This is a genomic window from Vannielia litorea (genome assembly GCF_018424695.1).
In the GTDB taxonomy this organism is placed as follows: Bacteria; Pseudomonadota; Alphaproteobacteria; order Rhodobacterales; family Rhodobacteraceae; genus Vannielia; species Vannielia litorea_A.
Map to the genome: position 1 here is coordinate 113,726 of NZ_QTNQ01000001.1, position 55,707 is coordinate 169,432.

A 55,707-nucleotide genomic window follows, 5' to 3' on the forward strand; every position below is an offset into this window, starting at 1 on the left:
TCCGCCCGCGACGCGGTCGATTCCCATCATGTTTGGGAACTGGACCCGGCGAGCATCGAAGACGGGCGTATGGCGGACCGGCTTGACCCGGCCGATGTAATGGATTTGCGCGATGCGATTGAGGCGAACGGTCAGACTGTTCCGATCCTCGTGCGACGTGCGCCGGGTGAAGATGATCGCTACCTTTTGGTCTATGGGCGACGCAGGCTGGAGGCGATCCGTCAGTCCGATAAGGTTACCAAGGTTCGCGCGTTAGTCACCAACCTGGATGACGACAGCGCTCTGCGTGCTCAGATTTCGGAGAACATGGGTCGGCGCGATTTGTCTTTTATTGAAAAGGCCCTGTTCGCAAAGGACCTTGTGTCGTCCGGCTTCGGAAATCAATCTCAGGTTGCAGAAATTCTTACCGTCACGAAGTCGTCCATATCTATGGCGATCGCGATCGCGGACATGGTCGGGCCGGATCTGGTACGCGCCATTGGCGCCGCCCATGGCATTGGCCGACCCCGATGGGAATCCCTTGGTCGGGCCATCGACGAGAATGGTCTGGACCGCGAGGACCTTATCGGGATCGCGAAAGAGGCACGTGAAAATGCCGAGACCTCCATGGTGGTGGATGACATTGCCTCTACCAATGACCCGTCCATCCAAACGTTCCTGGCCGTAGAAAAGGCTGTGACCAAGGCGATTAAACCGGCCAAGTCGCCCTCCCCTGCCCCACCTTCCAGCGTCCCGCTGAAGATCGGCGGCAAACGCGGCGGCACGGTCAAACGCACTGCCAAGGGCCTATCGATCGAGTTGGCGGATGGAGACTTCGCCGATTGGGTCGAGACGCAAGTGCATGACATGATTGAAGACCTTCACGAACGCTGGAAGCAGCGGTCGGAAGACTGAGGAAGAGCAGAAATCAAAGAAGGAGGCACGAAAAGGCAAAAGAAAAGGTCCCGCAAAGCGACCACTCCACGAGACCCTAACTTGTTTCTAGCACCTTCAAGGTAGTGTCCGGAGCTATTTTCCGCAAGTCCAAAGTGATTCGCGGACCGGGATATTTTTGTCTTCGTGAATGACAAAATGGACTACACGCCCGTAACGCCGTTCCGGCGAACGATAGATGCTGCCATCCTGAAACATCAGGCAGCGACCCAGGAAGACCTGCCCCCAGTCGGCGCCAACAAGTGGGAGGTCCTGAGGGAGCTCGCTGCCGCTCGAGTCGCGTTCGGCTTGTCCGATCGGGATTTGACGGTGCTTCAGGCGCTGGTCAGCTTTCACCAAGCGACAATTCTCGGAGGCAATGACAGCGAATTGATTGTACATCCGTCCAACAAGGCGATTTGCGAGCGCCTGAACGGCATGCCCTGCTCGACGATGCGGCGCCACCTCTCCAACCTTGTGCAGACTGGCTTTGTTGTCCGGCGCGATAGCCCCAATGGGAAGCGCTATGCCCGCCGCTACGGCGACGAAAAGGTTGCGTTTGGGTTCGACCTCTCTCCGCTCGTTCGACGCTTCCAGGAGGTTTGTGAGGCCGCTGAGACCGTCCGGGCCGCAGAAGAGCGGTACAAGCGCCTACGTGCCACTGTGAGCCTCATGCGGCGTGACCTCGCAGGGCTGGCCGAGTACGGGCGCTCACTTCGTCCGGATCAGGGCGTCTGGGACCAATTCTCTGATCTTGCGGCCCTAATGGCCCGAGATCTTCGCAGAAAACTCGAAATGGAAGACCTTAGGCGCATCGAAGACTCTTTGGGGTCAGCCTTAGATCACGCCAGAAACCTTCTGGATGGCTGTGAAACAGAAAATATGAGCACCAATGATGCTGTTTCTGAGCAGCACTATCAGAATTCAAATAAAGACTCTTATGATCTTGAACCTCGCTTAGAAAAAGCGCGGGGCGGAGGCGTTGCGCGCGATATTCCAGAAGTTGCCGATAGCCCTCTGTGTTCTGAAGATGAGGCGAACCCAACGGCAATTACTGACGATCAACTGATGCCGAATATACCGCTTGGTCTCGTCCTCGCCTCCTGTCAGGAATTCAAAGCTTATTCCGAGCAGCCTGTTCGCCACTGGCACGATCTGGTCCGTGTAGCTGATGTGGTCAGGCCCATGATGGGTATTTCCCCGTCCGCGTGGGACGAGGCGAAACGCTATATGGGTCCCGAAGAAGCGTCTGTTGTGATCGTTGCAATGCTTGAACGGTTTGCGGATATCCGATCACCTGGAGGCTACTTGAGAACCCTATCTTCAAAGGCAGCAATTGGGGAGTTCTCCTGCGGTCCGATGATCATGGCCTTGATGCGGCGGGATGCTGCATGATGAGTTCACAGCTGTGAACTCGGCTGACAAGTAGGATAGCTCGGGATAGTTCACAGCTGTGAACTTCTTTCCAACACGGTCAGAGGCAGCGCTCGCGGACTTGGCCAGAAACAGGGTGCTTCGGTTGCCAGTCACACGGGCATGTCACCGTCTCCAAAGAGGTTTGGAAAGAGCCGCTCTCGATAATCCAACGGAAACGCCAACCGAACCGGCGTCTTCGGCGAGACGGACGTCATGTATCCGGCGGCGGTCAGTTTACTCAGCGTGTTGCGAGCAGTACGCTCGGACGTCTTGAGCACAATCTGCGCATCGCCTCGTTCCAGTGCCCCATGACGAAGAACCGCCGAGATTAGTTCCGGCGCTCGCTTGTCATCGATGGTATCTGCAACAAGACGACGATACCGTTGGTCCAATCCGCCGAGATCGAACAATCTTGCTGAGAAGCTGATCTGGTCGAGCGTCACCTTTAGGAACCATTCACTAAACGTCTTCAGTGCCGCTTCTGACAGGTTCCCCCGTCCGTCGCGGTCTCCGCGGCGTGGACTGTCGGCCAGATCCATCATCCGTTTGTACTCGCCCCGATCGGTTAGCCCGCGGGCCAGCCCACGTGATACGGACCAGAGCCCTTGGCCACCAATCCCCGCTGTGAGGGCCATGGCATGAGACATCAGTCTGCTGACACGGCCGTTACCATCCGGGAAAGGGTGGATGTAGTTGAGCCGGTGATGCGCAGAGGCGATCGCAATGATCCGTCCGCTCGAAGACCGCGCCGCAATCTGAAATCGTTTGTCGAAGTGGTCCATGAATGCCGCGACGCGCGACGATGAAGGAGGTAGGTGGCGCCCGACCGCAACTTCCCGATCATCATCCTGGCGCATGCGTCCCGGAACGATGGGCTCTTGTGTGCCGTCGGGATGTTCGATGACCCGAAACTCATTCGGCATCTCGTCGTAGAAGCTCTTATGGACCCAAGTCAGGAATTCGACGGATGTGGGGCGGGGCAGGGTGCCCTTGCGATGCATCTCGTCGATGGCCCGTTGAACGATGACGTGCGCCCGGGCCTCAAGGGCGAGGGGACGGGTTTCTTCCTCAAGCTCGGCACCAGCCAGCGCCCTTTCGATATCGCGGGGGCGCGTGTTGTGTCCTTCGATCAGGTTGGAGTAATAGCAGTTCATCACACGGACGAGATCGGCAAGCTCAGCTGCGCTGTCAGGATGCAACCCTTGTCCCAGCCCGGTGGCTTCCCTCTGGATGTCGACCGAAAGGTCTGCCAGTTCTGTAGGAATATGCTCCTCGAAGAAGCAGGGTTCGATCCTGGCGGGTGTTTCCAGCATTTTGCCGATCTTCCATGTTTGCAAAGTATTTGACAAATAAACACATTTCGTACTTTCAAGCAAGGTTTTGCCGATATGCGTTGCCGATCTTGCCTGCCGATCTGGAATTGCTGCATGAAATCAATGGCTTCGGCAGATGTGCCGGGCTTTTCGGTTTTGTTGTGTGCCCAAAGGGGCCGGAAAAAGAGAAAGTGTTCTTCGGGTTTTGTGACTGACGGATGAGGGCCTTTGGGGTCCCTCAGATGGGTCCGGGCCGGGTTCCGGTCTGCCGTTCCGGATGAAGGGCATTCCTATGCAATCAGGTGTCTTGCGCGTGCTCCGCGCAACCGCCGCCTCCTGGTGGCGGCATAGAGAGCTGCGCCGAACTGGCCAGAGGGCGCTGGCACAGCGGCTCGAACGCCAGACCGTCCTGCGTGATCTCGGCTATCTGAAGCAGGCGGCGTCATTGCCAAACGCGCATGTGATCTGCGGGGAGGGTGGGACATTCCTCCATCTCGGTTGGACCACCGTGTCGACCTTCGCGCCGATCGAGCGCTTTCCCTTGGCCACTCTTGCGGTCGCACGTGGCACGCCGTTCATCGATATCCGACTCGTCACCGATGTCATCGCCTTCGCGAACCTGCCGCGGGTGACGCGGGACGGATCGGTCGACCCTGACTCTTCGGGTCCCGGCAAGTCCGTGTCGCTGACCACCTACATCGACATGGTCGAAGCCCTCGGTGGCAGGATCGCCAACGATCCGCGCCCCTGTCGGTCAACCTAGTCACCACTCCCTCTCACCAAAACTCGAAAAGGAGGCCAGCCATGGCCCGATCCCGTACGCCCAAATTCGATGCCTCCGAGGTCATCACAAACGAAATCATCCGTATCATTGAGCGCGGCGTCCTGCCCTGGCGAAAGCCCTGGACCGCAGGCGGCAGCTCTCGCCCCCTGCGCGTGGGGGGTGAGCCCTACCAGGGGGTCAACAACTTCCTGCTGACGATGCGCACCGTGATGGCGGGCCACAGCTCGCCCTTCTGGATGACGCTGCCTCAGGCCAATGCCTTGGACGCGAAGGTGCGCAAAGGCGAGAAGTCCTCTGTCGTTGTCTACTACGGCCAAAGCCGGAAAGACGCCGATGGCGAGGACGACCGTAGCAGCGGGGATGATCACTCCGAGGAAGCCCGCATCTTCCGCTTCCAGAAATCCTACCGCGTGTTCAATGCCTGCCAGATCGAGGGCTTGCCCGACAGTTTCTACCCTGACCCGGAGCCCGTGCCCGAGCATCCGCCGTCCGAGCCCATCCCGCACATGCAAGCGTTTTTCGATGCCATCGACATCACAACCGTCTTCACGGGCACGGAGGCGTACTATTTGCCCCCCGTGGACAAGGTCTACATGCCGTCCATCACGCGGTTTCAGGACCCGCGCAATTTCTACGGGGTCTGGGCCCATGAGCTGGCCCATGCCACAAAAGCCCCCCATCGGCTGAACCGCGATTTCGGGTTCTCGAAGTTTGGCAACACGTCCTATGCTCGCGAGGAGATCGTCGCGGAATTGACCTCGGTGTTCCTGGGTCAGACGCTGGGCTTTACCGCGCATACGCTCGAGATGAATGCCGCCTACCTCCACAACTGGTTGCGCGTTCTTCGGTCGGACAAGGGCGCAATCTTCCGGCACGCCGCGGACGCGCAGCGGGCCTGCGACTATCTGATCGCCAGATCGGAGGCGTGCAGGGCAGGGGAGGGCGCTGAGGCAGCATGACCTATGCTCTTCCGCAACGCAGAAAATGGCAGCTTCGAGCCCACTTTGACCGATGCTGCGTAAAGGATGTATCGCTGCTTTCGAGGGCGGTAGAAAACCTGCTTGATCGCAGCCGCGATGCGGAGGGAAAGCAGCGCCGAGTTGTCGGAACGCGTGAACCAAAAGGCGATCTAATCGAACGATTCAGCGCTTCACCCCGTCTGCGGCTGCCTCTCAAATACTGCGCGGTGCCCAGAGAATAATACCCGCACCGACAAGGCAAATGACCGCTCCAACTACATCCCATTGATCCGGGCGATGCCCTTCTACGCCCCATAGCCACAGCAGGGACGATACGATGTAAACGCCACCGTAGACTGCATAGGCGCGGCCCGCCTGATCGGCGGGGCTGAGCGCCAGTAGCCAGGCGAAAGCGGCAAGGGACAGCATGCCCGGTGCCAACCAAAACACGCTCTTGTCCAGCCGGAACCAGGCCCAGAAAGCAAAGCATCCGGCAATTTCGGCCAGCGCAGCGGCGAAGTAGATAAGAACCGTCTTCATCGGGCCAGACATACGTTCCGAGGAGGATCGGGTCTATTGCGAAAAATCTTTCAAATTCAGAGAAGCGAGCCCAAATCCGATCCAACACTTGGATAGGCCGCCGTCATCGACTTAAGTTGCTTGGCCGCCAGGCCCAGCTTGATTGCCAGCCCGAAGAAATTGATCAGTTCGCCGTATTCCGGGCCGAACAGGTGCGCGCCGAGGATCTTGCCGTTCGACTTGTCCACGAGGACCTTCGCGGCAGCAGAGGTCTCGCCGATCCGGTAGTTCGAATACCAATCGCCAGTGTCGGTGAACCGAACATCGACATCATACCCGGCGTCCCTTGCCTCACTTTCCAACATGCCGACACGCGCCACTTCCGGGACTGTGAAGACGGCTGTAGGAATACCGGCATAATCCGGTGCGGTCTGAGTGTCTTTGAGCATGTTGGAGGCCGCGACCTTCCCTTCGATCACTGCGACTGGCGTCAGCGGCATGCCATCGGTGTCGGCGGAATCTCCGGCGGCAAAGACCGCGCTGTTTGTCGTGCTTTGCAGATGCGGGGCTACAACGATGCCCTTGTCGCTGTAATCAACACCAGCCGCCTCAAGATTCAGATCGGCCAGGGCTGCCACACGGCCCGCGCCATGCACGACCAGATCGGTTTCGATTGTTCGGGTTTCATCGCCCGACTTCACCTCGACAGTGAATGCTCTACTGGCTTCCGAGACCGATACGATTTCGGTTTCGCGCATCAGGTCCACGCCGATACCGCCGCTGCGGTCGATCAGCATTTCGACCAGATCGGGATCGAAGCCGCGTAAGGGCCGGGCGCCACGATCCACGATGATCGGGTTGGCTCCGGCCCGTGCGGCGATATGCGCAAACTCGAAGGACACGAAGCCGCCACCGATAAAAAGAACCCGATTGGGAAGGGCCTCCAGGTTGAGGAAATCCGTGCTGTCGATCACGAGATCGGCCCCTGTGAAGCTCAGCGGCCTGGGCATGGCACCGGCGGCCACGAGGAACCGTTCCGACTGATATGCCGTTCCATCGACCTCCAGCGTGTTGCTTCCCGTGAACCGCGCGGCTCCATGCAGGGTTTCGACGCCGTTGCCCGACAGGCCCTTTTCCATCTTGTCCGGCACGGGATCGGTGAAGCCACGCTTGTGTGCCATCAGATCGGCCCAGTTGATCGACAGATCACCGGGATCGATCCCCTTGCCCTGCATGAGCCGTGCCGCGTCCATGATTTCCGCACCGCGCCGCAGGATTTTCTTTGGATCGCAGCCGCGCAATGCGCAGGTGCCGCCGTAGGGCAGCGCATCGACAATGGCGACACGCCATCCTGCCGCGCCACATTTGTTGGCCGCGGCCACGCCCGCCATGCCCGCCCCGATGACGATCAGGTCGTAGTCTTCATTCATTCTCCGGTCCTTGTCCTGATCTTCATCCGGCGCAGCAGCTCAACTTTGCCACGTCCATATCGAAGGTTTGCGCCGCCAGCTTCAGCCCTTCCACGGTCGTCAGATAGGGGAAGATCGTCTCCCCGAGCGCCTTTGTGGTCATGCCAAACTTCAGCGCCATAACGAGGGTCTGGATCGTATCGGACCCCTCGGGCGCGATGATCTGGCCGCCAAGCAGCCGGTCGGACTTTCTGTCCGCCACCAGCTTGATCAATCCGCGCGTGTCGCGTGCGGCCAGTGCGCGCGGCACCTGATCGAGCGGTACGATGGACGTCTTGACGTCGAGGCCCGCGTCCCGCGCCTGGGCTTCACCGAGACCGACGCCCGCGACCTGCGGGTCGGAAAATACCACCCAGGGCATCGCGGCGTTGTCGTAGCGATGGTCTTCGCCGAGAACCGCATTTTTGGCCGCGAGCTTTGCACCATAGGCCGCCATATAGACGAACTGGTCGCGGTCGGTCACATCGCCTGCGGCATAGATGCCGCGCACCGATGTCTGCATGTCCTCGCCGACGACGATGGACCCACGCGCGTCGGTTTCCACGCCGATTGCGTCCAGGCCCATATCTTTGGTATTGGCCCGCCTGCCAGCGGTCGAAACGAGGTGATCCGCCGTCACTTCGACAGGCTTTCCGTTCTGGATCACGCGCAGTGTCACGCCCGCGTCGTCGCGGCGCACAGTGTCGTAGCTTAACCCGGTCAGAAGGGTGATGCCTTCGGCCTCGAACGCCGCCGCCAATGCCTCCGAGACCTCTGGTTCCGCGCCGGGCAACAGATGCGAACGGGCGACAAGCGTGACCTTCACGCCCATGCGGCTCATCATCTGGGCCAGCTCCGCGCCGATGTAGCCCGCGCCGATGAAGATCAGGCTTTTCGGCAGTACTTCGAGTTCCAGAAGACTGGTGCTGTTGAGCGCGCCGATTTCCTCGATGCCGTCGATGGTCGGCAGAACGGGACGCCCGCCCGTGGCGATGATGGTCCTCGGTGCTTTCAGGGTTCGCTCACCGACTGTCACGCCACCTTCGATCAGCCGCGCGGGACCGGCGTCGATGTAATCGACATCCTCATATTCCGGCAGAAGGTCCGCGTATTTCTTCTGGCGCAGGGTCGTGACCAGATCGTCCTTGGACTGAACGAGCGTCTGCCAATCATCCACTTGTGCCCGTCCCGACAGGCCGGGGAACCGCTTGGCAGCCCCCGCACAGTGCACGGCCTCTGCCGCACGGATCATCGCCTTGGAGGGCACGCATCCCACGTTGACGCAAGTTCCGCCGATGGTGCCATGTCCTACGAGGGCGACACGCTTTCCGGCATCCGCGCCGGTAATTGCGGCGGAGAACCCCGCCGATCCGGCCCCAAGAACGATCAGGTCATAGCCGCCCTGTTCATCGTCGTTTTTGTTCAGGTCTTTCATCTCAGCGCGCCTCGCCATGTTCGGGGTCTTTTGGTCTGGCGGCGAGCAGATATATGACCGCGCCGATGGCGATCAGCGGTGTCAACATGCCGAGGAGGCCGAAGACCATGCCGGTGGCGGTGCAACATCCCATCATCATAAGAGCGATCCTTTCTTTTGCGCACGGTTCAGGAGAACCGCGTAGAGTGCTGTGGCGGCGAAAACGCCGATTGTGATCCGTATTGCGAACCTGAATTCGAGAAGAATGATCAGGATCGACAGGGCCACCGCGAGGCCGGTGGCCCAAAGTTTCGGGGCCGGTCCCGGTTTGCCAGCGCGCAGCCAAAGGGCCTGTGCCACCACGGCGAGGCTGAAAAACAGCAGCGGGAACAGGGCGTAATCGAGCCAGCCCGTGAGGGCCGACAATCCGACGCCAGCGACGATGACGACCAGAAGCGGTGTAAAGCAGCAGAGCGCGGCGAAGAGCGCACCGCCAAGCCCCCATTTCAGCAGACGGTCGGAATTTTCAGGTGTGTCAGTCAAGGAGCCGTCTTTCTTTGTGATGGGTCGGGGCCGGAGGCGCGTTTCATTTGCGAACGACGCAGTGCGCGGACGATCAGGTAGGTCAGACCCGCCAAAACCAGCACGGCAATGCCACTCATTCCAGAGAGCCAAGCCCCAACGCCGCCGAACAACGCTGCAAGCACGGCAGTTCCGCCGCCGCAGCAGACGACCACGACCGGAGCTGCTATTCCGAAGGCCAGCAGGCCACCCATCAGATTGTCACGCATTGCAGGAGATTGTCACGCATTGCAGGCGGCTCAGGAGGCTGTGTCGGGCAGCACCTGCGCCGGATAGCCATTGGCCGTCACCGCGCCGATGATGCTTTCGATGGAAGTTTCGGCGTCATCGTAGGTCACGCTGTAAACACCCTGCCCGTATTCGGGGCCGTCCTCGAATGCGGCGATCTCGACCGACGGAACACCGCGCATCGAGCTGGCAACAATGAACGAACAGGACGGGCATGTCAGTTCGCTGACGGCGATCTCGACCTGGCGCTCTTCAGCGAGGGCCGGGGTCGAGAGTGCGACGATGGCCAGGGCGGATAACAGGAGATGCTTCATGGTCATGGTCCTCGTTCAGAATTTCAGGATGAAGGGGGTGATGTAGGGAAAGATCATGGCGACAGCGACAATCGCGGAAGCGGCCCAGAGGGTTGCGCGCATGATGCGGCGGTCGATGGGGCGGGCGCAGGTGCCATCGGCACAGGCCTCGGCATCTACAGGCTTGTAAGCCTTGTAGAAGCCGTATCCCAAAAACGCGGCGCTCAGCGCGAAGGTGTACCATTTGTAGGCATAGAGCGCCCCGAGCTGCGCGATGAACACGCCTGTCACGCCAAAGCTGACCAGCACCAATGGAAGGATGCAGCAAGAAGTCATCGCCAGCGCACCGAGGACGCCGAGGCCGGTCACGCCCCATCCCTTGGTGGTTTCGTCGCCAATTTTCTGCGACTGAGATTGCGGAAGTTCCGCCAAATGTTGTTCCATCGAATCTTCCTTGAACAGATGTTTCCACCGTTCTAGGGTCTGTAGTTGATACAGGCTCAAGGGATTTTTCGGCACAATGAGTAACACAAGCGTGAGATCAATTCGGCGGGGCGATTTGGCCCGCGCAACGGGCTGCAACCTGGAAACCATTCGCTATTACGAGAAAATCGGGATCATGCCGGACCCGCCGCGCAGTACGAAGGGCTACCGAAGCTACGACGATGCCCACGTCAAGCGGCTGAAATTCGTCATGCGGTCCCGCGATCTAGGCTTTTCTCTCGAAGAGGTTCGCGGGCTGCTTGGGCTGGTCGATGACCGATCCCGGACATGCGCCGAGGTGCAGATCATCGCCGAAGATCATCTGACTGACGTTCAGGCCAAGATTGCCGATCTGCAGCGCATCGAGCGCGTCCTGTCGGACACTGTTGCGCGATGCACCGGCGATGCTGCCCCAGAATGCGCGGTGATCGATGCGTTACTCGATGCTTAGTCCACCCTAAAGAAGAGGGGGCAACGGACCTTCGTGAACGGCGCAGCGAAAGCCCGAAAAGTCCCGCAGAGCGGACTATTGGAACTGTTTGGTTCGGGCAGGTTTGGACCGGGTTCCTCCGCCAAGCGGAAAAGGAAAAGTGGGCTTTGAGAAGGGTGTTTCAAACCTCTCAAAGGAGATCCCCATGTCCATGAATGTTCAACCCCAGCCAGACCTTCCGGATCCGACCGTGATCGCGGCGCAAAACGACGCGTTTCGCAAGCTCGCGTGCCTTGGGGTGCCGCCCGCGCAGCCCATCCAGGGCCGCATGCATGTCACCCGCGCGCTTATGGAGGCCGGTGACGGCTTCATGGCCGAGGCGGTGAAGGCGACCGGTGCGTTTGATACATTCGAGCCTGAGAATGATCCCGAGGGATGGCACGATTTCGGGGCGGTCGAGATCCGGGGCGAGACCGTGTTCTGGAAGATCGATCTCTACGAAGCAGACTCGGACTTCCGCTACGGGGCTGAGACCCCGGACAATCCTGCCACCACCATGCGCGTGCTGACCATCATGCTGGCGCGCGACTGGTAGGGCAGGGGACTCCTCCCCCTGACATCTGAGACGATGAAGGCCCGCTGAACCCTCAAAGGGAAAGTGGGCCTTTTGTCGTGGTGATCCCTGAAGCCGGGGATTGGTCACGCGCGTGAGCGCGCGGGCCGCGCGAGGCATTCCCCGCGCGGGTCGAAGTCCGGCGCGCGGTCGTAGTGAACGCTCTGCAACCCCACGCCGCAATTCGCAGCGCCACAGTGCAGGAAGTCAGTAAACAGTGAACGATGATAGGGGTGAGGGCGTCGCGATCGCCAATCTGATCGGGACCGATGGGTGCAGTGTTGTTGGTTGGGTTTATCGTTGGAGTACAGGCTCACATGCGGTGATGTGGGACGTCCAAGGGCCCCAGCCGGTATCGGAAACCCGGCCGGATATAAGTGACGAACAGAAGCAAGAAATCGACTTCGATGCGCTCACGCGGATTCGAAAAAGTGACAGTGGATAGGATTCTCACGCAGCCGCCAGTTCATATTGATGGAAAGGGTCTGCGAGCGTACCGGTCATTTGAGCTGATGGCAGCGAAGGTCTCGAAGGAGCCCAGAGTGAGCGATGCTGCGCGCTCCACCAATGTCAGTTTTGGTGGTGATCGGCGAAATTGTGTATTTTTGGAAGCACCGCCAAAAGCTCTACAAAGTGTTCGCGGTGCGCGGTATCACGGGAACCCCGCACGCATGTATGCGATGATTTTCCAGATTTCTTCTTCAGTCAGCGCTTCCCTGAAGGCTGGCATTTCTGTTCCGAAGCGCTGACCGCCCTCAGAAATTGCCCAGAGCAGATACTCGTCTCCCGACATCGGCATCTGAACAAACCATCTAAGGAGAGCCGGAGAAGGCACGAGAGACCGACCGGCCTCACCATCCCCGAGACCCTCGGCTCCATGACAACTTGCGCAGTTCGCTGTGTATAGCGTCTTGCCTTCCGCGATAACTTCAGGCGTCGCGCGAATAGTGTTCCGAGCACCCCGATAAGCTGCGGGCACGCCCTCGTTCATGTAAGTCCAGTGTCGTTGCATGCGCTGCTGCTGGCCTGGTCCCATGTTTCCGTGCCCCCAGCCAGGCATGCGTTCAGACCACATGTGGCCCGGTCCCATCGGCCCGTGGCCCCACCAATCGCCTCGTTGCTGCTGTGCGACGGCCACAGTGGCAATGATGACAAACACCGCGCCCAAACCCATAAATCGTAGTCTATGCTGTGTCATCGTCTTCTCCCTATTATTTCTGATCGTCTAATTTCACCTCAGGCTGCGTCATAACTCGTGAACACTTCGGTGCTACCGTCGCGCCGGATCAGGAATACTTCGTAGGCTTCCCGCTGATCTTCCGGCCCCATTCCGGGTGATCCATAGGGCATGCCTGGAACGGCGAGACCGACTGCATCTGGACGTTCGTCCAGAAGGCGACGGATGTCTGCAGCCGGCACATGGCCCTCGATCATGTAGCCATCGATCTCGCCCGTGTGGCACGACATCATGTCTTGAGGGATGCCATTGTCCAACTTGTGCCGAACCAGCAGAGTGCCAAAGCTGCGCTCCTCGGTTACACGAAAGCCTTCCGCTCGAAGAATATCGACCCAAACCCGGCAACAGCTGCAATTCGGGTCCTTAAGAACGTGGATCGACGGAGCTCCCTGCGCAATCGCGGCGAAGGGTGCAATGATGGTAAGACCTACAGCGGCTATAATAATTTGACGGCGCGTTACATCAATATCAGTCGTCCTTTAGCTCTGTCCTAGTCTATTTCATCGCTTAGTGGCTGCTTATCTCCCGCGATAGTTGTCGCAGGACTCAACGCCCCCTGCGACCACATCGAGAAGTGCGTCCACATCGCTCAACAGCGTTGCGATACGTGCGCTACTGATACGGTAGCGGATGAAGCGCCCATCTCGGTCGCTGTTAACTAGCCCGCACTCCAACAAGCATCGCAAGTGGTTGGATACGTTTGGTTGTGATAGTCCCGTACGCTCGACGAGTTCGTGAACAACCAGCGGCTCCCCGCACAGCGCGCCGAGAATAGACAAGCGGCTTGGGTCGGCAAAGCCGCGAAATAGTTTTGCTCGTTGTTCAATGGTACCGACCTTGCGGTCCACAACGATCTGCGTCATATCATTGCTCACTGATATATTATCCTTTGATCCACTTTAGCAGGAGAACTGCGATCATGGCCAACGCAGAAAGCGCGATAGCAGATATCCCATCCTTTCGTTACCGCGTTTCCGGCATGGATTGCGCCAAGGATGCCGCCCAGATCGAGCGGGCGGCGCAATCTGCGGGTATCGCGCCTGACGCCGTGAAAGTGTCTACTGCAACGCACATAATGACTTTGACAGCTCCCGAAGCGCGCTTGCCGGAAATTGAAAAAGCCGTCGAGACAACAGGGTATGGGTTTGACCGCATCGAGAGCGACGAAGATATTCAGCAAGGTGCGGCCCATCAGGACCCTGGCTATCGCCGCGCGCTCTGGATCGTTGTGATCCTGAATGTTGGTTATGGCGTTCTTGAAATGATCGGCGGGTTCATTGCCGGATCACAGGCCGTGAAGGCCGACGCGTTGGATTTCATCGGCGACGGCGCAATCACCTTCCTCGGCCTGTTGGCCATCGGCTGGAGCCTCGCTTGGCGAGCGCGGTCGGCCCTGATCCAGGGCATCTTCCTCGGCCTGCTTGGTCTTGGAGTCTTTGGCACGACCATCATAAGGGCATTCGAGCCGACAACCCCAGACGCCACTTTGATGGGGATTCTGGGCCTGATTGCTCTTGTGATAAATGTCATCTCCGTGCTGCCGTTGCTGCGGTACCGCAAGGGCGACGCGAACATGCGCGCTGTCTGGCTGTTCTCGCGCAACGACGCCATCGGCAACGCCGCAGTCGTTATCGCCGCCGGGCTGGTGGTTTGGCTAGGCAGCGCATGGCCCGATCTCATCGTAGCCTTCGGGATCGCCGGACTGTTCCTGCACTCGTCATGGGCGATCATCCGCGACGCGCGGGCCGATCTGAAGGCGGTGGCATGAACAGCCGCGTTCTCGGTGGGCTTTGCGCCATCGCCGCGTTTGGTGTTGATCAGGGCACCAAGGCTCTTGCCCTGAACTCCCCGGCGCTTGAGAACGGGGTCGAGGTTCTGCCCTTTCTCAACCTCGTGCGGGTTTTGAACGATGGGGTCAGCTTCGGTATGCTCGGCGGGGTCGTACCCTGGTGGGGTCTGGTCGCACTTGCTGCCGTGGTCGTGGCATGGCTGCTGATCTGGCTGTGGAAGGCTCCGGACAGGCTGACAGGTGCGGCGCTCGGTCTGATCATCGGAGGCGCGCTTGGCAATATCCTTGACCGTCTGCGCTATCAGGCCGTCCCTGACTTTCTCGACTTCCATTACGGGTCATACCACTGGCCGTCCTTCAACTTGGCTGACGTGGCGATCTTTTGTGGGGCAGCATTGCTGTTCTGGGACAGCTTTCGCACCTCGAAAGTCAGGCCGGAAAATCGGGAACAAGACAATCGCAAGGGAGATGTCACGGGGGGATAACAGCTAACAGGCAAAGAACTTTGGGAGGGAATTCGGCTTGAGATTTTTGGATTGGATTGACCGTGGCATTCGCGGCATCGGCGTCGTGACTGCGTGGCTGACAGTTGTTTCGATTGCTGCTTATGGCGCGCTTCAGATGCTGGATCGCAAGCTACAACTTGGCGTGTCGAGCTATTTGCCGGACCTGTCCACGTCACTGCTGTTCATCCTAATTTTCTTGACCTTTGGGTATACCTATCTGCGCGACGGTCACGTGCGCGTTGATGTTCTTCGCAGACATTGGTCCGCCCGCCGCATTGCTTGGATCGAACTGATTGGCGGCCTTTTTGTCCTTCTGCCGCTCGCCGCCATCCTGACCTATTACGGATGGGACGGTTTGATGCGCACCACGAAATACGCGGAAACTCAGTTGTGGGCACAACGCATTGCCGGGGTCATCGGCCCCATCTTGCTGGCTCTTGCCGGGATGATCGTAGCCCTTCGCAACATCGCCTTTCTGACAGGGAGACGTGCGCAAGGTGCACCGGAACAAGCAAGCGGCCTGCACAATGGTGAATGAGGTCCTCACGGTTGCCATGCTTGTCGTGATGGCGATTGGGGTTTTCAGTGGCTTTCCGGTGGCGCTGGTGCTCGCGGGGACAGGCTTCTTGGGGTTTGTCGCTGCGGTTTGGGTGGGGATCACTGATTTTCAGCATCTGGGGCTGATCTACCTGCGGGCCCGTGGTGTACTGACCAATGAATCAGTCCAATTCACCAGCGTTCCAATGTTGATTTTTCTTGGCCTGATCCTGAATGCCAGCGGGATTGCCGAAACCATGTTTCGCTTGCTGGGGCGTCTTCTGACAGGCGTTCCCGGTCGCTACGCCATTGCGACTTTGCTGATCGGCCTCGTTCTTGCGCCCGCCGCCGGGGTGATCGGTGCTTCCGTCATAACTGTGGCGTTGGTGGCCTATGCCCCGATGATGGCGTCGGGCTACGCACCGCGAACCGCAGGAGGCGCTGTCGCAGCTTCTGGAGCATTGGGTGTCGTGTTCCCGCCAGCCGTGATGCTGTTCTTCATCTCGAACGTGTTCTATCTGCGCATCGGATTGATGTATGTGGCCCTCATCGTACCTGTGCTTCTGATGGTCATGGCCTTCGCGGTCTACTTTGCGGTCACCTTGAGAAAAACGGTCGAAATCCCGCTGGACACACCCAAGACCAATCTTGTGTCAGACCTCTTGTTTGTACTCGCGTCTGTCGCGGTCATCGCATCCATTCCGCTCAGCATCATTCTGGGCTTTGCGACACTAACAGAGGCGGCTGGAGTAGGGGTTTTTGGCGCGCTATTGGTCGCGCTGGCGCGAAAGCGCTTGTCTTTCTCATCGTTGAACTCTGTCACGGTGCAGACAAGCACGATGACGTCGATGGTCTTCTTCATCGTATTGGGCGCATCGGTATTCTCGCTCAGTTTCCACCTGGTCGGTGGACCGGACGTCATCTTCGAGTGGATATCCGCATTCGATCTCACCCGGTGGGAACTGTTGGCGATCCTCCTTGGCGTGATCATCATACTTGGGTTTGTTTTTGACTGGATCGAGGTGCTGCTGGTCTTTGTACCCGTACTGATGCCGATTATTTCAGAGCTCGACTTCGCAGATCACGTCGGCTCTGCCTACTTTGCGCAGATCTGGATCGCTGGCCTGATTGCGTTGGCCTTGCAAACGTCCTTCCTGACGCCTCCTTTCGGCTATGCCCTGTTCTTTGCCAAGATGGCCGCACCGAAGGGTATCAATCTGTCTGATATCTATCGCGGAGCGGTACCCCTTGTTGCCATTGAGATTGCATTGATCGCGGCGCTGATCTCGTTTCCTCAGCTTATCACTTGGCTGCCCGAAATGGCCCTTGGGGATGCCGATGCGCCGCAATTGATACAGCGGTGAGTGATGTAGCCTGCAGCGGGGGAAAGCATTCCCTTGTGGGTTCTCTAGGTTTAACCGTTTTTTCGGATTGAGCTGAAGCGGCCACTGGCGCAGCCGCAGCGAAATGGTGCTTAGTCCGCTCTCCGGACAAACGCACCGAAAGCAGCGAAGGGCCGGTATTTGAACAACTCAGCACGCTAAAATTCTCGCAGCATGATGGCAAAGCTGTCTTTGTCAGCGCTAGTAGTTCACCTGTTCGAAGCCGTAATTGCCCTCATAGTCACGCCAATCGACGAAGACAGATCGGTGATAGATACCCGGGCAATTCTGGCCCCAACGTTCAAGTCCCACATGGGCCTCGGGCAGGGCAGTTATGGAAGATCGCTGCCATGAGAAATCGCCTTGGGTCCCGTAGGTGCCGAGGACCACGGTCGCGCTTCGGTTACAATCCCCATCGCGCCCGGACTCGTGCTGTCGTGCATACCGTACATCGAAGACGCGGATGGACCGCACGAAATTGAACTCTGGCCCGCTGATATCGATGTCCGCGCGGTCCTGAACAAGCCGAAGGGTGAAGTCTGTGGGAACGAGATTATCTACTGGCAAGGATTGGAGCGGTCGACGGTTGTCGGTCCGGTACAAGGCTTCAATTATGCGGTCAGCGTTGTTTGATTGCCGATCGCTCTCATAGGACGCGCCCATGGGACAGCGCCAGATTTGCAGCGGCGGTTCCACTGGCCAAGGCGTAATCCGCCGGATGAACTCGGCGCGGGCTCGGGCGCAAGGGACGGAAGCGGGCCAGCCGCCAGACAGGCACAAGAGGATCGCGCAATCGATCGGGTAGGTCTGCGCGCGGGCGGGTGCCGGCAGCGAAAAGCTTGTCACGGCCAAAGCGACTGCGACCGAGGGGAGGAGCTTCTTGAGTAAATGGCGCATACTGGGGGACCTCCGTGAGAGGAGTTCAGCATACATACGATAATATACTATCGCAACGAAAAATATAAAGCCGCATAATTAAGTTTATGTTAATTTACCCTCCAGATCCCTTCTTCCTGAGCCACTCGCGATTCAGAAAGAAGTTTCTGTAAATGAGCCACAACATTCCTTTCGGCGGCCATTGCAATATGCGGGTCAGATTTCTTGTAGACTGAAGCGGCGATATTCTGGACTGTATCGGAAGTATTTAGGAGATGCTTGAGGATCTGGGTCTCGCGGCGCATCCGGTTGGCAAGTAACCGTTCGATGTAAGGGCGCGGATCCTGGAGTACGGGCCCGTGACCCGGCAGGCAGATCCTATCGTCGCGATCAATAAGCCGTTGAAGCTGGTCGCAGTAATCACGCATGTTGCCGTCAGGGGGGCTGACGATCGAACTGTTCCAACTCATCACGTGGTCGCCCGTGAATAACACTCCATCCAGCCTCGCAAAGCAGAGGTGATCGCTCGCGTGACCGGGTGTGTGAAGGACAGTAAGACCGGCAATCCTTTGCCCGTCTTCCAAAAACCCGTCGGGTTGAAATGCATCGTCTGGAAAGGCACGCGAAACATAAACGGGCAGACCTGTCCGTTCGCGCAATCCCGGCACGGCACCGAAATGATCGGAATGGTGGTGTGACACTAGAATTCCGGCCGGGTTGCCTCCCAGATTCTCGACAATTGCTTCGAAATGTGCACTGTCTTCTGCTGGACCCGGATCGAGAATGAACCGACCGTCAGGTGTATCAATGATGTAGCTGTTCGTCCCGTGATAGGTCATCTTCCCGGGATTGCTCGCAACGATCCTCAGGATTCCCTCGGCCACCTGTTCTGCACGCGCGCGACACGGTTCCGGCTCTGTGTGAAACATGCTGCGTTTTGTCATTGAATACGACCACTTTCTGACAGTGAAAAGTCTGGGACTTGCAAAGCCGCCTTTTGCTTTGCATAGCTTTGGAAGCCTCGGGCTGGCGTCCAGCGCCGGTCAGAACCGGCGCTGGAACAAGGCAACAAAGCCCAGCAGTCAAGCGTGACCCCGATTATGGAAACCTGTATACAGCACTACAGCAATTGCTGCCTTCGTCAGGTCTCCAAGCAGGAACGGGTAAAGCCCGGCGTTCAGCAATTTTTCGCCATAGCCGACAAAGCCACCCAACCAGAATAGCCCTGCGCAATACATAAGTATCGAACCGGAGAGGACCGCTACAGATGCTCTGATTGAAGGCGGAAGCCCTGCCAGCTTTTGAACCATCCATCCTGCAGCCGCCGCCGCGAGCGCAAACCCAATCAAGAATCCGCCAGTGGGACCCGCAAAATAGGCCAGACCCGCCGGTGCGGGAGGCGTGCCAGCGAAAACCGGCAGGCCAAACAGACCTTCCAGAAGGTACGCAGCGACAACTAGACTACTGCGCACCGGCCCCAGGAAAAGGCCGAGACCCAAGACCACCAGGGTTTGTGTTGACATCGGTACCGGGTAGAATGGCACCGCGATTTTGGCGGATAGTGTCAGAAGTATTGTGCCGATGAGTATTATTGAGATCTCTCGGGTCAGTCTTGCGACCGGTTGGCGTTGAGTGGCTTCCAAATTCATCTGTTTCGTCCTTGTTTCTGTAGATCGTTGATTTGCTGGATAGGGAAGCTCACATGCGCTTGGCGACTTCTTCCAGCATGACCTCGCTCGCACCGCCGCCGATGGCCTGAACACGGGCGTCGCGCGACATGCGTTCAACCGGGGTTTCGCGCATATAGCCCATGCCGCCGTGAAACTGGACGCAGTCGTAGAGCACGCTGTTTACCAGTTCGCCGCAATAGGCCTTGACCATCGAGACCTCCTTCACGCAATCGTGGCCCGCCGCGTCCAGACCTGCGGCATGATAGACCAGCTGCCGTCCCGCCGCGATCCTCGTCTGGCAGTCTGCCAGCCGCTGGCGCACCACCTGCTTTTCCCATAGAACACCGCCAAAGGCCTTGCGCTGCTTGACGTATTCCACTGTCATGTCCAGCGCGGATTGCGCTTCGGCACAGGCCATCGCACCCAGCACGATGCGTTCGTTCTGGAAGTTCTTCATCACCGAATAGAAGCCGCGGTTGACCTCGCCCAAAACGTTTTCGGCCGGGATGCGGACATCTTCGAAGATCAGTTCGGCAGTGTCCGAGCACAGCCAGCCGGTCTTGTTCAGCGCCCGACCGACCGAAAAGCCCGGCGTGCCCTTTTCGACCGCGAACATGGTGATCCCGCGCGAGCCCTTGGCATCGGGGTCGGTCTTGGCGCCGACGAAATACAGATCGGCATGTACACCGTTGGTGATGAACATCTTGGTGCCGTTCAGCACCCAGTCCGACCCGTCCTGCACCGCGCGGGTGCGCATGCCGGCCACGTCCGAGCCCGCGCCCGGTTCGGTCACGGCCACGGCGGTGATCTTTTCGCCCGACGTGATCGACGGCATCCAACGCGCCTTTTGTTCGGGCGTACCGGCGTTTTCCAGATGCGGCGAGGCCATGTCGGTATGGACAAGAACCGTGGCCGAAAAGCCGCCGAAGGTGGAACGCCCCACTTCCTCGGCCAGCACGACGCTGGACATCACATTCAGCCCTGCGCCGCCATATTGCGCGTCATAGCGCATGCCCAGCACGCCCAGATCGCCCATCCGGCGCAGCACGTCGCGCGGCACCATGCCGTCATTTTCCCAGGACTCGGCCTTGGTTGTCACTTCGGTTTCAATGAACCGGCGCAGCTGGTCGCGGATCATGTTGAGGTCTTCGTTGAACGGGCCGGTGGCCGCGGTGATGGTGTCTTGTCTGGTCATGTGTTTTCCTCCGGGTCGAGTTTGATAAGTGGGGCGTGCCCGGCGACCGTATCGTCTGGTGCACAATAGATTTCCGTCACCACGCCCGCGACCGGCGCGGGCAGGCTTTGCAAGAGCTTCATGGCCTCCAGCACCACCAGCGTGTCACCGGCTTCGACGCGGTCGCCGAGCGCAACACGTACCTCGGCAACGGCGCCGGGCATGGGCGCCGACAACATGTCAGCGCCGCCAGATCCGCCGGTGGCACGTTGCAGATGCTGATCTTCCAGCGTACGCAGGTCTGTCGCGGTCATTCCGGCAGGGGTTTGCAGGTGCACCCGCCAGTGACCCGGCGCGCGCACGACATGGGCGATGCGCGAAAACGGAACGCCGTCGATGCGTCCGCTCAGACGGTTCCCTTTCAGGGCGACATTTTCGGCCGTTATTGTCTGGCCGTCCGGCTGTACGGCGGCAAGCACCGTCCCGGGCCCCGGCCCGGACTCGGTCACGCGGATCGGCGCTTCGTTGGTTGTGTCCCAATAGAAGGCCGCACCGGGCTGTCCCGCAGGGGCTGTGAGTCGCCATGACCCCAGGCTTTCCCAGGGCGACGCGCCTGCCGGGACGAGACGCAGATGCAGCGCCATCGCGGCAAAGGCCATGTCCCGGGGATCAGCGGACGGTTCAGTCCAGCCGCCTGGGAACATCTCGGGCAGGCCCGAGGTATGGTGCCGGAACGCCTCAAAATCCGGGTGTGCCAGTAACGCGCGCTGATAGGCCAGGTTCAGGCCGACGCCGCCGACGGCAAAAGCATCGATCGCGGTGATCGCCCGGCGGATCGCCCCGGCCCGATCCGGCGCGTGGACGATCAGCTTAGCAATCATGGAATCATAGTGGTGGCCGACGACCGAACCGCACTCTACCCCAGTGTCCAGCCGCACATCCGCGGGCGGCGCCCAAAGGGTGATCTCGCCCGTTTCGGGGCGGAAATTCTCGCCCGGGTTTTCGGCGGCGATGCGGATTTCAATGCCGTGCCCTTCAAACTGCACATCGCTTTGCGTCAGCGCCAACGGCTCGCCCCGCGCGATGCGCAACTGCCATTCAACAAGGTCGATGCCGGTGATTGCCTCGGTCACAGGGTGTTCCACCTGCAACCGGGTGTTCATCTCGAGAAAGTAGTACTCGCCGCGCTCGGGATCATAGAGGTATTCCACCGTCCCGGCGGACCGATAACCTATCGCCTGCGCCAGTCGCACAGATGCTGCGCGCATTTCGTCGCGAAGGGCCTCGGGAAGATCGGCAGCAGGGGCTTCTTCGATCAGCTTCTGATGATTGCGTTGAAGCGAACAGTCGCGATCACCGAGGTGCAGGACATTGCCATGGCTGTCGCCGAACACTTGCACTTCGACATGCCGCGCACGAGGCGCGTAGCGCTCAAGGAACACTGCGGGATCGCCGAAGGCGCCTTGCGCTTCGGCCCGGGCAGATGCGATTGCTTCAGACGCGCCGCTCAGATCAGAAACAAGCCGCATGCCGCGCCCGCCCCCACCGGCGCTGGCCTTAACCAGAAACGGGGTGCCAAGCATGCGCGCCTCTTCCAGCAATCGTGCGTCGGACTGATCTTCGCCGCGATAGCCGGGCAGCACAGGAACTCCCGCATCCTCGGCGGCGGCCTTGGCTTCGATCTTGCTTCCCATCCGTGCGATTGCAGCGGCAGAAGGCCCGATGAACACAAGGCCCGCCGCCTCGACCGCTGCCGCGAAATCGGCATTTTCCGACAAGAAGCCATAGCCGGGATGCACCGCCCCGGCGCCGGTTGCGCGGGCGGCATCAAGGATGGCCTCAATGTTCAAATAACTTTCCGACGGCGCGGACGGACCGAGGCAGACCGCATGATCGGCCTCGGCCACGAAGGGCGCATCGCGGTCGGCCTCGGAGAACACCGCCACGCTTTCCAGCCCCAGCTTGCGGCATCCGCGCTGGATGCGCCGGGCAATCTCGCCCCGGTTGGCGATCAGGACGCGGGTAAAGCTCATTTGACCCGCCATGACGGAATGTCTTTGTTGATGAAGCTGTTGATGCCCTCGATGCCTTCTTCGGTTTCCCAGGCATCGGCCAGTCGGTCGGCGGTGTAGATCATGTTGGTTTCAAGGTCGTGGGAGGCGACATAGGCGACCAGCGCCTTGGTATCGGCCACGGCCCCCGGCGCAGCCTGAAGGTGATCGTGCACCACCCGGTCCACCGCGGCGTCCAGGTCGTCCGGAGCGACAACTTCGGTCAGCAGACCGATCCGTTCAGCGCGCGCCGTGTCGAACAGGGCGCCCGACAGCATGGTTTCGCGCGAATGCACCTTGCCGATGCGGGCCACGACGTAGGGCGAGATATTCGCGGGCAGCAGACCCAGTTTCACCTCGGTCAGGCCAAAGCGCGCGCCTTCGACGCCGATGGTATAGTCGCAGACCGAAATCATGCCGACCCCACCGCCATAGGCCGGCCCGTTGATCCGCCCGATCAGTGGCTTGGGCAACGTGTCCAGCCGGCGCAGCAGATGCGCCAGCGTGGCGCTTTGTTCGACCCGCTCGGCGCGGGTTTTCTCGACGTTCGAGGCGAACCAGTTGAAATCCCCCCCGGCGCAGAAGCTCTTGCCGGTGCCCGTCAGCACAACGATGCGCACATCGTCGTCTGAAGCCAGCCGCCCGGTCGCGTCATAAAGTTCCGCAATCAGCGTACCGTTCAGGGCGTTGTGCTTGTCCGGCCGGTTCAGGGTCAGGGTGGCGACGCCACGCGCGTCGGTCTCAAGCTGGATGGTTTCATGAACTGTCGTCATTTTTCCGATCTCACATTCTGAATACGGGCGTGTGGCGCCCTAGGTCGGGCACCGAAGAGACTATGGCCAGGCATAGACCCAGAATGTCGCGAGTTTGCCCGGGCTCGATCAGCCCGTCATCCCAGAGCCGCGAAGTGGCGTAATAGGGATCGGACTGTTCGCCATATTGGGCACGCACCTGCGCCTCGATCTGTGCAAGATCGGTCTCCATCTTTTCAGGCTCGCCGCCTTTCTGGCGGCGCAGCTCCAGCATCACATTGGAGGCGATGTCTGCCGACATCGTGGCCAGTTCCGCCGTGGGCCAGGCAAAGAGGAAATTCGGCGCGAAGCCACGCCCGCACATGCCATAGTTGCCCGCCCCGTAGGATCCGCCCAGCAGGACCGACAGGCGCGGAACCTTGGCGACGGACATGGCATAGACCAGCTTGGCGCTGTCTTTGGCGATGCCGCCGCGCTCGGCTTCGGTGCCGACCATGAAACCGGAAATGTTGTGCAGGAACAATAGCGGGATGTTCCGCTGATCGCACATTGATATGAATTGCGCGCCCTTGAGCGAGCTGTCGGAAAGAAGCGCGCCGTTATTGGCCAGGATACCGACCCGGTAGCCGTGGATCCGCGCCGTGCCGCAGACCAGTGTTTCGCCCCAGCCGGGCTTGAATTCGCGGAACTCGCCGGCGTCGATCATGCGCAGCAGAACCTCGCGCATGTCATAGGGCTGTTTGCGGTCGGCGCTGATGACGCCAAGCAATTCCGACGGATCATGCGCCGGCGGTGCAGGCGCCGTGTCGGGCTGCATCGGGCGCGACTGGCCCAGCTCGGCCACGATATCGCGCATCAGCGCGAGCGCGTGATGTTCGTCCTCGGCCAGATGGTCGGAAACACCCGACACGCGCGAATGCATCTCGGCCCCGCCCAGCGTCTCGCCATCGACCTCTTCGTTGATCGCAACCTTGACGATCGAGGGTCCGCCCAAATGGATGCGCGCATTGCCGCGCACCATGATGACCTCGTCTGACAGTGCTGGAATATAGGCGCCGCCCGCCGTGCAGCCGCCGAATACCGCCGAGATCTGCGGCAAGCCACTAGCCGACATGTTGGTCTGGCGATAGAAGGAATTGCCGAAATGGCGGGCATCGGGAAAGACCCTGTCCTGTTCGGGCAGATATGCCCCGCCGCAGTCCACCAGATAGAGGCAGGGCAGCCGGTTTTCCGCCGCGATCTCCTGCGCGCGGATGTGCTTCTTGACGGTTTCGTGGTAAAATGATCCGCCTTTCACCGTGGCATCATTGGCGATGATCATGCAAGGCAGGCCGTGCACGTTACCAATGCCCGTGACGATCCCGGCGCCGGGTACGGCTCCGCCGTATTGTCCGTGGGCCGCCAACGACGACAGCTCCAGGAACGCAGTGCCCGGATCGACCAGCAGGTCGATTCTTTCGCGGACCAGAAGCTTGCCGCGCTTGCGGTGACGTTCGACCATATCGGGCCGCCCGCCCGACGTGGCCTCGGCAATACGCGCGCGCAGGGTTTCGACACGCTCGCTTTGCGCCGCGTGATTGCGGGCATAGGCCTCCGATGCGGTCAGCACCGCCGTGTCAAGTCGTGCCATCTGTCAGGTTTCCTTTTCTTGCAAGATTCCGTGCAGGAACACGTCGGCATAGGTGCGTGACAGGGCATCGGCACCGCCGCGTTCGGGGTCGAACCATTCCAGCGTGGCGTTCAGCGCGCCAATCAGCATCAGGCGCAGGCGGCGGATATCCACGTTTCGTTTCAGCGCTCCATCCCGCTGAAGCCGGGACAACAGGCTGTCCCATTCGGCCTCGTAGGCGCGGCGCGTGGGCAGATTGGCATCCCGGACGGACTGCGGAACCTGCCCGAAAATGCGCACATTGGCCGAGGAATAATCGCTGACATCCAGAAGCGCGCGCAGATGCGCCCCGATTGCGGCCCGAAGGGCCGCCTCGGCGCCGGTATCCGCAGGCAATGCACCAACAGCCTGGCGCATATCGTCGTGAACGGCCTGGATGCCCGCATCCAGAATGGCCACGACGATCTCATCCTTGGAGCCGAAATGGTAATAGATGCTGCCCGCCTTGATCCCTGCGGCCTCGGCGATTTTTCTGAGCGACACGGGCCCATAGCCCTGTTCCCGAAAGAGCCTGGCAGCGACATCCAGAACGCCTTTACGCCCGACCGCGCTGCGCGATGTCTCGCTGACCTCTCCGGCTGTCGTATCCGCCATGCGATTCCCTTCGGTACGATACATAACTAACATCTGTTAGGTTGCTAGCGCCAATGAGTCAACAAACAATTATTCCAAACCTGGCTCGGGTTGGAACTTGTGGAAAATGCCGTCCGGGCAACCGTGATACAGCCGCCCGGAAATGTCAGTCGTACGCCGGACCCCGAACAGGTGGCCCGGGTGGCGGGGATCAGATCGAAAAGCCCCCGCCGCAGATGATGTGCTGACCCGAGATGAAGTTCGATTCCGGCGCACAGAACAAATAGACCGCGCCCGCGGCCTCTTCCGGTGTGCCTACCCGGCCCAGCGGAATCATGCGTTCCATCTGGGACAAGAGATCAGGGTTCACGCCGACCTTGATTTCTTTTTCCTCGATCTTGATCGTGCTGTCGCCGTCTGCGCTGCCCTCCGTCAGGCGGGTGCGGATCGGGCCGAAGGCCACGGCATTGACGTTGACCTTGTAGCGGCCCCATTCCTTGGCCATCGTCCTGGTGACACCCAGGATACCGGCCTTGGCGGCAGAGTAGTTGATCTGGCCGGCATTGCCGCCGGTCCCCGCGATGGACGAGATATTCACCACCTTGCGGAACACCTCTTGCCCGGCCGCGGCCTCTTCCTTGGCCTTGGCGCTGATTACCGGCTGGGCGGCGCGCAGGATCTTAAAGGGCGCTGTCATGTGAACGTCGATGATCGCCTGCCACTGCTCGTCGGTCATCTTCTGAACGACGCTGTCCCAGGTGTAGCCGGCGTTGTTCACGATGATGTCGAGTCCGCCGAAGCTGTCCACGCCCGTCTTGATGAACCGTTCGGCAAAACCGTCTTCGGTCACGCTGCCGGCGCAGACCACCGCTTCGCTGCCAGCGGCGCGGATAGCTTCAGCGGCTTCATTGGCCGGGTCGGCGTCCAGATCGTTGACCACTACCCGGGCCCCTTCCGAGGCCAGTTTGAGTACGATTTCGCGGCCAATGCCTCGGCCCGAACCCGAGACCAGGGCAACACGACCGTCGAGTTTTCCAGTCATATTAATTCCTCCCGAAAGGCGCTATCAGGCTTTTTCATAGAGTGTGGTGACACAGGCCCCACCGAGGCCCAGATTGTGCTGAAGTGCCAAGCGCGCGCCATCGACCTGGCGCGCATCAGCCTGCCCGCGCAACTGCTGGACAAGCTCGGTACATTGCGCAAGGCCGGTCGCCCCAAGAGGATGACCTTTGGACAACAAACCGCCCGACGGGTTGGTCACGTATTTTCCGCCATAGGTGTTGTCGCCATCATCAACAAACTTCGCAGCCTCGCCTCGGCCGCAAAGGCCAAGCGCCTCGTAGGTGATGAGTTCGTTGTGGGCGAAACAGTCGTGCAGTTCGACCACATCCACGTCTTCGGGCCCGATGCCCGCAGCCTCGTAGACCTGATCGGCGGCGCGCTTGGCCATCGAAAAGCCGACCACCTCGCGCATATCATGGGCTTCGAAGGTTTCCGGGCCGTCCGTTGTCATGGCCTGCGCCGCGATCCGAACCGAACTGTCCAGTCCGTGCTTGTCGGCGAATTCCTTGGAACAGATGATCGCGGCGGCTGCGCCACAGGTTGGCGGACAGGCCATAAGCTTGGTCATGACGCCGGGCCAGACCACCTGCGCAGCCATGACGTCTTCCGCCGTCACTTCCTGGCGGAATAGGGCCACCGGGTTCTTGGCCGCATGGCGGCTGGCCTTGGCTCGGATTTTGGCGAAGGTCTCAAGAGGCGTGCCGAACTCGTCCATATGCGCTTTGCCCGCGCCCCCGAAATAGCGCAGCGCCAGCGGAATATCGGGGTTGCCAACCAGATCGTCGGTTTCTTCGTCGAAAGCCGCAAACGGGCTGACCCGATCGTGGAACATCGCGCCGATTGCGCCGGGCTGCATCTGCTCGAATCCTAGTGCCAGAGCACATTCCACCGCGCCGCTTTCAACTGCCTGGCGGGCCAGGAACAGGGCAGACGACCCGGTCGAGCAGTTGTTGTTCACATTCAGAACCGGGATGCCGGTCATGCCGACCTGATACAAAGCCCGCTGGCCACAGGTGCTATCGCCATAGACATAGCCAACATAGGCCTGCTGAACCTTGTCATAATCCAGACCCGCGTCGGCCAGGGCAGAACGGGTGGCTGCGCTCGCCATCACATCATAGCTTTCGGATTTTCCCGGCTTCTGGAACGGGACCATCCCGACGCCGGTGACATAGGCTTTGCCTGTCATTTCTTTCTCTCTCCCATGCTTGGTCTGGCTATTGTGAACGGTAAGCCATATCATTTTCTAACACATGTTTGATTTTAGCGCTTAGCCTCGATAACTGTCAACATAGTTAAAACGTGATGTAGGGCGCTTGCGTCATTTGCTAACACATGACTGATTTTCTTGACCGCGCGTTCCGGAAGCCAGCACCTTTCAGGCTTTTGGGTCCCGGCATGACGGTTGATGAGCGTTTGACGTCTGGTTCCGGTAATCAGTGGCACCCAACCCACTAAAGGGAGAGAGAATGGCGTATTGTTATGAATTCAAAGGGTTCGTGCCCGTTGTGCCTGAGGATACATATGTCCATCCTCAGGCGGTTCTGATCGGAAATGTCATCCTGGGTCATGGATGCTATATCGGACCCGGAGCAAGCCTGCGGGGCGATTTCGGCAGGATCGTGATTGGAGACGGTGCCAATGTTCAGGATAATTGCATCATGCATTCCTTCCCCGGCCGCGACGCGGTGGTGGAACCGGACGGGCATGTCGGCCACGGCGCGATTCTGCATGGTTGCATCGTTGGACGAAACGCTTTGATCGGCATGAACGCGGTCATCATGGACGGCGTCGAGCTTGGCGCGGAATCGATTGTCGGCGCGCAAGCCTTCGTGCGTGGTGAAACGGTGATTCCGCCACGCTCGATGGTTGTCGGGTCGCCTGCGAAGGTGATCCGCGACGTCACCGAGAAGGAAGTCGCTTGGAAAACACGCGGAACTGCCGAGTATCAGCAACTCGCGCGCGACTGTCTGGCCGGATTGAAGCCCGTCGAGCCGCTGAAGGCGGTCGAGGCCAACCGACCGGAGATGGCTGCCTCCGACGTCGTCTCCATTCAGGAAGCGCGGCAGAAGCCGTCCTGACCTGCCCGGAAGCCGGACAGGGGCGGGTCTCTGCAGGTGCCGAATGCGCCAAGTGGTATCGCCTTGGCACGGGCCGGCCCCAGCGGAAAGCCGGCGTGCCGCCCTACCCCTCAAGCCGTCACAGCCGGAAGATCCCGTAGTGCGGATCATCGATCGGCGCGTTCAGCGAGGCGGAAATCGACATGCCAAGCGCATTGCGTGTGTCCGCCGGGTCAAGGATGCCATCGTCCCACAATTCCGAGGTCGAGGTATAGGCTTCGACATCTCGGCGGAATTTCTCCAGCACGGGATCACGGATCGCGGCGATTTCTTCCTCGCTCAGTTCTTTGCCTTCGCGCTGAAGCTGCCGGATCTTGACGTCGGCCATGGTATTGGCAGCCTGATCCGCACCCATCACGCCGATTTCGGCCTGCGGCCACATGAACAGCGTGCGTGCATCCCAGGCCCGTCCGCACATGCCGTAATTGCCTGCCCCATAGGACGCATTGGCGATCACGGTAAACTTCGGCACGACCGAGCCGCCCTGCGCCATCAGCATCTTGGCGCCGTCCTTGGCGATGCCGCGTTCTTCGTATTCGCGGCCCACCATATAGCCAGTGATGTTCTGAAAAAAGACCAGTGGCGTACGGTTCTGGTTGCATAGCTGCATGAAATGCGCGGCCTTCAGCGAGCTGTCGTTGAACAGCACCCCGTTATTGGCGAGGATCCCCACCTTGAAACCCCAGATATGGGCAAAACCACAGACCATCGTGGTGCCGTAATCGGGCTGGTATTCGTGAAAGCGCGAACCGTCCACGATCCGGGCCAGAACCTCGCGCATGTCGAATTGGGTTTTCCGGTCCTTGGGAATGATCCCGTAAAGCTCGGTCGGGTCGTAGTAAGGCTCTTCATAGGAAGCAGTTTCGATGATCGTTTTCGGTGTGCGTTTCCATTGGCTGACAATCTCGCGCGCCAGTGAAAAGGCGTGCTGTTCGGTCGCGGCACGATAATCTCCCGTCCCCGAGACAGAGGTGTGCATCACCGCGCCGCCAAGCTCCTGCACGCCGACCTCTTCGCCGGTGGCCGCCTTGACCAGCGGGGGACCGCCAAGGAAAATCGCCCCAGTGCCTTCGATGATGATGTTGTAATCGCTCAGCGTAGGTACATAGGCACCGCCTGCGGTGCAATGCCCGCCGACCACAGCAATCTGCGGGATATTGGCCTGACTCAGCTTGACCTGGTTGCGAAACACCCGCCCGCCCAGATAGCGGTCGGGAAAGACGCCATGTTGCAGCGGCAGGAAACCGCCGGCGCTGTCGCAGATATGGATGACCGGCAAACGGTTTTCCAATGCCACATCCAGAAGTCGCACGATCTTTTTAACCGTATGCGGATACCAAGCACCGCCCTTGACGCTGGCGTCATTGGCATGAATAGCGACCTCGCGGCCCTGCACGATGCCGATACCCGTTACCACGGCGGCGCCGGGCACCGCACCATCGTATTCGCGGCAGGCGGCCAGGGTTGAAAACTCCAGAAACGGTGTGCCGGGATCCAGCAATAGCTTCAGCCGCTCGCGCACCCCCAGCTTGTTTTGCCGCGCAAGGCGGTCAATGTCCCGTTGCGGGCGTTCGAAACGCGCCGCGTGCTGGCGGGCGTGAAATTCCTTCAGCCGCACGGACATGGCGGCATAATTTGCCTTGTAGTCGGCGGCGTTGGTATCGACCAGACTTTCAATCCTGCGCATTCTCACTCCTCCTCCGGGGCCAATTGGGCCAGGATATCTTTCAGCCCAAAACTGTCGCCTTCGGCGAATGGCATTTCGGCAACGACCCCGTCGCGTGGCGCCGTCAGTGTGGTTTCCAGCTTCATGCTTTCGATAACCAAAAGCGGCTGGCCTTCTTCAACTGTGTCGCCGGGTTTGACCGCGACCGAAACCACGACCCCAGGCATTGGTGCCACCAGTCGATCGTCGCTTGCGCCCCCGTCACGCCCCGCCAGACGTTCGGCGGGGTCAACCCGCCCGACTCCGTAGGTTCGCCCGTCCATGTGCACAAAAGTCGCCTCCGGCCCCACGGCCAGTCGCAATTCGCGCACAACACCCTTGGCCCGCAACGTGTAACCGCCCGGCAGGCCAGTCGGGTCCAATTGGCAGGCAACAGTACCATCGGGGGTATTCAGCACGAACCGGCTGCCATCATGGCCCAGCCAGCATTCAGTCTCTTCGCCGTCGATCTGAAAAATCCGTTGCATCAGTTTCTCCACCCGCCCATCTTGCGGTGCATTTTCGGTATTTGCATTACGTCGCTCACCAGCCGATCGTCTGACAGGGCCGCCGCCGCCATCAGCAGGTCAGAGACATCTTCGCCCGGTGCGGTCAGCATTTCGGATTGTTCAGCCAGGAAGCCGGTTGAAACGTCACCCGAGGCAAAATCTGGATGTGAAAGGATCGCATCCAGGTATCCGGTGTTGGTCGTCACCCCGAGAATCACATAGTTTTGCACCGCATTCCGGGCACGGGCGATGGCCTGCGCGCGATCCCGGCCATGCACGATCAGCTTGGACAACATCGGGTCGAAATCGGTGGTCACCTTGCCACCGTCCAGAATGCCGCTGTCCACGCGGACACCCTCGCCTTGGGGTTCGTCCAGCAGCAGGATATCCCCGATCGCGGGGCGGAAATCGGCCGTCGCGTCCTCGGCACAGATGCGCAGTTCGATCGAATGGCCGGTCTGCGGAATATCCGCCTGCACCGCGCTCAGCCCTTCGCCCGCAGCGATGCGCAGCTGTTCGGCCACCAGATCAAAACCCGTGACCATCTCGGTCACCGGATGTTCGACCTGAAGGCGGGTGTTCATTTCCAGGAAGTAAAACGCCCCGTCCCGCGCATAGATGAACTCGACCGTCCCGGCCCCGCGATACTTGACCGCGCGGGCGATCCCGGCGGCGGTTTCGCAGATTTCCTGACGTTGCTCGGGCGAGAGCGCCGGTGACGGCGTTTCCTCGATGATCTTCTGGAACCGGCGCTGGATCGAGCACTCGCGTTCCCAGAAATGCACCACGTTGCCCTGCCCGTCGCCCATCACCTGCACCTCGATATGGCGCGGGCTCTCGATGTAGCGTTCGACGAACAGCCGGCCATCGCCGAAATAACGCTCGCCCTCGCGGCGCGCGGTCTCGATCTCGGTCTCCAGGGCGCTGTCCTCGCGCACGACGCGCATCCCCTTGCCGCCGCCGCCGGCTGAGGGCTTGATCAGCAGCGGGTAGCCCACGGCGCGGGCGCGGTCCACAAAGGTGGCGGGGTCGTCATCCTCAATCGCCGACGGCGCGACGGGAAAGCCGCGCTCCTCGACAAAGGCGCGCGCGCGCACCTTGTCGCCCATCAGGTCGATGGCTTGGGAGGTCGGGCCGACAAATGTCACACCGGCCTCTTCCAGCGCCGCGACGAACCCGGCATTTTCCGACAGGAAACCATAGCCGGGATGCACCGCGTCGGCGCCGATTTTCTTTGCAGCCGCGACGATCTGCGAAATATCGAGATAGGCGGCCACGGGCGTCGGGCCGTCGATCATCGCGACCTCATCCGCGATCAGATGGGCCGGCCCCTCTTGCTCGGCGACATGGCGCAACACGACCGTCGCAAGCCCGCGGGCCTTGGCGGTGCGCAACACGCGCGCCGCGATTTCACCCCGATTGGCGACCAGGAGTTTCGAAATGGTCATGGTATTGTCCTTTTAGTTCCGGTCCGAGGCGTTCAGCCCGTCGCGGGCGGCCAGATCGACCGGCACAGGAATTTCAATATCAAGCAGCATCTGCGCGAACCCTTTGCCTTGCGGGTCGATGCGGACCGAGGCGATGCCGCCACCACCAAGCGATTCATGCAGCAGGAAGTTCAGCGAATGGCTTCCGGGCAGGTCGAACCGCTCGACCTTGCCTTCGCAGACGTGGGCGAAATAGTCTTTCACCGCCTCTTCGCTAAGAGCCGAGCGGATATAAGGCAGGTAGTCCGGCTTGCGCGCGAGGATGCCGATATTGGCGATATCCCCCTTGTCGCCCGAGCGGCCCCAGGCCAGATCGACGAGGCGGACCTTGACAACGTCCGGACCGGGCTCGTGGCTATCTGCGGGCCGTGCAGCGGGCGGGTCGAGCTTCACTGCATTCGTAGCGATGGTGACTGGAACCTCCTTGCCGTCCACCTCGACCGCGACGGGGGTATCGGCCTTGCTCTGAAGGAAGGAAAATAGACGGACCACCGGCTGCACCTTGGGCCGCCCGGCAAAGAACCCGGTCAGGCCCTGCGCGGTGGAAATCGCCATCGGCGCGATCTCGCCCGCAAAGATGTTGAGCGCCGCGCGGTCGTCATGCACCGCGCCGATCTTGAGCACGACCTCGCGGGTTTGGGCGCATGCATTGGCCCCATAGGCGGCCTCGGCGCCCAGCACCTCGACGCTGACCTGCCGGAAATCGCCCAGGTTCTTTTCGCGGAATATCCGGCGGCAACGGGTCAGGATGGCCTCGGCCACGCGCTCGGCCTTGGCGGGCGCGTCGATGGCGGCGAGGGTCAGCGTGGTGACGGCGCGCCAGCCATCGGCATGGGTCGCCGACACCTTGTAACTGCCGGTGCGCCCCAGCCCCTTGCCGCCCTTCACCAGCACCCGGTCGGGGCCCACCTGTTCCAGCGTGACCTGCGACCAGTCGCAGATCACATCAGGCAGCAGATAGGCGCGCGGATCGCCGATTTCATAAAGCATCTGTTCGCCGACCGCGCCGGGCACGACCAGCCCGCCGGTATCCGGCGTCTTGGTCATGACGAAACTGCCGTCTTCCGACACCTCGACGATGGGCATCCCCATATCGTCCCAACCCGGCACGTCCTGCCAGTCGGTGAAATTGCCGCCCGTCCCCTGAGGGCCGCATTCGATCAGGTGCCCGGCCAGCGACCCTTGGCTGAGCCTGTCCCAGTCGTCATCGCCCCAGCCGTATTCATGCATCAAGGGACCGAGCGCCACCGCACTGTCGGCGCAGCGCCCGGTGATCACGATCTCGGCCCCGGCATCCAGCGCGGCCGCGATGGGGCGGGCACCCAGATAGGCATTCATGCTCCAGATATCGTCTGGAAACTCAACACCCGAGAACATTTCCGTCTGACCGCTTTTGCGAATTTCATCGACCCTAGGCAACAGGTCATCGCCCAGCACGACTCCGATGGACAGATCGATCCCGGCTTGGGCGGCGGCTTTGGCAAGCGCATCGCTGCAGCCACGCGGGTTCACGCCCCCGGCATTGGCAACGACCTTGATCCCTCTTGCCTTGATATCCGGCAACCAGGGAGCCAGCGCCTTGACGAAGTCCGGCGCATAGCCCGACTCGGGCGCTTTGGCGCGGGCCCGCGCCATCAGCGACATTGTCACCTCTGCCAGATAGTCAAACACCAGATAGTCGATCTCGCCCTTTGAGACCAGTTGACCGATCGCTTCGGGCGTATCGCCCCAGAATCCCGAGGCGCATCCGATGCGCAGTTTCCGATCTGACATATTCTTCTCCTCCCCGCTTGATTAACGGCCCGTCCATTCAGGTTTGCGTTTCGCAATGAAGGCATCAAAGCCCTCGCGCGCGTCTTCTGTCTGCGCAACGCGGGGTAAAAGTGTTTCCGCAAACCGCATCTGCTGCGGATAGGTCATGTCCTCCATCGCGTGACAGGCGTATTTTCCCAGCCGGATCGCGCTCGGCGACTGCGCAGCAATCTGGGCGACCAGTTCTGCAACCTTGTTGTCCAGTTCCGCGGCATCGGTCACATAGTTGACCAGATTGAATTGCAGGGCTTCCGAGGCCGTCAGAGGAACGCCGGTGATGAACATCTCCATCAGCCTGCGCCGGGGCAGCACGCGCATCATGGGTGGTACGATCGTCATGGGAAACAGGCCCACCTTGACTTCGGGCGTCCCAATGCGGGCATGCTCTGCCATTACAGCCAGATCGCAGGCACAGATGATGCCAGCCCCCGCCCCCATCGCGGCTCCATTGATGCGCGCGATGGTTGGCTTGCGGCACGCCTGTATCGTTTCAAACAACCTTCCGGCAAAGTGATCCGGATCTGCCGGATCCTGAACAAACGGGCCGCCATCCGCCCCCGCCTTGATGTCGCCCCCGGCACAGAAGGCGCGCTCACCCTCGCCGGTCAGAACGATCACGCGGCAATCGCTGTCCCTCTCGGCAGCACAAATGGCAGCAATGATCCCGTCTGCGACTTCACGGTTGAGGGCATTTCGGTTTTCAGGACGTCGAATCGTGATACGCACTTCCTGGCCGAGCGCCTGCGATTGAACAGCGGTCTCAGTCATTTCCGTAGCTCCCCCCTGTATTCAGCGCACCGCGCATTCATACGTCGGGTCGTCAAAAGCTTGGCTTGATCTATTTTCTAACATATGTTTGATTTTGGTCAACACTGCAGACGACATTTTTCGGGAGGATGATATGACCACTCAAAGAGAGGCTCTCGCGGCTGATCTGGAGGCCATCAGGGCAAACTATTCGTTGACTGATGAGCAACGCCAGATTGTCGATCACGTGGATCGGGTATCGCGCGAGGTGCTGCACCCGCTGCAAGCGCGTATGGATGACGAGGAATGGTGGCCCGATGATCTGTTCAAGCAGATGGGCGGGCTGGGCCTGCTGGGGATTACCGCACCCGAAGAGCTGGGCGGATCGGGACAGAACGAGTTCACCCAGGCGCTGGTGTCCGAGGTGATTTCGAAGTGGAATCCGGCTGTGGGCCTCTCACACGGGGCGCATGACAACCTGTGCCTGAATAACCTGCTGCGCAATGGATCCGAAGAGCATGTGAAGAAATACGTGCCGGGTCTTTGCTCGGGCGAGCTGGTTGGTGCTTTAGGCCTGACCGAACCGGGCGCGGGGTCCGATGCGCTTGGGTCCATGGCGACCACCGCGCGCCGCGACGGCGATGACTACGTCATCAACGGCTCGAAGATCTATATCACCAACGGGCCGATTGCCGATGTGATCCTGCTTTACGCTAAAACCGACAAGTCGAAGGGTGCCAAGGGCATTTCCGCTTTCATAATCGAGACGGACAATCCCGGTTTCAAGGTGGCGCAAAAGCTTGACAAGATGGGCTTTCGCGGCTCGCCTACCGGAGAACTGGTGTTTGAGGACTGCCGCGTACCCGCGTCCGCCATGGTTGGACAGGAAAACACCGGCGTTTCGGTGGTCATGAGCGGGCTGGACCTTGAACGCGCGATGGTCGCTTCGGTCTGCGTGGGCATGGCGGAACGCGCGCTGGAACTGGGGCTGGAATACGCCAAGATTCGCGAACAATTCGGCCGACCAATCTCGAGCTTCCAGATGATGCAGTCGAAGCTGGCCGAGATCTACACCGAGGTCGAAACCGCGCGTGCCTTCAGTTATCGGGCGCTGGCCGCCTGTACCGGGTTGCCGAAGGGCGCCGGGGGTCGCGGTGAAATACACAAACTGACGGCGGCGGCCTGTCTCTATGCGGGCGAGGCTTTCAACAAGGCAGTGACCGAAGCCTGCCACATCCACGGCGGCTCTGGCTACATGCAGGACACCGAGATCAACCGGCTCTACCGCGCCAACAAGCTGTTGGAGATCGGCGCGGGCACAAGCGAAGTCCGCAAGATCATCATCGCCGAAGAACTTCTGCGCGCCTGAGGGAGACAAGACCATGAACAAGCAACTGCGCAACGACACCGCTCTGCCCACCCATTTCATGACCGACGAACAGCAGGCCCTGGCCGATCTGGCCGAAAAGTTCTTCATGTCCGAGTTTCATCACCTGAACGCGGAGATGGACGATACCGATGACCTGCCGGCCTCGGTCTTTCCCAAGCTGGGCGAGATGGGCTATCTGGGCCTCAACGTACCGCCGGAATTTGGCGGTGCCGGGCTGGACTTCACCTCGGCCTGTATCATCACCGAACAGATGTCGCGGGCCTCTGCCGCGATCGGGCTGACCCACGTGGCCCACGACAACCTGTGCGTCAACAACATCTATCGCAACGCGAATGACGATCTGCGCCACAAATATCTGCCGGGCCTGTGCGATGGCACGCTGATCGGCGCTCTGGGTCTGACCGAACCCGGCGCGGGGTCCGATGCGCTTGGGTCCATGCGGACCACGGCCACGAAGGATGGCGACGATTACATCCTGAATGGCGCCAAGATCTACATTACCAATGGGCCGATCGCCGATTTGGTGCTGGTCTATGCCAAGACCGCGCCCGAGAAGGGAGCCAAGGGTATCTCCGCTTTCATCGTGGAAACCGACACGCCGGGTTTCAAGGTTGCGCAGAAGCTCAACAAGATGGGGTTCCGCGGCTCGCCGACGGGGGAGCTCGTGTTCGAAGACTGCCGCGTTCCGGCGGGGAACATGGTGGGCAAGCTCGATGGCGGCGTTGCCGTGACCATGTCCGGGCTTGATCTGGAACGTGCCATCGTCTGTTTCAACGCAATGGGCATCGCGCAGCGGGCACTGGATATTTCCATCGATTACGCCAAGACACGCCAGCAATTCGGCAAACCGATCGCCAGTTTTCAGATGGTTCAGGCGATGCTGGCCGACATGTATACGCAGATCGAGTCCGCGCGGAGCCTTTCCTTGCGCACCGCAGCCATGTGTGAAGGCCTCGAAGAGGGCGAAGGCGGGCGTGGCGAAATCCACAAGCTCACCGCTGCGGCGATCTACAAGGCCGCCGAGGCGACGTCCTTCGTGCTCGACAAGGCCGTCCAGATTCACGGCGGCTCGGGTTACATGCGTGATACCGAAGTGAACCGGCTGTACCGGACCGGTCGCGTGCTTGAGGTCGGCGCGGGCACCCAGGAGGTTCGCAAACTCATCATATCCGGCGAATTGCTGAAGAACTAGGGGCGGAACATGAGCGAAGCGAAATCAACGCGTTACGCGTCGGATCTCATGGCGGGCCAGGTTGCCCTGGTCACGGGGTCCGGATCCGGAATGGGCCGGGCGACGGCGATCGAAATGGCCTCTTGCGGGGCCAGGCTTGTGCTGTTCGCGCGCCGGGAAGAGCCGCTGGAGGAGACCGCCGAGATGATCCGGTCGGCGGGGGGCGAGGCCTTTGTCGTGCCCGGAGATACCCGCGACGAAGTCAGTATCGAAACTGCGATGGGGCGGATCAAGGACCACTACGGGCAGTTGGATGTTTTGGTGAACAATGCCGGCGGCCAATATATCGCGGCCGCCCGTGATATCACCAACAAGGGCTTCGAAGCCGTGATCCGAAACAACCTGATCGGATCTTGGCAAATGACCCGGGCAGCGGCGGATCACTTCATGTACGACAATGGTGGATCGGTTGTGTTTGTCACCGCCATCTCGGCGCGCACCGCGCTTACCGGCTTTACACACACCGTCGCCGCCCGCGCCGGTGTGACGGGCATGATGAAAACGCTGGCCGCCGAATGGGGCGAATACGGCATCCGCCTGAACTGTGTCGCGCCGGGCACGATCAAGACCGATGCGCTTGGCCGCTATCCGATTCCGCCGGAACAGTGGAAAAAGCTGAACCGCTCGGTGCTAAACCGGATGGGGGCGGCCGAGGACATCGCAGGCACGATCATTTTCCTGGCCTCGAAACTTGGCGGTTTCATCACCGGAGAAGACATTTATGTAGACGGCGGTGAAACCCTGCACATGGGTCACGACGCGCGGGACATGATCAACCCAGCGATGTTCGAGAAACGCGAACGGGGAGATGGCAAGAATGAGTAAGCAACCCGTCCTTCTGGAGATTTCCGACAGGATCGCCACGGTCACGCTGAACGACCCCGAGCGGCGCAACCCGGTCACCGGCAACGACATGATCGCTGCCCTTCTGGAGACCTTCGCCAAGGTGCAGGCCGACCCGCAAGTCAGCGTCATGATCCTGACCGGCGCCGACCCGGCCTTTTGTGCCGGCGGCGACGTCAAGGAGATGAACGATCCCGAAAGCGTGTTCCGCAAGGAACCGCTGGCGGCGGCGCAGAGCTATGTCGACGGGGTGCAGCGCCTGCCGCAGGCGCTCTACAACATGGACATTCCCACCATCGCCGCAGTCAATGGCCCGGCGGTTGGCGCGGGGTGTGACCTGACCATGATGTGCGACATGCGCATCGCGTCGGAAAAAGCAAGGTTCGGCGAGGTGTTTCTGAATCTCGGAATCATTCCGGGCGATGCGGGCAGCTGGTTCCTGTTGCGTCGTCTGGGCCACCAGAAGGCCGCCGATCTGACCTTCTCAGGGCGCATGGTCGAGGCCAAGGAAGCGCTGGAGCTTGGCATGGTGCTTGAGCTGGTGCCGCATGAAAAATTGATGGCACGAGCCCGCGAACGGGCCGCTGTCATCGCCGCGAAACCGCCGCGCGCGGTTCGGATCGCCAAGCGTCTGATGCGCAATGCCGAACGGATGGACCTGCCGGATTACCTGAATTCTGCGGCGGCTTATCAGGCGCTCATGCATCAGACCGAAGACCATCACGAGGCGGTTGCTGCGTTCATCGAGAAACGAAAACCCAACTTCACGGGGCGTTAAGGAAAAGATCGCATGTCTGACATCACCCAAAAGAAGATGGAGCAAATCGCGCAGATGTGGAATGCGCGCGGCAAGGGTCTGATTACGCATATGGCGCTTGAGATCGAAGAGGTCTCGACCGAAGTCGTTCGCGTTCGGATGCCGTTCAATAAGGACTTTTGCGTCGATGCGGCACAAACCCTGCTTCATGGTGGTATCCTGACGGCCCTTCTGGACAGTGTCTTCGGACTGGCAAACTTTGTGGCCATCGAAGGCGTCAGTACCATGGCCACTCTTGACCTGAGAGTTGATTACCTGCGCCCTGCTCGTTCGCGCGCGGATGTCATCGTTCAAGCGCATTGTTTTCGCGAGACTCGCCACATCGCCTTCAATTCCGGCAACGTCTGGTTCGATGGCCATGAGGACGCTGAAATAGCCCGTGGAACCGCGTCGTTTGCTTTGACGCGCGGTGCGACCAGCCTGTTTGACGCGATGACAAAAGGAAAAGCCTCGTGATGGATTTGCAAACTGTCAATGCGCACGTATCCCGAGTGCCGTTTTTTCGATTCCTCAACTTTGAAGTCCACAGTTTGGATAGCCTCCATGCCGAAGCGGAAATGACCTTTGATGACCGCCATATCGGGAACCCGGTCATGGAGTACTACCATGGCGGTATAATCGCGAGTTTTATGGAAGCCACGGCTGCCATCGCGGTACAGCCCGATTTCGCCGACGTTCCGGCCAAGCCGATCAACCTAACCGTCGATTACCTCAGACCCGGTGTGAAAGGACCGCTTCTTGCGCGCGCCAATGTCACGCGCAAGGGCCATAGGATGGCCAGCGTTAGCGTACAAAGCTGGCAGGCGGAACGGGAAAAGGCGGTTGCCGAGGGGTTGTATCACTTCCTTCTGGTTTGACAAAAGCCAATCGCTTTCAGGGCGTGCCTTGTCCCGTGGACGGGGTCGCCTCCCGGCTACAAATTCCTTCGAGTAACAGATTGATGAGCATGCTGGAGAATTCAGGCAGTGATAGATATCCTTCCGCTCCTGCCTTGTTCGGGTCGAACCATTCCACCGTCCAATTCAAGGCGCCCAACATTACTTGGCGTAAGGGGACGATCTTGATATCTGACCGTATGGCACCGTCGTCCTGAGCGTCACGGAGTACCCCGTCCCAGAGTTCTCCATATTCATGGCGAATACCCCTGTGCCTCTCCCTGAAATGATTGGGGAGCATTCCATAGCTTCTGATATTCGCCGAAGTGAATTCGCTTGCCTTGAAGAGGAAATCCAGGTGCGCCCAGATTGCAGTCGCTATCCTGGCGTGATGATCGTACGGGGCATCGAATTTCCGCACGGCGCTTTCGACACCTGATAGCAAGTCCTTCAGTCCGGCGTTTAGAACTTCGTCAACGATTGCATCCTTGGAATCGAAGTGGTAATAGACGCTGCCCGCCTTCATGTTCGCTTCTTCCGCGATCTTCCTGAGCGTCGTCGCCTTGTAGCCATTGTCCCTCAGAACGCGCGCCGCGGCCGTCAGGATTTCTGCACGGGTCTTAGCCGCCTTGCCGTCGGGGTCCGGAGTTTTAACGTGTGTGGCGGGGCACTGCTTCAAGCCTTCGGTATCCGCCTTACAATGCAGACACATTCCGTCAAGTATCAGCTTACTCATTCGTTCCGCGAGGATGTGCACCGGATACTTGTCGACATCGTACCATTCTACGGTCCAGTTCATGGCACTTAGGATGAACTGGCGGATCACAGCAGTGGATATGTCGCTTCGAAGGTGGCCGGCGCGTTTGGCGTCATTCAGGAATTTGCCCCAGGCACCCGCATATGATGCACGCAATTCGCGATGCGGGGTGCGTGTTTCGTCCGACAACATCGGATAGTTCCGAATATTGGCTGACGTAAAGTCGCTGTCGGTCAATAGGTAGGTAAGGTGTGTTTCAATCAGCACTTCGAAAGTCTTGCGAAAATCCTCCGAACTTGTCGGTGCCGACCGAACGATTTCACTGACCGCCTCATATAGTTGACGGACGCCAAGATCGAGAACTTCGCTCAGAATCTGGTCCTTGGATTGAAAATGATAATAAATGCTGCCGGCCTCAATGCCAGCTTCCTGCGCGATGTCGCGCATAGTCGTTGCGTAGTAACCTTCGTATCGAAACAGTCGAGCAGCCGCCGAGAGGATGCCTTCGCGTGTCCTCTCAGACTTGCTCAAGTCGTCGCTCAGTGTCCTGGGTGGGTCAGTCTTGTGTACCATTCCATTTCGATACTTGCGGGACACGAGACTGTCCATTGCATTAAATCTAACAAATGTTAGAATAACGCAAGGAACGTTCCGAATCAAGTTCTTTGCCAAGATGATAGCGGAAGAGGAGGACCTCCATATGCGAGGGTTGAGTGGAAAACGCGTGATCGTGACCGGCGGCGGCAGCGGCATCGGGCGCGCGGTGTGCGAACGGTTCGGCGAAGAAGGTGCCGAGATTGCGATCTTTGACATGAGCGAAGACGGGGCGAAGGAAACGGTTCGCCTGATCACCGAGGCCGGCGGCAAGGCGCAGGCCTTCAAGGTGGACATCACCGACCGTGCCCAGGTCGACAAGGCTGTAGCCGAGTTCGAGGCTGGGGGTCCGGTCGATGTGCTGGTGAACAATGCCGGCTGGGACGTAATCAAACCGTTCCTCGACACAGATGCCGATCTTTGGAAAAAGGTCATCGACATCAATCTTTACGGTCCGCTGAATATGCATCACGCGGTGCTTCCGAGCATGGTCAAGAACGGGGGCGGCCGTGTGGTCAACATCGCGTCCGACGCCGGACGCGTCGGATCATCCGGCGAAGCCGTGTATTCGGCCTGCAAGGGTGGCATCATCTCGTTCACCAAAACCGTAGCCCGCGAACTGGCGCGTAAAGGTATTCAATTGAATGCGGTCGCCCCCGGCCCGACCGATACGCCGCTGTTCGCTCAGGTTGCCGAGGGCGAGGCCGGTCAAAAGATCGCCGAAGGTCTCAAGCGGGCGATTCCGATGAAGCGTCTTGCGCAGCCGACAGATTACCCCGGCATCATCTGCTTCCTGTCGTCGGACGACGCAGGGTTCATTACCGGCCAGGTGATTTCGGTTTCGGGCGGCTTGTCCATGCACGGTTAAAACGCTGGCAGCAGCGCCGGACACAAGGCGCTGCTGCCAAACCGTGCCAAGAGTTACCTCCCCGACTGGTCGCGCCTTAAGTGCGGCCCTTTTTCGTTGTAGAAAGGTTGCGAATGTTTCAGCCAGGCTCTGACATCCAGCGGACAAGCACGCTGACCGCATTTCTGAGGGGCTGCGGCATTGACAGTTACGAGGATCTCGTCCGCCGTTCGAATGAAGACCCAGACTGGTTCTGGGGCCAGATCATTGACCATGCCGGGATACGGTTCGCGCGGCCCTACAGCCGGTTGCGAGATATCTCCGAAGGGCCCGAATCGATCCGGTGGGCCGTCGGGAGTACTTTGAATCTGACGGAAACCTGTCTTGACGCCCGAATTGCCGATGGCTTGGGCGACAAGGTCGCAATCGACTGGGTCGGCGAAGACGGAAGCCGCCGCCGCTGGACCTATTCCGACCTTACCGCCGAAGCCTCCCGCGTCGCCTCGGCCCTTGCCGCGCGCGGTGTAAAGCCGGGTCAGGCGGTGGGCATCTATATGCCGATGATCCCCGAAATCGAGGCCGCGCTTCTTGGTATTGCCCGGCTGGGCGCGGTTGCGGTGCCGCTGTTTTCCGGTTTTGCGCCCCATGCCATCGTATCGCGTCTGAACGACGCGGATGCCGTGGCGGTGTTGACGGCGGATGCCACACCCCGGCGAGGCAAGCCGGTCTGGATGGAAGCGACCCTTGCCCAAGCTTTGACCGACGTGCCATCGGTTCATACCGTGATCAGCCTGCGACGGTTCGGCGGTGCGGTGGCCGATCCGGCCCGCGATCTGGACTGGACCGAAACCGTGGGCCGCGCCAGTCCGGAGTTTGCCGCCATTCCCGTCAGTGCCGACGACACCTTTCTGATCGCCTATACATCGGGCACCACCGGGCGGCCCAAGGGGGTGGTGCATACCCATCTGGGGGTACAGGCCAAGGCCACCGCCGATTTCCTGCTTTGTCTCGACATGAAACGGGACGACCGGCATCTTTGGATGACCGACATGGGGTGGGTTATGGGGCCGCTCACGCTGTTGTCGGTGCTCTTGTCCGGTTCGACGCTGGTGCTGGCCGAAGGCGCACCTTCAATGCCCGGCGATCCCTTCAGACTTCTGCGCCTTGCGTCCGAAATGGAGGTCACGCATCTTGGCGTGGCCCCGACTCTGGTCCGGCAGTTCATGACGCAGGATACTGAACCTTTGTCGGGCTACGACCTGTCGCCCCTGCGCATTGTCGCCTCGACCGGTGAACCCTGGACCGACGACGCCTGGCTCTGGCAGCTCGATCATATCTGCCGCCGCCGCGCGGTGCCGCTGAACATCTCGGGCGGGACCGAGCTTTTTGGCGCGATCCTGACCTCGACCGTGCTGCATGAAATCAAGCCCGGCGGATTTTCGGCCCAGGCCTTGGGTGTCGGCGCCAAGGTGCTGCGCCAGGACGGCAGCGAAGCCGCGCCGGGCGAGGTCGGCGAACTGGTCGTGACTCAACCGCCACTGGGTCTGACCCCGGCCATTTGGGGGGACCGCGATCGCTATCTTGAAACCTATTGGTCCACCTTCCCCGGCCTCTGGCGGCACGGCGACTGGGTGCGCTGCGATCCGGACGGGACATGGTATATTCTGGGCCGGTCCGACGACACGCTGAACATCGCCGGCAAACGCATCGGCCCGCCCGAGATTGAGGCGGCCCTGACCGAAACCGGAGAGGTGGTGGACGCCGCTGCCATTGCCGCACCCGACGATATCAAAGGCGTGGCCGTCGTCTGCGTCTGTGTGGCAGCCCAGGGCGTCACGCCTGACGCAGAGCTTGTGGAGCGGCTCAAGGATCGGGTCGGAGAGATCGTCTCGAAACCCTTCCGCCCGCGCGAGATCCACTTTGTCGAGGCCCTGCCCAAGACCCGCAGCATGAAAACCATGCGCCGGATCGTGCGCGCGGCCTTTCTGGGCGAAGATCCGGGCGATCTGTCGTCGATCAGCAACCCGGAAACCATTCAACCCATCGCAGACCTGCAAAAGGAAAAGCCATGATCACTGTTTTCGGAGCCACGGGCACCACCGGCGCCCCTCTTGTCGATACGCTTATGGCAAAAGGCGCGACCGTGCGTGCTGTCACCAGCGACCCTTCCAGGCTCGATGCGCTAAAAGCCAAAGGATGCGAGGCGGTCGTTGCGAATTTCACGGACCCTGCCGCGCTGGCGCGGGCCTGTGACGGGGCAGAAAAGATATACCTGGTCACGCCTGCCCATCTGGACATGCGTCAGTGGAAGGCGAATGTGATCGCGGCGGCCAAGACCGCGGGGGTGCGCCATGTTGTCGTGGCCACCGGGCTTGGCGCCTCGCCCAAGGCGGGGCTGACATTTGGGAAATGGCATTCCGAAACCCAGGAACTGCTGAAGCAAAGCGGCCTTGACTGGACCTTCGTCCAGCCGACCTATTTCATGCAGAACCTGCTCTGGCAGGCCGGCAATATTGCAAAAGATGGGGTCTATTACGACGATCTGGGCGGCCCTGTGGCCTGGATCGACGCCCGCGACATCGCGGATGTCGCTGCCGAGGCGCTGACCGCTCCGGGGTACGAAGGCAAGGGTCTTGGTCTGACCGGACCCGAAGCTCTTGCCGGAGAGGATATCGCGGCGCTTCTGTTCGAGGTGACAGGTCGGACTGTCACCTGCGCACCCCTGTCGGCCGAGGATGCCAAGGCGGGTATGATCGCAGGCGGAATGCAGGACGAGGTCGCCGGGGCCATGGTCGAACTGGCCTCCATCGCGCCCAAGGGCTATCTTGCTGGCATAGAAACTACGGTCAGCGACGTGCTGGGACGCCCGGCGCGCCGGTTTGCCGATTTCGTCGCCGAAAACCGGGATGCTTTCGTCAAGTAACCTGATGGCGGCGCCGCTTTATCTCGAACTGGCGCCGCCTGAGGAAGCGCCCAGACAGATCGACCACTTGTTCGTGTTCCGCGATACCGGTGTGCTGAGCGGTGGTGGACGCGGGCGGTTCGCAACCGACCTCTTTACCCTTTCGGTAACGCGCGACGACTGCGGCGGCGGGCGCGTATCGCTGGCAGAACCGCGCCCCTATTTTTCGCCCCGCCCAAGGCCATTCCAGGGTGTCGTGGCCGGGCTGCGACTGTCGTCACGACCGCAGCGATTTCCCGACTCCAAAGGGCTGGACATGCTGGCCTCAGAACTGGCCCGGGTTCAGACCGGGGACGATGACCTGCCTGCGCTCATCGCGGTGCTTGACGGCCTTGCGAGAGACCTGCGCTTTGCCGCACCACCCGGAGCTTACAGCGACCGGACCAAACGTCGAAAGGCGCGGGCGGAAACCGGCGTGTCGCGGCGGCGGCTTGCGACCTTGCGACGCTTTCGCCGGGCTCTCGGGCAGCTTGCGTCAAAGACCCTGCCGCTGTGCGATCTGGCGCTGGACGCCGGATATTACGATCAATCTCACTTGTCCGCCGCTTGCCGGATCTTCGCCGGCAAACCGCCCGGCGCGTTGCGCGCTCTGTCTATTCCGCGTCGTTTTGACCTTTCGCTACAAGATACGCGCCTCAAAGACCGCCTAAGATTGGTCATTGACGAATGAAATCGAAGAGGAAGACCCGCCATGACACAATTCAAACCGAAAAACCCCGACTATGACGCACGCGTGCGCAACAGTTTCGATCGCCAGAAGGCAATGAACACGTTGGGGATCAGCATTGCCGAGTTGTTACCCGGCCGCATCGTTCTGGAAATGGCACATCAGGTTGCACTGACCCAGCAGCATGGGTTTTTGCATGCCGGAATCGTGTCGACAGCGCTGGACAGCGCCTGCGGATACGCGGCCTTTTCGCTGATGCCAGCGGACGCGGCAGTGTTGACGGCCGAATTCAAGATCAACCTACTCAACCCGGCGGACGGCGAACGGTTTCGCTTCGTCGCTGACGTGGTGAAACCAGGCAGGACGCTGACCATATGCGAGGCGCGTGCCTATGCCGTGAAGGGCCAGGATGAAAAGCTCGTCGCAACGATGACCGGAACGCTCATGGCGCTGATCGGGCGGGCGGGGGTCGCGGACTGAGCGCAACCCGGCCGCAGCACATCCGATCCGGGCGGCCGGGCCGATTATTCAGACAGCTGGATCAGCTGTTCCAGCGGCTCGCGACCTCGGCCAACCGTTTCCCATAGGCGCGCGCGGTATCCAGATCGCCGCCAGCAGGTTCAGACCTGCCAAGCGGTAATGTTAGCCTTTAGCAGTGCGGTCGCCGATTGTCCGTCATCAGGGTTTTTCGGAGAGCTGAGACTGTATCGTAACGGAGGATCTGGTTCGGTTTCTGTTCAAGTTTATGCTGCAGCGGCCTGATGCTGCAACCGTAATTGGAACGGATGGACGCCCACGGTGCCGATGGGCTGCCGTCACGCCGGAGTTTCCAGTCAGGGCTGAGCTGGCGCACCATTCTGGCCAAGCGCGAAAACTTTCGTGCTGCCCTCGCCGGGTTCGACTTTCGGGGAGTTGCGAACTTTGACGACAACGACATTGAGCGCCTACTTGCCGATGAAGGAATTGTTCGCTATCGAGGCAAGATCGAAGCCGTGATCAACAACGCTCGCCGTACTTTCGAGGTCGTCCAAGAGGAAGGCTCCTTCGCTGCATTCATCTGGCTATATGAACCTGCCAAGGACGACGCACTGCCACAAATGCGGTCCAAATCACCAGCGTCCGAGACCCTGTCCAAAGATCTACGAAAGCTTGGCTTCAAATTCGTGGGACCGACCACCGTATATGCATTCATGCAGGCCATGGGATTTATCAACGATCACGCAGAAGTCTGTTGGATGCGAAAGGACGTCGAAACAGCCCGAAACACCCTTCGCACACCGACATAGGCAACTGTCGGCCAATTAACGTGAAAAAAATCAGGGCCACTTAGCGTGGAAAGTCAAAGACAGGTTTCGCGTCAGTCGACCGAGACTTCAGAGCCTTGAGAGTAGCGTGGCCAATTGAGCGGCGTCTTTGGGTTTCAGCTTTGCGCCGATCCTTTCCGACAGAACCCGTTCATAGATCGGCCACATCGCCCTCCTGACAGATTTACCCTTTTCAGAGATAGAAATGTTTTGACCTCGCCCATCTTCCGAGCAGTTCCGTCGGTCCACCAGCCCTGCTTTCACCATGCGGTCCAGCAACCGCGATGTACCGTATTGGGGTAACAAAATCCGGTCTTTGAGTTCGAATGGACGGAGTCCGTCCGGGCCTGCCTTCTCGAGTTCGAGAAGCGCGTCATACCATGCAAGTGGCGGGTATCCTGCCGATTTCAGAGACGATTCGACAGCCTCAAGCAAAACGCGGCTTTTAGTCATGAGGGCTGTCCAGGCGGCCTCAGTAGCATGGTCAATCTCGTTCATATCCAGCACCTATCATATACATGTAAGTGCATCAACCTTGACGTCGCATGTGACGCGTTATATATAGATGCAAATGCATCGACACATGGGATCATATCATGTCACAATCGCACCTCACAGAATTTGGGATATTCCTGCTCCGTATAGCACTCGGTATCATGTTCCTGGCGCACAGCCTGTTTCTCAAGCTCTTCATTTTCACACTTCCCGGAACGGCGCAGTTCTTCGTTTCGATCGGGCTGCCCGGCTGGTTTGCCTATATGATCTTTGCAGTCGAGGCGATTGCCGGTGCCCTTTTGGTCCTCGGCGTACAGGCTCGGTGGGTCGCGTCGGCGACCGTGCCCATCTTGGCCGGAGCGACCTGGGCTCACTCAGGAAACGGCTGGATGTTCGGATACGAGAACGGCGGGTGGGAATACCCGGCCTATCTGACGCTGCTTGCCGTCGTGCAAGGACTTCTGGGCGACGGCCGTTTCGCCCTCAGCCCCTCCTTCGCGCCCGGCAACGTGCAGATGGAGGGAGAGACAACATGAGCCTCCACCTCATTAGCCATGCGCTCTGCCCATATGTGCAGCGCGCAGCGATCTCGCTCACTGAGAAAAGTGTCACGTTCGAGAGAACTCACATCGATCTTTCGAACAAGCCCGACTGGTTTCTTGCCATATCTCCGCTGGGCAAGACGCCTGTCCTGGTTGTGGACGGGACGCCGATTTTCGAATCTGCGGTTATCCTCGAATATCTTGAGGATACACAACCCCACGCGCTTCATCCGCACGACGCTCTCGATCGCGCCCGCCACCGTGCCTGGATTGAATTTGGATCTGCTGTCTTGAACGACATTGCGGGGTTCTACTCGGCGCCGAACGATAAAGCGTTGGAAGCAAAAGTCGCGGCGCTCCGCGCAAAGTTCCTTCGGCTGGACGCGGAGCTTGGGGAGGGACCATGGTTCGACGGCCACCAGTTCAGCCTCGTCGATGTCGTCTTCGGCCCGGTCTTCCGCTATTTCGACGTTTTTGACGCCATCGGAGAGTTTGGCGTCTTCACAGGGCTTGCCCGTGTAAGGGCCTGGCGATATGAACTGGAGCGTCGGGTTTCTGTGAAGAGTGCCGTCAGTGAAGACTACCCGACTCTTCTGCGTGACTTCATCAGACGGCGCAATTCTTACCTGTCCCAGATCATGCAGACAGGAAGGCCGAAGAAGACTGTTACACAGGTGCAATCGGCTGACCGCTGATCACTTGATATCGTTTTGTCGGGCCGCAGTGCAGAACCGGACGTTTGAGTTCGCTTGGTGAATACCCGCTCTGTCCCGCACATCGGATAGTCGCCGACTTTCCCTTGAAGGCCCGCAGCAGCCCCAACCGGCACTTGCCGGCATTCCATGCCCGTCCGTGCGAAGCGCCGGGTGACCTGCTGCCCCCACAGCGCAACCGGGAACAAACCACCGATCGCGCTGATGAATGGCTCAGGGATCGAAGAATCCGCCTGAGCTCAAACCCCCGGGAAACCCCCAGCCGTGTGGTCCGACAGAGGGCAGCACGTCAATCGCGGGTCAATCTATCCCGGTTGGTGGACCACTTAGCGTAATCGCGGGTGGGCCTTCTCGACGAACGCCCGGATCTCCCACACTGGTCATCCAATGATCGGCGTTTTGCCGATATGTAGAAGGAGAACCAGCATGCCGAGTTATGCCGCTCTTGATGTTGCCCAAGAGACGACCGCGATCTGTGTTGTCGACGACGAGGGCCGCACCCTGACAGAGAAGAAGGTGCCGACCTGTCCGATTGCGATCTCCGACTTCCTGGCGCACGGCGCGCCCGATTTGGTGCGGGTCGGAATGGAGACAGGCCCCCTTGCAGTATGGTTGTGGAACGAACTGGCGGAGCGCCAAGTGCCCATCATCTGCATGGATGCTCGTCACGCCAACGCGGCCTTGAAGATGCGTCCAGTCAAGACGGACCGAAACGATGCTGCCGGCCTTGCTCAGATCGTGCGCACCGGCTGGTTCAAGCAGGTGCGCATCAAGAGCCGCAGCAACTATCAGATCCGTTCGCTGCTCACGGCACGCGAGATGCTGGTGCGCACGCGCGTAAGGATCGAGAATGAGCTGCGCGGGCTGTTGCGTACCTTCGGCGTGTTGTTCGGCAAACGTGTTGGCAGCTTTACGGAGCGCGCTGGCGAGATCATCTCGGGCGAGCTCGAGGCCGCACCCGAGATGCGTCTGGTTGCCGAAACGCTGATGAAAGCGCGCGCCTCGATTATGGACCAGATCAAGGTGCTCGACCGGCGCCTGTCCGCCGTTGCCAAGGCAACGCCGGTGGTGCGCTTGTTCATGACCGCGCCCGGAGTGGGCGTGATCACCGCCTTGTCCGTCGCTTCGGTCTTCGACGATGGGTCGCGGTTCAGGCGATCATCAAGTGCGGGAGCGTATCTCGGCCTGACTCCCCGCCGATACGAGTCTGGCGAGACCAGCCGCAACGGCCGCATCTCCAAACAGGGCAACCAGTTAACCAGAAAGCACCTCTACGAGGCGGCCACCACCCTGCTGACGCGCAACCTGCGCTTCTCAACGCTGAAGGCATGGGGCATGAAGCTGGCCAAGGCGTCGGGCTTCAAGAAGGCACGCGTGGCCGTTGCCCGCAAGCTTGCTGTCATTCTCCACGCCATGTGGAAGACAAACAGCCCGTTCCGCTGGAGCGAGGTCAATTCATGAGAACAAAGGAGTGCTACTGACCAACTGAAGACTTCAGGAATGCGTCCAGCCGGGACGCGTGGCCAGGATCAGGCCGGCCCTCTGAAACGCGGCGCTTCCGCAAGACGCACGGAAGATGACCGCGAGGACCACTTCGGCCGATCCACCATCTGACGCCAACATGCAGCGACACCAAGAGCGATCGACTGCGGAGAGAACCCTGAACCCGGCGAAGGCGCAGTCATGTAACAGAACCCTTGACCAGTGCGATTAGAGAACTTTCAGGGGGCTACTCCAAAGGGCGGGGATGAGAAGCTCGTCGCAACGATGACAGGAACGCTTAAATCGCTAGTGGGGCGAACGGGCGTGGCGGGGTGACGATCGGGTCGGAGCAAAAATTAATCTGCGAGCCGGGCTTCGAGGATATGCCGCTGGACCTTTCCGCTGGTCGATCTGGGAAAATCCTCGAACGCGATGAACAGAAACTTGCGCGGCCGTTTGTAGCCAGCGAGGTTTTCGCGGCACAATTTCATCAGCGCCTCGGCATCCGGCCCGCCCTTGCTGCAGGCGACAAAGGCCACCGGGCTTTCCCCCCATTTCACGTCGAATGCCCGCACTACCGCGGCATCGACCACACCGGGATGAGATAGAAGCACACGTTCGATTTCCGCCGGATAGACGTTCTCGCCACCGGTCTTGATCAGGTATTTCGCCCGATCCACGAAGTCGACGGTGCCGTCCGCATTGCGCCGGAACAAGTCGCCCATGTGGAAAAAGCCGTTGCGAAAATCGCGAGCGTTGGTGTCCTCGGCGTTCCAGTACCCTGAAAACAATGTCGGGCCCCGCACAGCCATTTCGCCCGGCGTCCCATCGGGGACTTCGCGGTCGTCAGGATCGACCAGCCGAACCTCACAAAATGCGCTGATGCGCTTGGAAAGCCGGTTCGGGGTAACACCCGGCGCAATCAGATCGGCGGTCCCCGGCGGCAGGCCGGTTTCGGTTGCGCCGAAAGAATTCAGATAGGGCGTGTCCAGAAGGGCTGTCAGTTCCGCGATCTGATGCGGCGGCACCAGATCGGCCATTGCGCCGCAAACCTTGATCCCCTTCACGGGCAAAGGGTTGGCGCGTCGTTCTGCGATAAAGGCGTCCAGCGCACCGGGCATCATCACGAACCAGCCGATCCGGTAGCGCGACAGCGCCTCGTTGATGACTGCAGGCTGCAATCCGTCCACCATCACCACGGTCCCGCCCCGCAAGATCGTTGCCAGCGCATGATCGGTGGAGGCCATGTGGAACATCGGCGCCCAGGCGATGAACCCGTCACCGGGATCCAGCGCCAGTTGTGCCGCAAATGCCATGGATCGGGCGATATGCGCGCGGTGGCTGATGAGCGCCCCCTTGGGCAGGCCCGTAGTCCCCGAGGTATATAGAATCGTCAGACCGGCCTCTGGATCGTCGACCATGCTTCCGATGCGCGGGTCCGGCCCGGCCCCGGCAATGGCCGTTTCCAGGTCTGGCCCGACGGTTAGACAGGGTGTCGACGCGACGGCGCGATACGCTTCTGAAAGTTCCGGTTCGACAACCGCGAGCACCGGCTCAACCAGATCGATGCAGTGCCACAGTTCATCGGGGACAAGCCGCCAGTTCAGACAGGCGACGATCGCGCCGATTCCCGCTGCGGCGAGTTCGACCTCCAAGTATTCAGAGCGGTTGTGCGACAGGATCGCAATCCTGTCGCCCGGTGCAACGCCCTTGGCCAGAAACACGGCAGCCAGACGATCGACCCGCTCCAGCAGCTCGGCATAGGTCAATTTCCTGCTGCCGTCCTCGATGGCGAGGGCGCGGGCGCAGTCATGTGCGCGGGTTCGAAAGATCGAATACAGATCAGCGCGCCCCGCGCGGATGACGTCGGTCAGCATAGTTTCCCCCTTGCCCGAGCTTCGGTTCAGAGATCCTGCGCCAGGCGCACGCCTTCATCAATGGCGCGCAGCGCATCCAGTTCGGCGGCCTCCTTTGCCCCGCCGATCATCGTAACCGGGACGCTGCGCGCGGCAAGCTCTTGGGCCAGGGTCCGTTCCGGTTCCTGACCGGTGCACAGCACAATTGTATCGGCTGCGATGACCTTTGGCATTCCGTCCGCGACGATATGCAGCCCCGCATCGTCGATATGTTCATAGGTCACGCCGCCCATTGCCTCGACCCCATGTTTGCGCAGCGCGTTGCGCAGGATCCACCCTGTCGAAACACCAAGCCCCGCCCCCGGTTTAGCGGTCTTGCGCTGCAGCATGACGACCTTGCGGCGCGACGGCTTCGGTGCCAGAGGGTCGCCCGCCAGGGCACCTGATGAGACAAATTCGGGGTCCACAGCCCAGGTTTCGCAAAAGACGTCGGAGTTGGCGGTCTCGGCGGGTTCGGTCACCAGGAACTCGGCCACATCATGACCGATGCCCCCTGCCCCCATCACGACGACACGGTCGCCCGCCACACGGTCGCCGGACAGAATTTCGGCGTAAGTCGCGACGCTGTGATGGTCGATACCCGGCAGGTCGGGAATGCGCGGCATGACCCCGGTGGCGATAACCACATGGTCGAAGCCTTCAAGATCGCTCGCCTCTACCCGCTGTCCCAGACGCTGCGTGACCCCGTGTTTCTGCATCTGACCGGCATAATACCGAAGGGTTTCGTCGAATTCGTCCTTGCCCGGTGCGGCGCGGGCCAGATTCAGTTGACCGCCCAGCTTGTCCTGCGCCTCGAACAGCGTGACAGCATGGCCCAGCCGCGCCGCCTCGGCGGCTGTGGCCATGCCCGCGGCACCACCGCCAACGACGGCCACTTTCTTTGGCGTGTCGGCTGGCGTATCCCGGAATTCCGTTTCACGCCCGGCCCTTGGATTGACCAGACATCCGACCGGCCGGTCCGAAAAGATGAAATCCAGACAGGCCTGGTTGCAGGCGATGCAGGTGTTGATCTCGTCCGCGCGGCCCTCTCGCGCCTTTTTCACGAAATGTGGATCGGCCAGAAACGGGCGCGCCATCGAGATCATGTCCGCATCGCCAGAGGCAAGTATGTCTTCGGAAAGCTGGGGTGTGTTGATCCGGTTCGAGGCGACCACCGGGATCGACACCGCCGCTTTCACGTTGGCTGCCGCCTTGCGCCAGGCACCGCGCGGCACCGGATAGGCGATCGTCGGCACGCGGGCCTCGTGCCAGCCGATGCCGGTGTTCAGAATATCCGCACCTGCGGCCTCGATCTTGCGTGCCAGTGCGGCAATTTCATCGGCGGGCGCGCCGCCCTCGATCAGATCGGCCGCCGAAATCCGGTAGATAACCAGAAATTCGGACCCACAGCGTTCGCGCACCGCGCGCACGATCTCGACCGGGAATCGGTGGCGGTTCGCGGCGCTGCCGCCCCAGTCGTCTTGGCGCTTGTTGGTATGGGTGACGGTGAATTCGTTGATCAGGTATCCCTCGGACCCCATGATCTCGACGCCATCAAAGCCTGCGGCCTGCGCATTGGCGGCTGCCACGGCAAAATCCTCGATGGTACGGAGAATGTCGGCTTCGGTCATTTCACGCGGGATGAAACGGTTGATCGGAGCGCGGATCGGCGACGGGGCGACACAGCCTTCGATCTTGGCATAGCGCCCGGCGTGGAGGAGTTGCGCGCAGATCAGGCTGCCTTCGGCCTGCACCGCCTCGCAGATCGGGCGCAGGCTAAGCGCTTCTTCCGGATCATCGATTCGCGGACCTTCTGGATCGAATATGCCCTCGGCATTGGGCGAAAACCCGCCGGTGACCAGAATCGCCGCCTCCCCCCGCGCCCGCTCAGAGTAAAAAGCGACCTGTTTGGCTATGCCGTCAGGCTCGGTTTCCAACCGCGTGTGCATCGACCCCATGATGACACGATTTCGCAATGTATGCTGGCCTGCGCGGATGGGCGAGAGCATGGTCCCAAAGCTCTCCGTTGGCTTATTCTCCACTGTGGGCATCCTCCTTAAAACTACGCTTGATCTGCATTCTAACATTTGTTAGATTTTTTAAAAGAAGATTTTCGCTCATGGGAGGAGCACCGATGCAGTTCCAGCCAACAGACGATCAGAAGGCGTTTCGCGAGACCGCAAAGCGCTTCGCAACTGAAAAGCTTGCGCCCACCTATCAGGCGCGCGCAAGCGGCCATACGTTCGATCGCGCCCTGATCAAGGAGATGGGTTCGCTTGGATTGATCGGGGCCGATCTGCCCGAAGACTTCGGCGGGCTCGGCGAAAGCTCTGTCACATCAGGGTTGATCGTCGAAGAAATCGCCTATGCCGATTTCAACGCGAGCTATGTGCAGCTTCTTGGCTCTCTCATGGGGGGCATGGTGGCCAAGCACGCCTGTCGGGATATCGCTGCGGAGTGGGTGCCCAAGGTGGTCTCCGGCGATGCCGTCATTGGCCTGGGCCTGACAGAGCCGCGCGGCGGATCGGATGCGGCGAACCTGATCCTGAAGGCCGAGAAGTCCGGAAACGGCTGGCGGCTGAACGGTGAAAAGACGTCCATGAGCTTTGCCAGCCAGGCCGATGCGGCCGTGGTTTTCGCCCGCACCGGCAATCCCGATGGCGGTTCGCGCGGGGTCAGCGCCTTTTTTGTCGATTTGAACCAGGACGGCATCAAGCGAACCCATTTCGACGACATCGGCACCAAGCCTGTCGGCCGCGGATCGGTGTTCTTTGATGACGTGTTTGTGCCGGCCGAAAACCTGATGGCCGAGCAGGACCGTGCCTTCGGGACGATCATGGCGGGCTTCGATTATTCCCGCGCGCTGATCGGGCTGGAATGCCTTGGCGCGGCGCAGGCCTCGGTGGATGAAACCTGGGCCTATGTGCAGGAACGCGAGGCGTTCGGTGCGCCGATCGTACAGTATCAGGGCGTCAGCTTTCCCTTGGCCGAGGCCGAAACCCAGCTGACCATGATGCGTCAGCTTTGCTATTACACGCTGGACCTGCGCGACCGGGGCATGCCCCACACGTCGCAAGCGGCGATGTGCAAATGGTACCTGCCTAAGACCGCCTGCGAAATCCTGCACCAATGTCTGATCCTGCACGGACATTACGGGTACACGACCGACCTGCCCCACCACCAGCGCTACAACGATGTGCTTGGTCTGCAGATCGGTGACGGCACCGCACAGATCCAGAAG

Annotated in this window: 60 protein-coding genes (2 of these 60 only partly in view); 29 read left to right on the forward strand and 31 right to left on the reverse strand. The window is 60.3% G+C overall.

Translation table 11 applies throughout. The annotated features are described in order from the left end of the window. Both repB and repC read left to right on the forward strand, forming a co-directional pair. Nucleotides 1-894: the 3' portion of a plasmid partitioning protein RepB gene (gene repB / locus DYI42_RS00540; protein ID WP_057796633.1), read on the forward strand. It extends 123 nt beyond the left edge of the window; only the last 894 of its 1,017 coding nucleotides appear in the window; the start codon falls outside the window, past its left edge; it ends in the stop codon at nt 892-894. Nucleotides 895-1,071: 177 nt separating this feature from the next. Further along, nucleotides 1,072-2,307, forward strand: coding sequence for a plasmid replication protein RepC (gene repC / locus DYI42_RS00545; protein ID WP_064260193.1), 1,236 nt, complete (start codon nt 1,072-1,074; stop codon nt 2,305-2,307). Nucleotides 2,308-2,438: 131 nt separating this feature from the next. Here the strand turns inward: repC and DYI42_RS00550 are convergent, their stop codons facing one another. Continuing rightward, nucleotides 2,439-3,641, reverse strand: coding sequence for a Fic family protein (locus tag DYI42_RS00550; RefSeq protein ID WP_027263649.1), 1,203 nt, complete (start codon nt 3,639-3,641; stop codon nt 2,439-2,441). A gap of 89 nt (nt 3,642-3,730) precedes the next feature. On the opposite strand from DYI42_RS00550, the gene DYI42_RS24415 reads away from it, so the two are divergent. From DYI42_RS24415 to DYI42_RS00560, 3 genes are all read left to right on the forward strand, one after another. Continuing rightward, the gene (locus DYI42_RS24415) at nt 3,731-3,856 is read left to right on the forward strand and encodes a hypothetical protein (RefSeq protein ID WP_274608776.1); all 126 of its coding nucleotides are present in this window, start codon (nt 3,731-3,733) and stop codon (nt 3,854-3,856) included. Nucleotides 3,857-3,918: 62 nt separating this feature from the next. Next, the gene (locus DYI42_RS00555; protein WP_057796630.1) at nt 3,919-4,404 is read left to right on the forward strand and encodes a hypothetical protein; all 486 of its coding nucleotides are present in this window, start codon (nt 3,919-3,921) and stop codon (nt 4,402-4,404) included. Nucleotides 4,405-4,445: 41 nt separating this feature from the next. Further along, complete coding sequence (locus tag DYI42_RS00560) at nt 4,446-5,384, forward strand: ArdC family protein (RefSeq protein WP_064260190.1); 939 nt, start codon at nt 4,446-4,448, stop codon at nt 5,382-5,384. A gap of 213 nt (nt 5,385-5,597) precedes the next feature. Here DYI42_RS00560 and DYI42_RS00565 read toward each other — a convergent pair whose 3' ends face one another. Genes DYI42_RS00565 through DYI42_RS00600 form a run of 8 tightly spaced genes read right to left on the reverse strand, consistent with a single transcriptional unit; the run spans nt 5,598 to nt 10,312 of the window. Continuing rightward, a complete protein-coding gene (locus tag DYI42_RS00565) occupies nt 5,598-5,924 on the reverse strand; it encodes a YnfA family protein (protein WP_040546036.1) in 327 nt (108 codons plus the stop codon). A 56-nt stretch (nt 5,925-5,980) separates the two neighbouring features. After that, entirely contained in the window at nt 5,981-7,333 is a 1,353-nt protein-coding gene (locus DYI42_RS00570) for a dihydrolipoyl dehydrogenase family protein (protein ID WP_017467591.1), read from the reverse strand. A 22-nt stretch (nt 7,334-7,355) separates the two neighbouring features. After that, complete coding sequence (merA, locus tag DYI42_RS00575) at nt 7,356-8,786, reverse strand: mercury(II) reductase (RefSeq protein ID WP_057796628.1); 1,431 nt, start codon at nt 8,784-8,786, stop codon at nt 7,356-7,358. A gap of 1 nt (nt 8,787) precedes the next feature. Then, complete coding sequence (locus tag DYI42_RS00580) at nt 8,788-8,925, reverse strand: hypothetical protein (protein ID WP_007803572.1); 138 nt, start codon at nt 8,923-8,925, stop codon at nt 8,788-8,790. Continuing rightward, nucleotides 8,922-9,308: a mercury resistance system transport protein MerF gene (gene merF / locus DYI42_RS00585; RefSeq protein ID WP_007803570.1), complete on the reverse strand. Its 387-nt coding sequence runs from the start codon at nt 9,306-9,308 to the stop codon at nt 8,922-8,924. The genes DYI42_RS00580 and merF overlap by 4 nt, the downstream gene beginning before the upstream one ends. Further along, on the reverse strand, nt 9,305-9,556 hold the full coding sequence (locus tag DYI42_RS00590) for a hypothetical protein (RefSeq protein ID WP_072629817.1): 252 nt from the start codon (nt 9,554-9,556) through the stop codon (nt 9,305-9,307). Before DYI42_RS00590 ends, merF begins: the two co-directional genes overlap by 4 nt. 30 nt (nt 9,557-9,586) lie before the next feature. Continuing rightward, the gene (locus DYI42_RS00595) at nt 9,587-9,889 is read right to left on the reverse strand and encodes a hypothetical protein (protein WP_040545980.1); all 303 of its coding nucleotides are present in this window, start codon (nt 9,887-9,889) and stop codon (nt 9,587-9,589) included. Between the two features lie 15 nt (nt 9,890-9,904). Next, entirely contained in the window at nt 9,905-10,312 is a 408-nt protein-coding gene (locus DYI42_RS00600; RefSeq protein ID WP_007803565.1) for a mercuric transporter MerT family protein, read from the reverse strand. Between the two features lie 76 nt (nt 10,313-10,388). Between DYI42_RS00600 and DYI42_RS00605 the strand changes: the two genes are divergently transcribed. From DYI42_RS00605 to DYI42_RS00615, 3 genes are all read left to right on the forward strand, one after another. Continuing rightward, a complete protein-coding gene (locus DYI42_RS00605) occupies nt 10,389-10,802 on the forward strand; it encodes a MerR family transcriptional regulator (RefSeq protein WP_153218054.1) in 414 nt (137 codons plus the stop codon). A gap of 184 nt (nt 10,803-10,986) precedes the next feature. Beyond that, nucleotides 10,987-11,376, forward strand: coding sequence for a DUF3768 domain-containing protein (locus tag DYI42_RS00610; protein WP_064260186.1), 390 nt, complete (start codon nt 10,987-10,989; stop codon nt 11,374-11,376). Between the two features lie 560 nt (nt 11,377-11,936). Continuing rightward, nucleotides 11,937-12,143 carry a hypothetical protein gene (locus tag DYI42_RS00615; RefSeq protein ID WP_162797850.1) on the forward strand — a complete coding sequence of 69 codons (207 nt, stop codon included), beginning with the start codon at nt 11,937-11,939 and terminating at the stop codon, nt 12,141-12,143. Here the strand turns inward: DYI42_RS00615 and DYI42_RS24630 are convergent. From DYI42_RS24630 to DYI42_RS00630, 3 genes are read right to left on the reverse strand one after another with little or no spacing between them, the layout of a single operon-like run. Next, entirely contained in the window at nt 12,047-12,592 is a 546-nt protein-coding gene (locus DYI42_RS24630) for a c-type cytochrome (RefSeq protein ID WP_209599666.1), read from the reverse strand. The genes DYI42_RS00615 and DYI42_RS24630 overlap by 97 nt on opposite strands. A gap of 38 nt (nt 12,593-12,630) precedes the next feature. Beyond that, nucleotides 12,631-13,098: a DUF411 domain-containing protein gene (locus DYI42_RS00625; protein ID WP_163852060.1), complete on the reverse strand. Its 468-nt coding sequence runs from the start codon at nt 13,096-13,098 to the stop codon at nt 12,631-12,633. Between the two features lie 51 nt (nt 13,099-13,149). Further along, nucleotides 13,150-13,494, reverse strand: coding sequence for an ArsR/SmtB family transcription factor (locus DYI42_RS00630; protein WP_163852058.1), 345 nt, complete (start codon nt 13,492-13,494; stop codon nt 13,150-13,152). Nucleotides 13,495-13,550: 56 nt separating this feature from the next. Between DYI42_RS00630 and DYI42_RS00635 the strand changes: the two genes are divergently transcribed. Genes DYI42_RS00635 through DYI42_RS00650 form a run of 4 tightly spaced genes read left to right on the forward strand, consistent with a single transcriptional unit; the run spans nt 13,551 to nt 16,827 of the window. Then, nucleotides 13,551-14,399, forward strand: a complete 849-nt coding sequence (locus tag DYI42_RS00635; RefSeq protein WP_037207713.1) for a cation transporter — start codon at nt 13,551-13,553, stop codon at nt 14,397-14,399. Further along, complete coding sequence (gene lspA, locus DYI42_RS00640) at nt 14,396-14,905, forward strand: signal peptidase II (protein WP_058314162.1); 510 nt, start codon at nt 14,396-14,398, stop codon at nt 14,903-14,905. Before DYI42_RS00635 ends, lspA begins: the two co-directional genes overlap by 4 nt. 37 nt (nt 14,906-14,942) lie before the next feature. After that, on the forward strand, nt 14,943-15,464 hold the full coding sequence (locus DYI42_RS00645) for a TRAP transporter small permease subunit (RefSeq protein ID WP_232279250.1): 522 nt from the start codon (nt 14,943-14,945) through the stop codon (nt 15,462-15,464). Continuing rightward, on the forward strand, nt 15,415-16,827 hold the full coding sequence (locus DYI42_RS00650; RefSeq protein WP_342344581.1) for a TRAP transporter large permease: 1,413 nt from the start codon (nt 15,415-15,417) through the stop codon (nt 16,825-16,827). The genes DYI42_RS00645 and DYI42_RS00650 overlap by 50 nt, the downstream gene beginning before the upstream one ends. A 219-nt stretch (nt 16,828-17,046) precedes the next feature. Here DYI42_RS00650 and DYI42_RS00655 read toward each other — a convergent pair whose 3' ends face one another. The 10 genes from DYI42_RS00655 to DYI42_RS00700 form a co-directional block, all read right to left on the reverse strand. Further along, nucleotides 17,047-17,742, reverse strand: a complete 696-nt coding sequence (locus tag DYI42_RS00655) for a hypothetical protein (protein WP_230802396.1) — start codon at nt 17,740-17,742, stop codon at nt 17,047-17,049. Between the two features lie 89 nt (nt 17,743-17,831). Next, nucleotides 17,832-18,665, reverse strand: a complete 834-nt coding sequence (locus tag DYI42_RS00660; protein ID WP_240672155.1) for an MBL fold metallo-hydrolase — start codon at nt 18,663-18,665, stop codon at nt 17,832-17,834. Between the two features lie 138 nt (nt 18,666-18,803). Beyond that, nucleotides 18,804-19,370, reverse strand: a complete 567-nt coding sequence (locus DYI42_RS00665; RefSeq protein ID WP_074838768.1) for a biotin transporter BioY — start codon at nt 19,368-19,370, stop codon at nt 18,804-18,806. 49 nt (nt 19,371-19,419) lie between these two features. Then, nucleotides 19,420-20,586: an acyl-CoA dehydrogenase family protein gene (locus DYI42_RS00670; RefSeq protein WP_209227008.1), complete on the reverse strand. Its 1,167-nt coding sequence runs from the start codon at nt 20,584-20,586 to the stop codon at nt 19,420-19,422. Further along, nucleotides 20,583-22,598 (reverse strand): ATP-binding protein, encoded by a 2,016-nt coding sequence (locus DYI42_RS00675; RefSeq protein WP_244867353.1) that lies wholly within the window; start codon nt 22,596-22,598, stop codon nt 20,583-20,585. Before DYI42_RS00675 ends, DYI42_RS00670 begins: the two co-directional genes overlap by 4 nt. Further along, entirely contained in the window at nt 22,595-23,389 is a 795-nt protein-coding gene (locus tag DYI42_RS00680) for a crotonase/enoyl-CoA hydratase family protein (RefSeq protein ID WP_209227010.1), read from the reverse strand. Before DYI42_RS00680 ends, DYI42_RS00675 begins: the two co-directional genes overlap by 4 nt. 10 nt (nt 23,390-23,399) lie before the next feature. Then, nucleotides 23,400-24,998: an acyl-CoA carboxylase subunit beta gene (locus DYI42_RS00685; RefSeq protein ID WP_209227011.1), complete on the reverse strand. Its 1,599-nt coding sequence runs from the start codon at nt 24,996-24,998 to the stop codon at nt 23,400-23,402. A gap of 3 nt (nt 24,999-25,001) precedes the next feature. Next, entirely contained in the window at nt 25,002-25,631 is a 630-nt protein-coding gene (locus DYI42_RS00690; protein WP_067629751.1) for a TetR/AcrR family transcriptional regulator, read from the reverse strand. Nucleotides 25,632-25,821: 190 nt separating this feature from the next. Then, nucleotides 25,822-26,652 (reverse strand): SDR family NAD(P)-dependent oxidoreductase, encoded by an 831-nt coding sequence (locus DYI42_RS00695; protein ID WP_209227013.1) that lies wholly within the window; start codon nt 26,650-26,652, stop codon nt 25,822-25,824. 24 nt (nt 26,653-26,676) lie between these two features. Further along, nucleotides 26,677-27,861 carry a lipid-transfer protein gene (locus DYI42_RS00700; protein ID WP_067629733.1) on the reverse strand — a complete coding sequence of 395 codons (1,185 nt, stop codon included), beginning with the start codon at nt 27,859-27,861 and terminating at the stop codon, nt 26,677-26,679. A 280-nt stretch (nt 27,862-28,141) separates the two neighbouring features. Here DYI42_RS00700 and DYI42_RS00705 point away from each other — a divergent pair, with 280 nt between their 5' ends. Beyond that, the gene (locus tag DYI42_RS00705) at nt 28,142-28,753 is read left to right on the forward strand and encodes an acyltransferase (RefSeq protein WP_067629730.1); all 612 of its coding nucleotides are present in this window, start codon (nt 28,142-28,144) and stop codon (nt 28,751-28,753) included. A 118-nt stretch (nt 28,754-28,871) separates the two neighbouring features. On the opposite strand, the gene DYI42_RS00710 is transcribed toward DYI42_RS00705, so the two are convergent. From DYI42_RS00710 to DYI42_RS00730, 5 genes are read right to left on the reverse strand one after another with little or no spacing between them, the layout of a single operon-like run. After that, complete coding sequence (locus DYI42_RS00710) at nt 28,872-30,479, reverse strand: acyl-CoA carboxylase subunit beta (RefSeq protein WP_209227014.1); 1,608 nt, start codon at nt 30,477-30,479, stop codon at nt 28,872-28,874. 2 nt (nt 30,480-30,481) lie between these two features. After that, nucleotides 30,482-30,985 carry an acetyl-CoA carboxylase biotin carboxyl carrier protein subunit gene (locus DYI42_RS00715; RefSeq protein ID WP_244867355.1) on the reverse strand — a complete coding sequence of 168 codons (504 nt, stop codon included), beginning with the start codon at nt 30,983-30,985 and terminating at the stop codon, nt 30,482-30,484. After that, nucleotides 30,985-32,454: an acetyl-CoA carboxylase biotin carboxylase subunit gene (locus DYI42_RS00720; RefSeq protein ID WP_209227016.1), complete on the reverse strand. Its 1,470-nt coding sequence runs from the start codon at nt 32,452-32,454 to the stop codon at nt 30,985-30,987. The genes DYI42_RS00715 and DYI42_RS00720 overlap by 1 nt, the downstream gene beginning before the upstream one ends. A gap of 12 nt (nt 32,455-32,466) precedes the next feature. Next, nucleotides 32,467-34,266 (reverse strand): acyclic terpene utilization AtuA family protein, encoded by a 1,800-nt coding sequence (locus tag DYI42_RS00725; protein ID WP_213544058.1) that lies wholly within the window; start codon nt 34,264-34,266, stop codon nt 32,467-32,469. Between the two features lie 21 nt (nt 34,267-34,287). Then, nucleotides 34,288-35,073 carry an enoyl-CoA hydratase-related protein gene (locus DYI42_RS00730; protein ID WP_040608656.1) on the reverse strand — a complete coding sequence of 262 codons (786 nt, stop codon included), beginning with the start codon at nt 35,071-35,073 and terminating at the stop codon, nt 34,288-34,290. Nucleotides 35,074-35,206: 133 nt separating this feature from the next. Here DYI42_RS00730 and DYI42_RS00735 point away from each other — a divergent pair, with 133 nt between their 5' ends. From DYI42_RS00735 to DYI42_RS00760, 6 genes are read left to right on the forward strand one after another with little or no spacing between them, the layout of a single operon-like run. Next, on the forward strand, nt 35,207-36,421 hold the full coding sequence (locus DYI42_RS00735; protein WP_050759166.1) for an acyl-CoA dehydrogenase family protein: 1,215 nt from the start codon (nt 35,207-35,209) through the stop codon (nt 36,419-36,421). A gap of 13 nt (nt 36,422-36,434) precedes the next feature. After that, on the forward strand, nt 36,435-37,634 hold the full coding sequence (locus tag DYI42_RS00740) for an acyl-CoA dehydrogenase family protein (protein WP_209227019.1): 1,200 nt from the start codon (nt 36,435-36,437) through the stop codon (nt 37,632-37,634). A 9-nt stretch (nt 37,635-37,643) separates the two neighbouring features. Beyond that, nucleotides 37,644-38,498: an SDR family NAD(P)-dependent oxidoreductase gene (locus DYI42_RS00745; protein ID WP_009803494.1), complete on the forward strand. Its 855-nt coding sequence runs from the start codon at nt 37,644-37,646 to the stop codon at nt 38,496-38,498. Further along, a complete protein-coding gene (locus DYI42_RS00750) occupies nt 38,491-39,294 on the forward strand; it encodes an enoyl-CoA hydratase-related protein (protein ID WP_009803495.1) in 804 nt (267 codons plus the stop codon). Before DYI42_RS00745 ends, DYI42_RS00750 begins: the two co-directional genes overlap by 8 nt. 12 nt (nt 39,295-39,306) lie before the next feature. Further along, on the forward strand, nt 39,307-39,789 hold the full coding sequence (locus DYI42_RS00755; RefSeq protein ID WP_209227020.1) for a PaaI family thioesterase: 483 nt from the start codon (nt 39,307-39,309) through the stop codon (nt 39,787-39,789). Continuing rightward, nucleotides 39,789-40,190, forward strand: coding sequence for a PaaI family thioesterase (locus DYI42_RS00760; protein WP_009803497.1), 402 nt, complete (start codon nt 39,789-39,791; stop codon nt 40,188-40,190). The genes DYI42_RS00755 and DYI42_RS00760 overlap by 1 nt, the downstream gene beginning before the upstream one ends. Before the next feature lie 16 nt (nt 40,191-40,206). Here the strand turns inward: DYI42_RS00760 and DYI42_RS00765 are convergent, their stop codons facing one another. Beyond that, a complete protein-coding gene (locus DYI42_RS00765) occupies nt 40,207-41,496 on the reverse strand; it encodes a TetR/AcrR family transcriptional regulator (protein WP_244867357.1) in 1,290 nt (429 codons plus the stop codon). Nucleotides 41,497-41,638: 142 nt separating this feature from the next. Here DYI42_RS00765 and DYI42_RS00770 point away from each other — a divergent pair, with 142 nt between their 5' ends. The 6 genes from DYI42_RS00770 to DYI42_RS00795 all read left to right on the forward strand — a co-directional run bounded on the left by DYI42_RS00770 (nt 41,639) and on the right by DYI42_RS00795 (nt 47,321). Then, entirely contained in the window at nt 41,639-42,427 is a 789-nt protein-coding gene (locus DYI42_RS00770; RefSeq protein ID WP_244867359.1) for a glucose 1-dehydrogenase, read from the forward strand. Nucleotides 42,428-42,540: 113 nt separating this feature from the next. Then, the gene (locus DYI42_RS00775; RefSeq protein WP_009803500.1) at nt 42,541-44,478 is read left to right on the forward strand and encodes an AMP-binding protein; all 1,938 of its coding nucleotides are present in this window, start codon (nt 42,541-42,543) and stop codon (nt 44,476-44,478) included. After that, nucleotides 44,475-45,329, forward strand: a complete 855-nt coding sequence (locus DYI42_RS00780; RefSeq protein ID WP_009803501.1) for an SDR family oxidoreductase — start codon at nt 44,475-44,477, stop codon at nt 45,327-45,329. Before DYI42_RS00775 ends, DYI42_RS00780 begins: the two co-directional genes overlap by 4 nt. 4 nt (nt 45,330-45,333) lie before the next feature. Next, nucleotides 45,334-46,038, forward strand: coding sequence for an AraC family transcriptional regulator (locus DYI42_RS00785; protein WP_244867361.1), 705 nt, complete (start codon nt 45,334-45,336; stop codon nt 46,036-46,038). A 21-nt stretch (nt 46,039-46,059) separates the two neighbouring features. Continuing rightward, nucleotides 46,060-46,515 carry a PaaI family thioesterase gene (locus DYI42_RS00790; RefSeq protein ID WP_209227023.1) on the forward strand — a complete coding sequence of 152 codons (456 nt, stop codon included), beginning with the start codon at nt 46,060-46,062 and terminating at the stop codon, nt 46,513-46,515. 305 nt (nt 46,516-46,820) lie between these two features. Beyond that, the gene (locus DYI42_RS00795) at nt 46,821-47,321 is read left to right on the forward strand and encodes a DNA-3-methyladenine glycosylase I (RefSeq protein ID WP_209227046.1); all 501 of its coding nucleotides are present in this window, start codon (nt 46,821-46,823) and stop codon (nt 47,319-47,321) included. Between the two features lie 87 nt (nt 47,322-47,408). Here the strand turns inward: DYI42_RS00795 and DYI42_RS00800 are convergent, their stop codons facing one another. Next, the gene (locus DYI42_RS00800) at nt 47,409-47,837 is read right to left on the reverse strand and encodes a MarR family winged helix-turn-helix transcriptional regulator (protein WP_084658444.1); all 429 of its coding nucleotides are present in this window, start codon (nt 47,835-47,837) and stop codon (nt 47,409-47,411) included. Nucleotides 47,838-47,935: 98 nt separating this feature from the next. On the opposite strand from DYI42_RS00800, the gene DYI42_RS00805 reads away from it, so the two are divergent. From DYI42_RS00805 to DYI42_RS00815, 3 genes are all read left to right on the forward strand, one after another. Further along, entirely contained in the window at nt 47,936-48,370 is a 435-nt protein-coding gene (locus tag DYI42_RS00805) for a DoxX family protein (protein WP_040608736.1), read from the forward strand. Then, a complete protein-coding gene (locus tag DYI42_RS00810) occupies nt 48,367-49,071 on the forward strand; it encodes a glutathione S-transferase family protein (protein ID WP_209227026.1) in 705 nt (234 codons plus the stop codon). The genes DYI42_RS00805 and DYI42_RS00810 overlap by 4 nt, the downstream gene beginning before the upstream one ends. Nucleotides 49,072-49,515: 444 nt before the next feature. Next, nucleotides 49,516-50,550: an IS110 family transposase gene (locus DYI42_RS00815; protein WP_213544059.1), complete on the forward strand. Its 1,035-nt coding sequence runs from the start codon at nt 49,516-49,518 to the stop codon at nt 50,548-50,550. A 377-nt stretch (nt 50,551-50,927) separates the two neighbouring features. Here the strand turns inward: DYI42_RS00815 and DYI42_RS00820 are convergent, their stop codons facing one another. Further along, nucleotides 50,928-52,448, reverse strand: coding sequence for a class I adenylate-forming enzyme family protein (locus DYI42_RS00820; RefSeq protein ID WP_209227027.1), 1,521 nt, complete (start codon nt 52,446-52,448; stop codon nt 50,928-50,930). A gap of 26 nt (nt 52,449-52,474) precedes the next feature. Continuing rightward, nucleotides 52,475-54,475, reverse strand: a complete 2,001-nt coding sequence (locus tag DYI42_RS00825) for an FAD-dependent oxidoreductase (protein ID WP_040608739.1) — start codon at nt 54,473-54,475, stop codon at nt 52,475-52,477. Nucleotides 54,476-54,492: 17 nt separating this feature from the next. Between DYI42_RS00825 and DYI42_RS00830 the strand changes: the two genes are divergently transcribed. Further along, nucleotides 54,493-55,707: the 5' portion of an acyl-CoA dehydrogenase family protein gene (locus DYI42_RS00830; RefSeq protein ID WP_238529675.1), read on the forward strand. 75 nt of this gene lie beyond the right edge of the window; 1,215 of the gene's 1,290 nt are visible here — the first part of the coding sequence; its start codon is at nt 54,493-54,495; the stop codon falls past the right edge of the window.

Coding starts and splice junctions, on each gene's coding strand:
- DYI42_RS00775 (WP_009803500.1), top strand. CDS start 42,541: ATGTTTCAGCCAGGCTCTGACATCCAGCGGACAAGCACGCTGACCGCA.
- DYI42_RS00735 (WP_050759166.1), top strand. CDS start 35,207: ATGACCACTCAAAGAGAGGCTCTCGCGGCTGATCTGGAGGCCATCAGG.
- DYI42_RS00785 (WP_244867361.1), top strand. CDS start 45,334: ATGGCGGCGCCGCTTTATCTCGAACTGGCGCCGCCTGAGGAAGCGCCC.
- DYI42_RS00790 (WP_209227023.1), top strand. CDS start 46,060: ATGACACAATTCAAACCGAAAAACCCCGACTATGACGCACGCGTGCGC.
- DYI42_RS00680 (WP_209227010.1), bottom strand. CDS start 23,389: ATGACGACAGTTCATGAAACCATCCAGCTTGAGACCGACGCGCGTGGC.
- DYI42_RS00685 (WP_209227011.1), bottom strand. CDS start 24,998: ATGGCACGACTTGACACGGCGGTGCTGACCGCATCGGAGGCCTATGCC.
- DYI42_RS00630 (WP_163852058.1), bottom strand. CDS start 13,494: ATGACGCAGATCGTTGTGGACCGCAAGGTCGGTACCATTGAACAACGA.
- DYI42_RS24630 (WP_209599666.1), bottom strand. CDS start 12,592: ATGACACAGCATAGACTACGATTTATGGGTTTGGGCGCGGTGTTTGTC.
- DYI42_RS00675 (WP_244867353.1), bottom strand. CDS start 22,598: ATGAGCTTTACCCGCGTCCTGATCGCCAACCGGGGCGAGATTGCCCGG.
- DYI42_RS00805 (WP_040608736.1), top strand. CDS start 47,936: ATGTCACAATCGCACCTCACAGAATTTGGGATATTCCTGCTCCGTATA.
- DYI42_RS00695 (WP_209227013.1), bottom strand. CDS start 26,652: ATGACTGGAAAACTCGACGGTCGTGTTGCCCTGGTCTCGGGTTCGGGC.
- DYI42_RS00795 (WP_209227046.1), top strand. CDS start 46,821: ATGGACGCCCACGGTGCCGATGGGCTGCCGTCACGCCGGAGTTTCCAG.
- DYI42_RS00740 (WP_209227019.1), top strand. CDS start 36,435: ATGAACAAGCAACTGCGCAACGACACCGCTCTGCCCACCCATTTCATG.
- DYI42_RS00745 (WP_009803494.1), top strand. CDS start 37,644: ATGAGCGAAGCGAAATCAACGCGTTACGCGTCGGATCTCATGGCGGGC.
- DYI42_RS00720 (WP_209227016.1), bottom strand. CDS start 32,454: ATGACCATTTCGAAACTCCTGGTCGCCAATCGGGGTGAAATCGCGGCG.
- DYI42_RS00710 (WP_209227014.1), bottom strand. CDS start 30,479: ATGCGCAGGATTGAAAGTCTGGTCGATACCAACGCCGCCGACTACAAG.
- DYI42_RS00635 (WP_037207713.1), top strand. CDS start 13,551: ATGGCCAACGCAGAAAGCGCGATAGCAGATATCCCATCCTTTCGTTAC.
- DYI42_RS00670 (WP_209227008.1), bottom strand. CDS start 20,586: ATGACCAGACAAGACACCATCACCGCGGCCACCGGCCCGTTCAACGAA.
- DYI42_RS00655 (WP_230802396.1), bottom strand. CDS start 17,742: ATGCGCCATTTACTCAAGAAGCTCCTCCCCTCGGTCGCAGTCGCTTTG.
- DYI42_RS00690 (WP_067629751.1), bottom strand. CDS start 25,631: ATGGCGGATACGACAGCCGGAGAGGTCAGCGAGACATCGCGCAGCGCG.
- DYI42_RS00760 (WP_009803497.1), top strand. CDS start 39,789: ATGGATTTGCAAACTGTCAATGCGCACGTATCCCGAGTGCCGTTTTTT.
- DYI42_RS00610 (WP_064260186.1), top strand. CDS start 10,987: ATGTCCATGAATGTTCAACCCCAGCCAGACCTTCCGGATCCGACCGTG.
- DYI42_RS00555 (WP_057796630.1), top strand. CDS start 3,919: ATGAAGGGCATTCCTATGCAATCAGGTGTCTTGCGCGTGCTCCGCGCA.
- DYI42_RS00660 (WP_240672155.1), bottom strand. CDS start 18,665: ATGACAAAACGCAGCATGTTTCACACAGAGCCGGAACCGTGTCGCGCG.
- DYI42_RS00550 (WP_027263649.1), bottom strand. CDS start 3,641: ATGCTGGAAACACCCGCCAGGATCGAACCCTGCTTCTTCGAGGAGCAT.
- DYI42_RS00770 (WP_244867359.1), top strand. CDS start 41,639: ATGATAGCGGAAGAGGAGGACCTCCATATGCGAGGGTTGAGTGGAAAA.
- DYI42_RS00815 (WP_213544059.1), top strand. CDS start 49,516: ATGCCGAGTTATGCCGCTCTTGATGTTGCCCAAGAGACGACCGCGATC.
- DYI42_RS00560 (WP_064260190.1), top strand. CDS start 4,446: ATGGCCCGATCCCGTACGCCCAAATTCGATGCCTCCGAGGTCATCACA.
- merA (WP_057796628.1), bottom strand. CDS start 8,786: ATGAAAGACCTGAACAAAAACGACGATGAACAGGGCGGCTATGACCTG.
- DYI42_RS00825 (WP_040608739.1), bottom strand. CDS start 54,475: ATGCTCTCGCCCATCCGCGCAGGCCAGCATACATTGCGAAATCGTGTC.
- repC (WP_064260193.1), top strand. CDS start 1,072: ATGGACTACACGCCCGTAACGCCGTTCCGGCGAACGATAGATGCTGCC.
- DYI42_RS00700 (WP_067629733.1), bottom strand. CDS start 27,861: ATGACAGGCAAAGCCTATGTCACCGGCGTCGGGATGGTCCCGTTCCAG.
- DYI42_RS00595 (WP_040545980.1), bottom strand. CDS start 9,889: ATGAAGCATCTCCTGTTATCCGCCCTGGCCATCGTCGCACTCTCGACC.
- DYI42_RS00580 (WP_007803572.1), bottom strand. CDS start 8,925: ATGATGATGGGATGTTGCACCGCCACCGGCATGGTCTTCGGCCTCCTC.
- DYI42_RS00750 (WP_009803495.1), top strand. CDS start 38,491: ATGAGTAAGCAACCCGTCCTTCTGGAGATTTCCGACAGGATCGCCACG.
- DYI42_RS00810 (WP_209227026.1), top strand. CDS start 48,367: ATGAGCCTCCACCTCATTAGCCATGCGCTCTGCCCATATGTGCAGCGC.
- DYI42_RS00565 (WP_040546036.1), bottom strand. CDS start 5,924: ATGAAGACGGTTCTTATCTACTTCGCCGCTGCGCTGGCCGAAATTGCC.
- DYI42_RS00755 (WP_209227020.1), top strand. CDS start 39,307: ATGTCTGACATCACCCAAAAGAAGATGGAGCAAATCGCGCAGATGTGG.
- DYI42_RS00605 (WP_153218054.1), top strand. CDS start 10,389: ATGAGTAACACAAGCGTGAGATCAATTCGGCGGGGCGATTTGGCCCGC.
- lspA (WP_058314162.1), top strand. CDS start 14,396: ATGAACAGCCGCGTTCTCGGTGGGCTTTGCGCCATCGCCGCGTTTGGT.
- DYI42_RS00725 (WP_213544058.1), bottom strand. CDS start 34,266: ATGTCAGATCGGAAACTGCGCATCGGATGCGCCTCGGGATTCTGGGGC.
- DYI42_RS00820 (WP_209227027.1), bottom strand. CDS start 52,448: ATGCTGACCGACGTCATCCGCGCGGGGCGCGCTGATCTGTATTCGATC.
- DYI42_RS00705 (WP_067629730.1), top strand. CDS start 28,142: ATGGCGTATTGTTATGAATTCAAAGGGTTCGTGCCCGTTGTGCCTGAG.
- DYI42_RS00715 (WP_244867355.1), bottom strand. CDS start 30,985: ATGCAACGGATTTTTCAGATCGACGGCGAAGAGACTGAATGCTGGCTG.
- DYI42_RS00665 (WP_074838768.1), bottom strand. CDS start 19,370: ATGAATTTGGAAGCCACTCAACGCCAACCGGTCGCAAGACTGACCCGA.
- DYI42_RS00800 (WP_084658444.1), bottom strand. CDS start 47,837: ATGAACGAGATTGACCATGCTACTGAGGCCGCCTGGACAGCCCTCATG.
- DYI42_RS00590 (WP_072629817.1), bottom strand. CDS start 9,556: ATGCGTGACAATCTGATGGGTGGCCTGCTGGCCTTCGGAATAGCAGCT.
- DYI42_RS00730 (WP_040608656.1), bottom strand. CDS start 35,073: ATGACTGAGACCGCTGTTCAATCGCAGGCGCTCGGCCAGGAAGTGCGT.
- DYI42_RS00570 (WP_017467591.1), bottom strand. CDS start 7,333: ATGAATGAAGACTACGACCTGATCGTCATCGGGGCGGGCATGGCGGGC.
- DYI42_RS00600 (WP_007803565.1), bottom strand. CDS start 10,312: ATGGAACAACATTTGGCGGAACTTCCGCAATCTCAGTCGCAGAAAATT.
- DYI42_RS00780 (WP_009803501.1), top strand. CDS start 44,475: ATGATCACTGTTTTCGGAGCCACGGGCACCACCGGCGCCCCTCTTGTC.